Source organism: Allorhizobium sonneratiae, assembly GCF_023700755.1.
Lineage (GTDB): Bacteria > Pseudomonadota > Alphaproteobacteria > Rhizobiales > Rhizobiaceae > Allorhizobium > Allorhizobium sonneratiae.
In genome coordinates this window covers 344,475-401,183 of the sequence record NZ_JAMKOJ010000002.1, presented here as the reverse complement: position 1 = coordinate 401,183, position 56,709 = coordinate 344,475, and the positions used below count along the sequence as shown (strand labels likewise).

The 56,709-nt window shown below is 58.5% G+C and carries 54 protein-coding genes (2 of these 54 running past the window's edge); 12 read left to right on the top strand and 42 right to left on the bottom strand.

What is annotated here, in order from left to right; genetic code table 11:
* From NAC44_RS04845 to NAC44_RS04820, 6 genes are all read right to left on the bottom strand, one after another.
* On the bottom strand, positions 1–693 hold the 5' portion of the coding sequence (locus NAC44_RS04845; protein ID WP_250938391.1) for a molybdopterin-synthase adenylyltransferase MoeB. It extends 84 nt beyond the left edge of the window; the window shows 693 of its 777 coding nt (coding positions 1–693); its start codon is at positions 691–693; its stop codon lies off the left edge, out of view.
* Position 694: 1 nt separating this feature from the next.
* Positions 695–1,837, bottom strand: a complete 1,143-nt coding sequence (gene recF / locus NAC44_RS04840) for a DNA replication/repair protein RecF (RefSeq protein ID WP_250938389.1) — start codon at positions 1,835–1,837, stop codon at positions 695–697.
* Positions 1,838–1,939: 102 nt separating this feature from the next.
* On the bottom strand, positions 1,940–2,428 hold the full coding sequence (locus tag NAC44_RS04835; RefSeq protein WP_250938387.1) for an acyl-CoA thioesterase: 489 nt from the start codon (positions 2,426–2,428) through the stop codon (positions 1,940–1,942).
* Between the two features lie 45 nt (positions 2,429–2,473).
* On the bottom strand, positions 2,474–3,898 hold the full coding sequence (locus tag NAC44_RS04830; protein WP_250938385.1) for a phosphomannomutase: 1,425 nt from the start codon (positions 3,896–3,898) through the stop codon (positions 2,474–2,476).
* 938 nt (positions 3,899–4,836) lie between these two features.
* Positions 4,837–6,225, bottom strand: coding sequence for a M20/M25/M40 family metallo-hydrolase (locus NAC44_RS04825; RefSeq protein WP_250938383.1), 1,389 nt, complete (start codon positions 6,223–6,225; stop codon positions 4,837–4,839).
* Between the two features lie 366 nt (positions 6,226–6,591).
* Positions 6,592–7,020 (bottom strand): MarR family winged helix-turn-helix transcriptional regulator, encoded by a 429-nt coding sequence (locus NAC44_RS04820; protein WP_250938381.1) that lies wholly within the window; start codon positions 7,018–7,020, stop codon positions 6,592–6,594.
* Between the two features lie 625 nt (positions 7,021–7,645).
* On the opposite strand from NAC44_RS04820, the gene polA reads away from it, so the two are divergent.
* Positions 7,646–10,621 (top strand): DNA polymerase I, encoded by a 2,976-nt coding sequence (polA, locus tag NAC44_RS04815; RefSeq protein ID WP_250938379.1) that lies wholly within the window; start codon positions 7,646–7,648, stop codon positions 10,619–10,621.
* A 21-nt stretch (positions 10,622–10,642) separates the two neighbouring features.
* On the opposite strand, the gene NAC44_RS04810 is transcribed toward polA, so the two are convergent.
* On the bottom strand, positions 10,643–11,506 hold the full coding sequence (locus NAC44_RS04810; RefSeq protein ID WP_250938769.1) for a C40 family peptidase: 864 nt from the start codon (positions 11,504–11,506) through the stop codon (positions 10,643–10,645).
* Between the two features lie 47 nt (positions 11,507–11,553).
* A complete protein-coding gene (locus NAC44_RS04805) occupies positions 11,554–12,942 on the bottom strand; it encodes a leucyl aminopeptidase family protein (RefSeq protein WP_250938377.1) in 1,389 nt (462 codons plus the stop codon).
* A 405-nt stretch (positions 12,943–13,347) separates the two neighbouring features.
* On the opposite strand from NAC44_RS04805, the gene NAC44_RS04800 reads away from it, so the two are divergent.
* Positions 13,348–14,181, top strand: coding sequence for a tetratricopeptide repeat protein (locus tag NAC44_RS04800; RefSeq protein ID WP_250938375.1), 834 nt, complete (start codon positions 13,348–13,350; stop codon positions 14,179–14,181).
* A 44-nt stretch (positions 14,182–14,225) separates the two neighbouring features.
* Here the strand turns inward: NAC44_RS04800 and phnN are convergent, their stop codons facing one another.
* From phnN to phnG, 14 genes are all read right to left on the bottom strand, one after another.
* Positions 14,226–14,816 (bottom strand): phosphonate metabolism protein/1,5-bisphosphokinase (PRPP-forming) PhnN, encoded by a 591-nt coding sequence (gene phnN, locus NAC44_RS04795; RefSeq protein ID WP_250938373.1) that lies wholly within the window; start codon positions 14,814–14,816, stop codon positions 14,226–14,228.
* Positions 14,816–15,958, bottom strand: coding sequence for an alpha-D-ribose 1-methylphosphonate 5-triphosphate diphosphatase (locus NAC44_RS04790; protein WP_250938371.1), 1,143 nt, complete (start codon positions 15,956–15,958; stop codon positions 14,816–14,818). Before NAC44_RS04790 ends, phnN begins: the two co-directional genes overlap by 1 nt.
* A gap of 11 nt (positions 15,959–15,969) precedes the next feature.
* Positions 15,970–16,659: a DUF1045 domain-containing protein gene (locus NAC44_RS04785; RefSeq protein ID WP_250938767.1), complete on the bottom strand. Its 690-nt coding sequence runs from the start codon at positions 16,657–16,659 to the stop codon at positions 15,970–15,972.
* Between the two features lie 83 nt (positions 16,660–16,742).
* Positions 16,743–18,245 carry a phosphonate ABC transporter, permease protein PhnE gene (gene phnE, locus NAC44_RS04780; protein WP_250938369.1) on the bottom strand — a complete coding sequence of 501 codons (1,503 nt, stop codon included), beginning with the start codon at positions 18,243–18,245 and terminating at the stop codon, positions 16,743–16,745.
* Between the two features lie 11 nt (positions 18,246–18,256).
* Positions 18,257–19,219 (bottom strand): phosphonate ABC transporter, permease protein PhnE, encoded by a 963-nt coding sequence (phnE, locus tag NAC44_RS04775; protein WP_250938367.1) that lies wholly within the window; start codon positions 19,217–19,219, stop codon positions 18,257–18,259.
* 75 nt (positions 19,220–19,294) lie between these two features.
* Positions 19,295–20,203 (bottom strand): phosphonate ABC transporter substrate-binding protein, encoded by a 909-nt coding sequence (gene phnD / locus NAC44_RS04770; RefSeq protein ID WP_250938356.1) that lies wholly within the window; start codon positions 20,201–20,203, stop codon positions 19,295–19,297.
* Positions 20,204–20,469: 266 nt separating this feature from the next.
* Positions 20,470–21,339, bottom strand: coding sequence for a phosphonate ABC transporter ATP-binding protein (phnC, locus tag NAC44_RS04765; protein WP_338022065.1), 870 nt, complete (start codon positions 21,337–21,339; stop codon positions 20,470–20,472).
* 103 nt (positions 21,340–21,442) lie between these two features.
* Positions 21,443–22,069 carry a DapH/DapD/GlmU-related protein gene (locus NAC44_RS04760; protein WP_274706788.1) on the bottom strand — a complete coding sequence of 209 codons (627 nt, stop codon included), beginning with the start codon at positions 22,067–22,069 and terminating at the stop codon, positions 21,443–21,445.
* Entirely contained in the window at positions 22,069–22,776 is a 708-nt protein-coding gene (gene phnL / locus NAC44_RS04755; protein ID WP_250938765.1) for a phosphonate C-P lyase system protein PhnL, read from the bottom strand. The genes NAC44_RS04760 and phnL overlap by 1 nt, the downstream gene beginning before the upstream one ends.
* Positions 22,777–22,803: 27 nt before the next feature.
* A complete protein-coding gene (phnK, locus tag NAC44_RS04750) occupies positions 22,804–23,580 on the bottom strand; it encodes a phosphonate C-P lyase system protein PhnK (protein ID WP_250938352.1) in 777 nt (258 codons plus the stop codon).
* Positions 23,573–24,472, bottom strand: coding sequence for an alpha-D-ribose 1-methylphosphonate 5-phosphate C-P-lyase PhnJ (locus NAC44_RS04745; protein ID WP_250938350.1), 900 nt, complete (start codon positions 24,470–24,472; stop codon positions 23,573–23,575). Before NAC44_RS04745 ends, phnK begins: the two co-directional genes overlap by 8 nt.
* A 148-nt stretch (positions 24,473–24,620) precedes the next feature.
* Positions 24,621–25,727, bottom strand: a complete 1,107-nt coding sequence (locus tag NAC44_RS04740; protein ID WP_250938340.1) for a carbon-phosphorus lyase complex subunit — start codon at positions 25,725–25,727, stop codon at positions 24,621–24,623.
* A 3-nt stretch (positions 25,728–25,730) separates the two neighbouring features.
* On the bottom strand, positions 25,731–26,348 hold the full coding sequence (gene phnH / locus NAC44_RS04735) for a phosphonate C-P lyase system protein PhnH (RefSeq protein ID WP_250938338.1): 618 nt from the start codon (positions 26,346–26,348) through the stop codon (positions 25,731–25,733).
* Complete coding sequence (phnG, locus tag NAC44_RS04730) at positions 26,348–26,821, bottom strand: phosphonate C-P lyase system protein PhnG (protein WP_250938336.1); 474 nt, start codon at positions 26,819–26,821, stop codon at positions 26,348–26,350. Before phnG ends, phnH begins: the two co-directional genes overlap by 1 nt.
* Before the next feature lie 83 nt (positions 26,822–26,904).
* Between phnG and phnF the strand changes: the two genes are divergently transcribed.
* Positions 26,905–27,651, top strand: a complete 747-nt coding sequence (gene phnF / locus NAC44_RS04725) for a phosphonate metabolism transcriptional regulator PhnF (protein WP_250938327.1) — start codon at positions 26,905–26,907, stop codon at positions 27,649–27,651.
* A gap of 33 nt (positions 27,652–27,684) precedes the next feature.
* Here phnF and guaA read toward each other — a convergent pair whose 3' ends face one another.
* From guaA to NAC44_RS04680, 9 genes are all read right to left on the bottom strand, one after another.
* Positions 27,685–29,262, bottom strand: a complete 1,578-nt coding sequence (gene guaA, locus NAC44_RS04720) for a glutamine-hydrolyzing GMP synthase (protein WP_250938325.1) — start codon at positions 29,260–29,262, stop codon at positions 27,685–27,687.
* 88 nt (positions 29,263–29,350) lie between these two features.
* A complete protein-coding gene (locus NAC44_RS04715; RefSeq protein ID WP_250938323.1) occupies positions 29,351–29,989 on the bottom strand; it encodes a 5'-methylthioadenosine/S-adenosylhomocysteine nucleosidase in 639 nt (212 codons plus the stop codon).
* Positions 29,986–30,423 carry a PaaI family thioesterase gene (locus NAC44_RS04710; RefSeq protein WP_250938321.1) on the bottom strand — a complete coding sequence of 146 codons (438 nt, stop codon included), beginning with the start codon at positions 30,421–30,423 and terminating at the stop codon, positions 29,986–29,988. The genes NAC44_RS04715 and NAC44_RS04710 overlap by 4 nt, the downstream gene beginning before the upstream one ends.
* 80 nt (positions 30,424–30,503) lie before the next feature.
* On the bottom strand, positions 30,504–30,974 hold the full coding sequence (locus NAC44_RS04705) for a TspO/MBR family protein (RefSeq protein ID WP_250938319.1): 471 nt from the start codon (positions 30,972–30,974) through the stop codon (positions 30,504–30,506).
* A gap of 5 nt (positions 30,975–30,979) precedes the next feature.
* Positions 30,980–32,266, bottom strand: coding sequence for an RsmB/NOP family class I SAM-dependent RNA methyltransferase (locus tag NAC44_RS04700; protein ID WP_250938317.1), 1,287 nt, complete (start codon positions 32,264–32,266; stop codon positions 30,980–30,982).
* A gap of 69 nt (positions 32,267–32,335) precedes the next feature.
* Positions 32,336–32,701, bottom strand: a complete 366-nt coding sequence (locus NAC44_RS04695) for a septal ring lytic transglycosylase RlpA family protein (RefSeq protein ID WP_250938316.1) — start codon at positions 32,699–32,701, stop codon at positions 32,336–32,338.
* 340 nt (positions 32,702–33,041) lie between these two features.
* Complete coding sequence (locus NAC44_RS04690; protein ID WP_250938314.1) at positions 33,042–33,923, bottom strand: SDR family oxidoreductase; 882 nt, start codon at positions 33,921–33,923, stop codon at positions 33,042–33,044.
* Positions 33,923–35,077: a tRNA epoxyqueuosine(34) reductase QueG gene (gene queG / locus NAC44_RS04685; RefSeq protein ID WP_250938312.1), complete on the bottom strand. Its 1,155-nt coding sequence runs from the start codon at positions 35,075–35,077 to the stop codon at positions 33,923–33,925. The genes NAC44_RS04690 and queG overlap by 1 nt, the downstream gene beginning before the upstream one ends.
* An 8-nt stretch (positions 35,078–35,085) precedes the next feature.
* A complete protein-coding gene (locus tag NAC44_RS04680; protein WP_250938310.1) occupies positions 35,086–35,778 on the bottom strand; it encodes a glutathione S-transferase family protein in 693 nt (230 codons plus the stop codon).
* Between the two features lie 940 nt (positions 35,779–36,718).
* Here NAC44_RS04680 and NAC44_RS04675 point away from each other — a divergent pair.
* Positions 36,719–37,516, top strand: coding sequence for an undecaprenyl-diphosphate phosphatase (locus NAC44_RS04675; RefSeq protein ID WP_250938308.1), 798 nt, complete (start codon positions 36,719–36,721; stop codon positions 37,514–37,516).
* 60 nt (positions 37,517–37,576) lie between these two features.
* On the opposite strand, the gene NAC44_RS04670 is transcribed toward NAC44_RS04675, so the two are convergent.
* Entirely contained in the window at positions 37,577–37,744 is a 168-nt protein-coding gene (locus tag NAC44_RS04670) for a hypothetical protein (protein WP_250938306.1), read from the bottom strand.
* 349 nt (positions 37,745–38,093) lie between these two features.
* Positions 38,094–39,071, bottom strand: a complete 978-nt coding sequence (locus NAC44_RS04665) for a complex I NDUFA9 subunit family protein (protein ID WP_250938296.1) — start codon at positions 39,069–39,071, stop codon at positions 38,094–38,096.
* A gap of 321 nt (positions 39,072–39,392) precedes the next feature.
* Between NAC44_RS04665 and NAC44_RS04660 the strand changes: the two genes are divergently transcribed.
* Positions 39,393–40,925 carry a YifB family Mg chelatase-like AAA ATPase gene (locus NAC44_RS04660; RefSeq protein WP_250938294.1) on the top strand — a complete coding sequence of 511 codons (1,533 nt, stop codon included), beginning with the start codon at positions 39,393–39,395 and terminating at the stop codon, positions 40,923–40,925.
* 124 nt (positions 40,926–41,049) lie between these two features.
* Here NAC44_RS04660 and NAC44_RS04655 read toward each other — a convergent pair whose 3' ends face one another.
* The 3 genes from NAC44_RS04655 to NAC44_RS04645 form a co-directional block, all read right to left on the bottom strand.
* Complete coding sequence (locus tag NAC44_RS04655; RefSeq protein WP_250938292.1) at positions 41,050–42,126, bottom strand: DUF4118 domain-containing protein; 1,077 nt, start codon at positions 42,124–42,126, stop codon at positions 41,050–41,052.
* A gap of 500 nt (positions 42,127–42,626) precedes the next feature.
* Positions 42,627–43,595 (bottom strand): cysteine synthase A, encoded by a 969-nt coding sequence (cysK, locus tag NAC44_RS04650; RefSeq protein WP_250938290.1) that lies wholly within the window; start codon positions 43,593–43,595, stop codon positions 42,627–42,629.
* A 133-nt stretch (positions 43,596–43,728) separates the two neighbouring features.
* Positions 43,729–44,349 carry a LysE family translocator gene (locus NAC44_RS04645; RefSeq protein WP_250938289.1) on the bottom strand — a complete coding sequence of 207 codons (621 nt, stop codon included), beginning with the start codon at positions 44,347–44,349 and terminating at the stop codon, positions 43,729–43,731.
* A 122-nt stretch (positions 44,350–44,471) separates the two neighbouring features.
* On the opposite strand from NAC44_RS04645, the gene NAC44_RS04640 reads away from it, so the two are divergent.
* Complete coding sequence (locus NAC44_RS04640) at positions 44,472–45,104, top strand: LysE family translocator (protein ID WP_250938287.1); 633 nt, start codon at positions 44,472–44,474, stop codon at positions 45,102–45,104.
* A 285-nt stretch (positions 45,105–45,389) separates the two neighbouring features.
* Positions 45,390–46,262, top strand: a complete 873-nt coding sequence (locus tag NAC44_RS04635) for a DUF3313 domain-containing protein (RefSeq protein WP_250938285.1) — start codon at positions 45,390–45,392, stop codon at positions 46,260–46,262.
* Positions 46,263–46,445: 183 nt separating this feature from the next.
* On the opposite strand, the gene NAC44_RS04630 is transcribed toward NAC44_RS04635, so the two are convergent.
* Both NAC44_RS04630 and dut read right to left on the bottom strand, forming a co-directional pair.
* The gene (locus tag NAC44_RS04630; RefSeq protein ID WP_250938283.1) at positions 46,446–47,330 is read right to left on the bottom strand and encodes a GNAT family N-acetyltransferase; all 885 of its coding nucleotides are present in this window, start codon (positions 47,328–47,330) and stop codon (positions 46,446–46,448) included.
* The gene (dut, locus tag NAC44_RS04625; protein WP_250938281.1) at positions 47,330–47,806 is read right to left on the bottom strand and encodes a dUTP diphosphatase; all 477 of its coding nucleotides are present in this window, start codon (positions 47,804–47,806) and stop codon (positions 47,330–47,332) included. Before dut ends, NAC44_RS04630 begins: the two co-directional genes overlap by 1 nt.
* An 89-nt stretch (positions 47,807–47,895) precedes the next feature.
* Between dut and NAC44_RS04620 the strand changes: the two genes are divergently transcribed.
* Positions 47,896–49,479: a peptide chain release factor 3 gene (locus tag NAC44_RS04620; RefSeq protein ID WP_250938279.1), complete on the top strand. Its 1,584-nt coding sequence runs from the start codon at positions 47,896–47,898 to the stop codon at positions 49,477–49,479.
* A 79-nt stretch (positions 49,480–49,558) separates the two neighbouring features.
* Here the strand turns inward: NAC44_RS04620 and otsA are convergent, their stop codons facing one another.
* On the bottom strand, positions 49,559–50,983 hold the full coding sequence (gene otsA / locus NAC44_RS04615) for an alpha,alpha-trehalose-phosphate synthase (UDP-forming) (protein ID WP_250938269.1): 1,425 nt from the start codon (positions 50,981–50,983) through the stop codon (positions 49,559–49,561).
* A 117-nt stretch (positions 50,984–51,100) separates the two neighbouring features.
* Complete coding sequence (otsB, locus tag NAC44_RS04610; RefSeq protein WP_250938268.1) at positions 51,101–51,853, bottom strand: trehalose-phosphatase; 753 nt, start codon at positions 51,851–51,853, stop codon at positions 51,101–51,103.
* Positions 51,854–51,987: 134 nt separating this feature from the next.
* On the opposite strand from otsB, the gene thiD reads away from it, so the two are divergent.
* Positions 51,988–52,830, top strand: a complete 843-nt coding sequence (thiD, locus tag NAC44_RS04605) for a bifunctional hydroxymethylpyrimidine kinase/phosphomethylpyrimidine kinase (protein ID WP_250938266.1) — start codon at positions 51,988–51,990, stop codon at positions 52,828–52,830.
* A 103-nt stretch (positions 52,831–52,933) separates the two neighbouring features.
* Here the strand turns inward: thiD and NAC44_RS04600 are convergent, their stop codons facing one another.
* Positions 52,934–53,848: a pirin family protein gene (locus NAC44_RS04600; RefSeq protein ID WP_250938264.1), complete on the bottom strand. Its 915-nt coding sequence runs from the start codon at positions 53,846–53,848 to the stop codon at positions 52,934–52,936.
* A 232-nt stretch (positions 53,849–54,080) separates the two neighbouring features.
* Between NAC44_RS04600 and NAC44_RS04595 the strand changes: the two genes are divergently transcribed.
* Complete coding sequence (locus NAC44_RS04595) at positions 54,081–54,902, top strand: class II glutamine amidotransferase (protein WP_250938262.1); 822 nt, start codon at positions 54,081–54,083, stop codon at positions 54,900–54,902.
* Here the strand turns inward: NAC44_RS04595 and NAC44_RS04590 are convergent.
* Entirely contained in the window at positions 54,844–55,782 is a 939-nt protein-coding gene (locus tag NAC44_RS04590) for a LysR family transcriptional regulator (RefSeq protein ID WP_250938260.1), read from the bottom strand. The genes NAC44_RS04595 and NAC44_RS04590 overlap by 59 nt on opposite strands.
* A gap of 95 nt (positions 55,783–55,877) precedes the next feature.
* On the opposite strand from NAC44_RS04590, the gene NAC44_RS04585 reads away from it, so the two are divergent.
* Both NAC44_RS04585 and NAC44_RS04580 read left to right on the top strand, forming a co-directional pair.
* The gene (locus NAC44_RS04585; RefSeq protein ID WP_250938259.1) at positions 55,878–56,444 is read left to right on the top strand and encodes a chromate transporter; all 567 of its coding nucleotides are present in this window, start codon (positions 55,878–55,880) and stop codon (positions 56,442–56,444) included.
* Positions 56,441–56,709, top strand: partial view of a chromate transporter gene (locus NAC44_RS04580; RefSeq protein WP_250938257.1) — the 5' portion only. 253 nt of this gene lie beyond the right edge of the window; the window shows 269 of its 522 coding nt (coding positions 1–269); the start codon lies at positions 56,441–56,443; its stop codon lies off the right edge, out of view. Before NAC44_RS04585 ends, NAC44_RS04580 begins: the two co-directional genes overlap by 4 nt.

Sequence of the window (56,709 nt, the reverse complement as noted above, 5' to 3'; positions counted from 1 at the left end):
CGTTTCGCCAATGCCGGTGATGAGTTTTAATGTTTCCATCGCCATCAGCGTGCCGATCACTCCAGTCAGCGCCCCGACAATACCGGTTTCGGCGCAATTGGGAATGAGGCCTGCGGGTGGCTTTTCCGGAAAGAGATCACGATAGCGTGGGAAGTCCTGTCCATCCGGCCCGCTCTCATAGGGTTTCAACACGGTGACAGATCCGTCAAAGCGGCCAACCGCGCCAGTGACAAGCGGTCTTTGATGATGTTCGCCTGCATCGGCTGCGGCGTAACGGGTGTCGAAATTGTCGGAACCGTCGATCAGCACGTCGATGCCGCCCAGATGGCGCGCGGCAAAATCCGCATCGAAACGGGCCTCATGGCGCTCGACCCGGACATGGGGATTGAGCCGTGCAATCGCTTTGGCAGCGCTTTCGGTTTTCAGCTCGCTGATTGTGCCGCTGTCATGAATGACCTGTCGTTGCAGATTGGAGAGCGATACGCGGTCGTCATCGACAATGACAAGCGTGCCGACGCCCGCTGCTGCCAGATAGGCAAGAACCGGTGCGCCCAGCCCGCCAGCGCCAATCACCATGACCCGCGCCCGTTTCAGGGCCTGCTGTCCGGCGCCACCGATTTCCGGCAGCAGGATATGGCGCTGATAGCGCGTGATTTCTTCGGGGGATAGCGGTTCCATGGACCTGTCTGACATCTCACGCTCCATGATTTTCATCAGCGGACAGCAATCCGTCCTGCACGGTGATAAACTGTGCCCTGTCGCCAAGGCTTGCAAACATATGCCGGTCGGTTCCAGTCATGAAGGCCTGGCCGCCCAGAGCATCGATCCGGTCGAACAGGGCCGCGCGGCGGCCTTCATCGAGATGGGCGGCAATTTCGTCCAGAAGCAGGATCGGGGCAAAGCCGGTCATGCTGGCCACCAGTTCGGCATGGGCGAGGATGAGGCCGATCAACAGTGCCTTCTGTTCACCGGTCGAGCAGCGCTCGGCTTCCATCGCCTTGTCGCGGTGGCGCACCAGAAGATCGCTGCGATGCGGCCCTTCCAGCGTGCGCCCCGCCGCTGCATCCCGCCCGCGTTCCATGGCCAGACGGTCGCGATAGCCATCCTCCAGATCGATCGCAGCCTGTGCATTCTCCCGATCGAGAAATCCCTCCAGCCGGAGATCGGCGACCGGAAAAGGGGAAAGCGCGCGCCGCTCGTCGATCAGTCCGGTCAGTAGCCGGATCATTTCCTGCCGGGCCACAGCCATGGCGACACCGAGCGCCGCCATCTGGTTTTCGATCCCGGCAAGCCAGCTCGGATCAAAACGGCCCTCGGCCAGAAGCCGGTTGCGGCTGCGCATGGCGCGCTCGAAATCGCTGGCGCGCCGCCCATGCCCGGGATCGATCGACAGAACCAGCCTGTCGAGAAATCGCCGCCGTTCGGAAGACGGGCCGGTAAACAGGCTATCCATGGCCGGAGTCAGCCAGATGAGGCGCAGATGGTCGGTCAGTTCATCAAGCGACCGGACCGGAGCGCCATTGACCCGCAAGCGGCGCAGCGTGGTCTCGTCCTGCATTTCCGTGCCGGTGCCAAGCTCCACCTCGCCGGCCATGCCCTGAACCTCGGCAAAGATGGAAAAACCGCCTGCCGCACCAGCCCGCACCACGTCGGAAAGCGCTGCCCGGCGCAAACCGCGGCCGGGCGAGAGAAACGAAACCGCCTCCATCAGATTGGTCTTGCCAGAGCCGTTGGTGCCGGTCAGCACCACATGGCGACCGTCCAGCCGCAGTGAAGCGCTGATGTAATTGCGGAAATCCCCAAGCTTCAGCCGGGCAATGCAGGTTTTGTCGTTCATTGCGGTGTCATAGGGCATAAATCCTGAAACCGGAATCGCTTGCTGCATATATGTTATCGCTTCATTGAACATAATGAACGCGACATGCCTGAAAATGCGAGATTACTCGCCACCCGATACGGCGTGGAAACGCTTTTCAAACTCGTGCCGGAGGGTTCGGCGGTCACGGGCGGCCCGTTCGCGCCGGATCTTGGTGGGCGTGTCGAGCGCAAGGGTCGGAACTTCGGTCGGTTTGCCATGCTCGTCCACTGCGACCATCGTGAAATAGCAGGAATTGGTGTGGCGCCGCTCGCCGGTGCGGATATTTTCCGCCTCGACCCTGATGCCGATTTCCATGGAGGTCCGTCCGGCATAATTGACGGCGGCGCGAAAGGTGACCATCTCGCCGACATGAATCGGCTGGCGGAACACCACCTGATCCACCGACAGTGTTACGGCATATTGCTGGGAAAAGCGCGATGCGCAGGAATAGGCCACGCGGTCGAGAATGTTGAGCAGGGCGCCGCCATGCACCTTGCCGGAAAAGTTTGCCATATCAGGGGTCATCAGTACAACCATTTCAAGCTGGCTGGGGTCGTGGGCGCGGTCCATGGACTACCTTTTACAGAGGAGGATTGGAAAAATATGTCGTGAAAATCATGCCTGCCAGGCAGAGAGCAGGGCAAGTCCCTGTCTCAGAAGATCCTCGGCCTCGCCCAAGGTTGCGGCTTCGACATAACAGCGCATTTCCGGGGCATTGCCGGAAGGGCGGAAATGCACGATCCTGCCATCGCTCAACGTCAGGCGCAGACCGTCAATGTCGCTTTTTGCCGAAATCGGGCCAAGTGGTGCCAATGTTTCGACCATAGCTGCCTCGGATGAGCGCAGGTGGGCCATGAAAGCAGAGCTGCGCTCCTGCGCATAGTGTTCCAGCCGGTCGGCCAGCGCCACTGGCATGGCTGTCCGCGCAACAAGGTCGGACAGGGCCAGTCCGCCGCCAAAGGCGGTGCTGAGCGTTGCCAGAAGAGGCAGAATGCAATCCCGCGTCGGCAAGGCGGCAAGAGTACCGGAGCCGACGGGAAAATCCGTGGCCAGCATCAGACCGCCATTGGCTTCGAAACCCATCACCCGGTCCGCGCCCTCAGCCACCGCCTGCTGCATGGCCGCAATCACATAAGGTGAGCCGACACGCGTGCGGATGACCTTGCCTTTTACACTGTGTTCGATGCCGGAATTGGAGGTGACGGGGGTGACGACCGTGGCAGCGTTCAGATACTCCGCCGTTATCAGGCCGAGAAGATCGCCGCGCAATGGCTGGCCCGTTTCATCCGCCAAGAGTGGCCGGTCGGCATCGCCATCAGTCGAGACAATGGCATCAAGGTCATGGTCTCCTGCCCAAACGGCCAGTTTTTCCAGCGTCTCCTGCGACACGGCCTCCGTATCGACGGGAATGAAATCATCCGACCAGCCGAGCGGAACCACCTTTGCCCCGAATGTGTCGAGCAGTTGAACCAGCATTTCGCGGGCGACGCTGCTGTGCTGATAGACACCGATGCTGCGGCCTTTGAAGGCGTCCGCTGCGAGCAGGCCAGCATAGCGTTTGAAAAACAGCGTCATGGCCTCGACACTGTGATCCTCGCCGCTGCCTTCCTCCACCCGATTGGCCGTTTCGTCATCGACCAGCGTTGTGGCAAGGGCAGTCAACGCCTCTTCATCGGCCTTGTCGATTTCACCATCGGGTCTGTAGAATTTGATACCGTTGCGGTCTGCCGGAATATGCGATCCCGTGACCATCATCGCCGCAGCGCCGAGATGATGCCCGTAAAAGGCAAGGGCCGGGGTCGGCAGGGCGCCACAGGAAAGAGGCATGAGACCGGCGCGGCGCAACGCGGCCATGACAGTCGCAGCGATCTGTGGACTTGAGGGCCGGAAATCCTGACCGATCAGCACGAGACCGCCAGGTTGCAAATGGCCTTTTTCCAGTAACATGCGAGCAAAGGCCGTTGCATAAAGCGCGGAAACAGGTCCAACGAGTTCACTCGACAGCCCCCGCAAGCCACTCGTGCCGAATTTCGCCGCCATCGTCTTCCAGCTCCTCAAGATGATCGATGCGCCATTGCTACACGGGCAAACGGCAAAGGTCAAAAAGACTTGCGTAAAGGAGAAACACACTGCTTTGAACTATGAAGGGTATGCTAAAACGCAAAAGAGCCCGACGCGGGAGGAGGAGGCGTCGGGCTCTTGAACTTGACCGGCAATTGGGAGGAGGAGGAGTATTGCCGGTCCTATCTGAAGCGACACTGGGAGGAGGAGTGCGTCGCTTCGATGATTTGAATATAGCGGATTTTTAGGGGTTGAATATTCCCTTTACCGCAACGCAGCAATGCGCAAAATGCATACCTCAATCATTTTCCGTCGTGAGCCCCCTGTGTATTGAACGTCGCTTTTGACCGGTCTTGGGGCCTTGCCTTGGTCTGTTGTGTTATGCGCTGTTATGTCTATGGGGGTATCATATTGAATAATATATTTATTTTCTGTGTTTTGGGTTCAGGTATATCTGTAGGGGCTCTTTCTGCTGCATTTGGGTTTGACAGGTGAATATGCTGGCGATGACGCAGGCGAGCCGGAACGGGTAAATTTTAGGCAAAATCTCTGTTCTGGCATGCATCATCCTGTCGCAGCTTTCCATGAAGTGCAGAGATGGGTTGATCCATTGCAGTTGGTGGGCGGGCATTTCCGCATAATTTCTGACATCGATAAGGGCAGGCTCATGAAAAATAGGAATAACCTGATGTCGAAGGGTAACGTTTCGTTAAGCTAATGGTGCAATCATCAATATTAACAAAGCGGGATATAGAAATTTTCCCAATGACTTGATGAATGGTTTGGCTTTTGTTGGCTGAACCATTCTGATCTCTTGCAGCCTTGACCACGGATGTACTGGCATGGCTGCCTGCATGGCACAAAAAGGTCGGGTTCTCCCCGACCTTTTTGCTTTTCGGTATTCTTTTCCGTCACTCTCAACAGCTTAGAGCATCGAGAATGCGCACCCAGGAGCGAATGCCTTTCTGGAACGACATCAGGTCATATTTCTCATTGGGAGAGTGAATGCGGTCGTCAACGAGGGCAAAGCCGGTCATCAGCGAGTCCATGCCGAGCATGGTCTGGAAATCGCCGACAATGGGAATGGAGCCGCCCATGCCGATCACAACGGCAGCATTTGGCCATTCATCGGAGAGTGCGGTCTTGGCCTTGGTCAGAACCGGTGAGTCGTAAGGAAGCTGGATGGCGGGAGAGGCGCCATGTTCCTTGAATTCAACCGAGCAGTCGGCGGGGATCTGGCTGCGGACAAAAGCGCGGAAGCTTTCCCGGATCGCTTGCGGGTCCTGCTGACCAACCAGCCGGAAGGAGACCTTTGCCGAGGCTTGAGCCGCAATCACGGTTTTGAAGCCGTCGCCGGTATAGCCGCCGATAATGCCGTTGACTTCGGCGGTCGGTCGCGCCCAGGTCAGTTCCAGCACGCTGCGGCCTTTCTCGCCCGCCGGAATGGAGAGACCGACATCCTTGAGATAGCGATCCGCCGATTCGGCCAGTTTCTCCCACGATGCCTTGATGTTTTCCGGCGTTTCTTCCACACCGTCGTAAAAGCCGGGCAGGGTGACGCGACCGTTTTCATCATGCAGACGACCGAGGATCTGGCTCAGGACATGGATGGGATTGGCGGCTGCTCCACCGAACAGGCCGGAATGCAGGTCGCGATCGGCTGCGGTGATAATGATTTCCTCACCGACAAGACCGCGCAGCGTGGCGGCGATGGCAGGCGTTTTCGCGTCCCACATGCCGGTATCGCACACCAGGGCGAAATCGCAGGACAATTCCTCGCGGTTTGCTTCCAGAAAGGGTTTGAGCGACGGAGAGCCTGATTCTTCTTCGCCTTCGAACAGGATGGTGATCCTGACGGGAAGCGTGCCGTGGACGGCCTTATAGGCCCGGCAGGCTTCGACAAACGTCATCAACTGGCCCTTGTCATCGGAGGTGCCGCGACCGGTAATGACCTTGCGGCCCGGCGCGATTTCCTTGATCGAGGGGATGAAGGGATCGCTTTCCCATAACGGCAGCGGATCGACGGGCTGGACATCGTAATGGCCATAAAACAGGGCGTGAGGGCAATCCGCACTTGCGCCTTCATGGTGGGCAACGACCATCGGGTGGCCGGGCGTGTCGCGCAGTGAAGCAGTGAAGCCGATCTCGTGCAAGGCAGCGACAAGCCATTCGGCTGCCTTGCGGCAATCGGCCTTATAGGCGGGATCGGTGGAGATCGAGGGGATTTTCAGCAGCTCGAACAGCCGGTCCAGGCTTTGTGGCAAGGCCGCATCGGCTGCAGCGAGAACGGGGGCAAGGTCAGTCATGGGTATGGAGTTCCTGCGCTTGTGACGTCGGAGGGATCATAGAGCATCGGACCGAAAAGTGGGAACCGGTTTTCGGAAAAATCCGATGCTATAAAAAAAGAGCATCGGACCGAAAAGTGGGAACCGGTTTTCGGAAAAATTTGATGCTTGAAAAAAAGAGCATCGGACCGAAAAGTGGGAACCGGTTTTCGGAAAAATCCGATGCTTTAAAAAAAGAGCATCGGACCGAAAAGCCGACGCCTTGTCCAGGAAAAGTGCGAAGCGGTTTTCCGTTCGGACATGCGTGAAAAAAAGAACCGGTTTTCGGAAAAATTTGATGCTTGAAAAAAAGAGCATCGGAGCCGCAGGCGCGCAGATGCCCGATAGTTATCCTCTGGCGTTTTCCAGCGCCTGGCGGATGAATTCGAGCATCAATTCCTTTTCAAAGCGTCGAAAACCGGCAAAAATCCGCGAATCCACATCCTCTATGGCCGCAAAGGCCTGCTGTTTCAGGCCGATTGCCTTTTCGGTGAGAAAAATACATTGGGCGCGCCGGTCGCCGGGATGAGGCTGGCGTTCGATCAGGCCGTCGCGTTGCATCCGTTTGAGCGTATTGGCCATGGTCGCCTGTTCGACATCAATGCGCTCCAGCAGTTGTTTCTGGGTCAGGCCGTTTTCCTGCCAGAGCTCGACGAGAACCGGAAACTGGCCCGGCGAAAAGCCAAGATCAGCCGAACGGTCCAGCAGGCACCGGGAAAATTCCTTGGCGAGCTGAGCAATCAGATAGGCAGGCGATGCTTTGCGATCGAAATCCATGGGTGAAACATACAGTATGACACGCGAAAGCACGAAGCACTTTTATCGGATAAAGCCATGGTGTTGGCGAAATTTTCTCTTTGACATCAGATAATTGTCTGACCTTGTCATCAGATAAAATAAAACCGCCACGGCCGGGGGCGGACCGTGGCGGTTTCTCATAAGAGCACCAAAGACCCGGAGAGGGGGATAAGGTCTTTGCGCTCCGTCCTGGCGCGGCGGGGGACGAGCCGTTGGCCAGGTCGCGGCACCCTGTGCTGTGCCGTTGAGATGTAAATGAGCGGCCAAATGTGTCATTTCAAGGGAAGCGTCATTACAACTCGGTAAGGTTTTTGTGATTATTTTGCGATATCGTCATTTCATGCATGGCAATTTGCATATAAGTGTTTGTTTTTTTAATATTAAATTCGAGATGAGAATTTTATCGCCAGAGCCTCGATTTTCCTTATCACGGGAATGTTCCCGAAGAGTGAGGTGTACTGAACCACTCAGGCCTGCATGCATCAGACTTTTGCTCATGCAACGTTCCAAACCCGGCTGAAGCCATCCGTTTGGATGGCGGCACGGACCTCTTTACTGGAATTGCGCATGGACCTTTTTGCCATCCCGCGCTATCGGTTGATCCATGAAAAAAGGTGATCATCTCTTTCTCGTTGACGGCTCCGGCTTCATCTTCCGGGCCTTCCATGCGCTTCCGGCGCTGACCCGCAAATCCGACGGCCTGCCGGTGGGGGCCGTTTCCGGCTTCTGCAACATGTTATGGAAGCTTCTGACCGATGCGCGCGACACCTCTGTCGGGGTGACGCCAACCCATCTGGCGGTGATTTTCGACTATTCGTCGAACACGTTCCGCAAGCAGATCTATCCTGATTACAAGGCCAACCGTTCCGCACCGCCGGAAGAGCTTGTGCCGCAATTCGGCCTGATCCGGCAGGCAACACGCGCTTTCAATCTGCCCTGCATCGAGACTGATGGTTTCGAGGCCGATGACATCATCGCCACATATGCCCGCAAGGCTGAGGCTGTCGGCGCAGATGTCACGATTGTGTCGTCCGACAAGGACCTGATGCAGCTCGTCACGCCAAATGTCCATATGTATGACAGCATGAAGGACAAGCAGATCGGCATTGCCGAGGTGATCGAGAAATGGGGCGTAGCCCCGGACAAGATGATCGACCTGCAAGCGCTGACCGGCGACAGCACCGACAATATTCCGGGTATTCCCGGCATCGGACCGAAAACCGCCGCCCAGCTTCTGGCAGATTATGGCGATCTCGATACGCTGATGGCCCGTGCAGACGAGATCAAGCAGGTCAAGCGACGGGAAAATATTCTGGCCGGTCGTGAACTGGTTGCCATTTCGCGTCAGCTTGTCGCGCTGCGCACCGATGTGCCGCTTGAGCTTGATCTTGAGGCGCTGGTTCTGGAAAAACAGGATGGGCCGAAGCTGATCGCGTTCTTGAAGGCGATGGAATTCACCACGCTCACCCGCCGGGTGGCCGAGGCCTGCGATTGCGATGCAGGTGTCATCGAGCCGGCGACGCTGACGGTGGAATGGGGGGCGTCTGCCCATGGCCCCGATCTCGATGCCGCACCGGTGCCGGTTGTCGAGGGTGATCAGCCCGCTGCATCGTCGTCATCCGTGGAGATGGCGGAGGGTGCAAAACCTGCCGATCTTGCCGCCGCACGTCAGGCTGTGTTCGGTGGTAAGGAGATCGACCGCTCCCGTTATGTGACCATCCGCGATCTTGCCACGCTGCAAGACTGGGTGACGAAATCGCGCGAAAGCGGCGTTGTGGCCTTTGACACCGAAACCACATCGCTCGATCCGATGCAGGCCGATCTCGTCGGTTTTTCATTGGCCGTGCAGAAGGCTGCTTCGTCACCGGATGCGGTGGAGATCGAGGCGGCCTATGTGCCGCTTGCCCATGTTTCCGGCCAGGACGATCTCTTTGGCGACGGGGTGAAGCGGGTTGAAAACCAGATTGACACCAAAGCAGCACTGGCTGTTCTGAAGGATCTTCTTGAAGATGAGTCCGTCCTGAAAGTGGCGCAAAATCTGAAATATGATTATCTGATCATGTTGCGCCATGGCATTGCGGTGAAAAGCTTCGACGACACTATGCTGATCTCCTATGTGCTGGAGGCAGGCACAGGCGGGCATGGCATGGACGCCTTGTCCGAACGCTGGCTCGGTCACACCCCCATCCCCTATAAGGAGGTGGCAGGCTCGGGCAAATCCGCCGTCACCTTCGACCGGGTGGCAATCGACAAGGCAACCGCCTATGCGGCGGAAGACGCCGATGTGACCCTGCGTCTCTGGCTGGTGCTGAAGCCGCGGCTGGCGGCTGCCGGATTGATGCGGGTCTATGAGCGGCTGGAACGCCCGCTGGTGCCGGTGCTGGCGCAGATGGAGGCGCGCGGCATTGCCATCGACCGGCAGATATTGTCACGCCTTTCCGGCGAACTGGCGCAAAAGGCCGCCGCCTTCGAGGACGAGATTTACGGCCTGGCCGGTGAGCGTTTCAACATCGGTTCACCGAAACAGCTTGGCGATATTCTGTTCGGCAAGATGGGCCTGCCCGGCGGCTCGAAAACCAAGACCGGCCAATGGTCCACCTCGGCGCAGGTGCTGGAGGAGCTTGCCGAACAGGGGGCGGAACTGCCGCGCAAGATCGTTGACTGGCGCCAGCTCACCAAGCTCAAATCCACCTATACCGATGCCTTGCCGGATTATCTGCACCCTGACACCAAGCGGGTGCATACTTCCTATTCGCTGGCCTCGACCACGACCGGGCGGCTTTCGTCTTCTGAGCCGAACCTGCAGAATATTCCGGTCCGCACGGCGGAAGGGCGCAAGATCCGCACGGCCTTCATCGCCAGCCCCGGCCACAAGCTTCTGTCTGCAGATTACAGCCAGATCGAGTTGCGTGTTCTGGCGCATGTGGCTGAGATCCCGCAATTGCGGCAGGCCTTTGCCGATGGGGTCGATATTCATGCGATGACGGCCTCGGAAATGTTTGGTGTACCGGTGGATGGCATGCCCTCGGAGGTGCGCCGCCGGGCAAAAGCGATCAATTTCGGCATCATCTACGGCATTTCCGCCTTCGGTCTCGCCAACCAGCTCGGCATCGAGCGTTCCGAGGCGGGCGAGTATATCAAGAAATATTTCGAACGCTTCCCCGGCATTCGCGACTATATGGAGGCGACCAAAGCCTTTGCGCGCGAGCATGGCTATGTCGAAACCATTTTCGGCAGGCGGGCCTATTATCCCGAGATCAAATCCTCGAATGCATCGATGCGCGCCTTCAACGAGCGGGCAGCAATCAATGCACCGATTCAGGGCTCGGCGGCTGATATCATCCGCCGCGCCATGGTGCAGATCGAACCGGAACTGGAAAAATCCGGTCTGTCAGATCAGGTGCGCATGCTGTTACAGGTGCATGACGAACTGATCTTCGAGGTCGAGGATGAGGCGGTTGCGGCGGCCATGCCGGTGATTGTCACCACCATGGAAGAGGCCGCCATGCCGGCGATTGCCATGCGCGTGCCGCTGAAAGTGGATGCGCGTGCGGCGCAGAACTGGGATGAAGCGCACTGACGTGATCGGGTCCGCTGACCTTTATGTCATATCCGGCCGGCGAAAGCCGGTCGGCTGTTGATAAAGCCAGCCGATGCGGTCGATGGCTGCGTTGAGATTTTCCCGTGCCACGCTCATCGTATGGCCATTGGCATGGAGGAGGGTGGTTTCATCCTCCATGATACCCACATGGCCTTTCCAGAACACCAGATCGCCACGCCTGAGTTCCTCTCTGGCAATCGGCGTGCCGAGATCGCTGGCCTGCATGTCGGAATCGCGCGGGGCCGTCATACCGGCCATCTGCATGGCAAGCTGCACCAGGCCGGAGCAATCGATGCCGAAGCCGGAGCGCCCGCCCCAGAGATAGGGTGTTTCCAGGAACCGGGCGGCAATGGCCACATAATCGGGTGCATCTGTCTGGCCGATCGATGCGCAATGGCGGGCAATGACCGAACGGCCGTCACTCAAGGTAAAATAGCGGGTGCCGCGGGTTTCCGTCTCGCCGATCACGGTCACGCGGCTGCCCATGGACACCGCCAGCGGATGGGCAATGCGCAGATCAGGCCCGGTATAGAGAAAGCTGCGCGGTGCGGTGATCCAGTGAGTGGCCGGGGCCTCGATGGCTGCCAGTGCCTCTTCCGGCAGATAGCCGACATAGCCGTCGAGCTTTGCTTTCACCCAGGCCCAGCCTGTGGCGCGCTCGAAAACCACGACCTCCTCGCCGAACAGCAGCTCGGTATCGATGCCGCAGCCACGCTCCGGTCGTGGCTGCAGTGCTGCGACGGAGACGGCAATTTTTGCCGGCGTTCCGGTAACGAAACGTGCAGCCTCCACCTTGCCTTCGAGGTCAGCATCGGCCAGATCGGGACGATAGGCATTCAGACGCCGGTCCAGCGGTTTATCCATGGTCATGTCTGGCCGATCCTCGATTGCTGTTGAAGCCCAGATCTAGCTCAAGCCTGACGGGAAAGATAGGCGTAGAGGGCACGGATGGCCTGCGCCTCGCCGCCCACCGGGCTATGCGACCGTTCCTGCGGCGCCCAGCCGTAAATGTCGAAATGCGCCCAGGATTTGGTGTTGGTGACGAAACGCTTGAGGAAGAGCGCAGCGGTAATGGCGCCGGCCATGCCGCCTGCCGGTGCATTGGTGAGATCGGCAATCTGTGCCTTGAGCAGTTTTTCATAGCCGGTAAACAGGGGCATGCGCCACATCGGATCGTCAACGCTGAGGCTGGCCTCGGTGAGCGCGTCGGCGAGATCATCGTCATCGGTGAAGAAGGGGGGCACGTCCGGGCCAAGCGCCACGCGGGCCGCACCCGTCAGGGTCGCCATGTCGATGATCAGGTCCGGTCTGTCCTCGTCGGCATAGGTCAGTGCATCGGCCAGGATCAGCCGTCCTTCGGCATCGGTATTGTCGATCTGCACGGTCAGACCCTTGCGGCTCTTGTAGATGTCACCGGGACGGAAAGCATCGCCACCGATGGAATTTTCCACCGCAGGTACGATCACCCTGAGATCGACCTTGAGCTTGGCGTCCATGATCATCAGGGCGAGCCCCAGCACATTGGCCGCCCCACCCATGTCTTTTTTCATCAGTGCCATGGAGGAGGAGGGTTTGATATCGAGACCGCCGGTGTCGAAGCAGACACCCTTGCCCACCAGCGTGATCTTGCGATGGCCTTTTTTGCCCCAGCGCATGTCGAGAAGCCTTGGCGCCTGCTTGGCCGCCCGGCCGACCGTGTGCACCAGCGGGAAATTGTGGGCGAGAAGCGCATCGCCGGTGATCACACTGACTTCAGCGCCATAATGCTCGCCCAGCGCCCGGAACACGTGTTCAAGATCGGCGGGGCCCATATCATTGGTGGGGGTATTGATCAGGTCGCGGGCAAGAAACACACCAGCCAGCTTGCGCTTGATGTCGGTGGCGTCGGCATCCTGGGGCATCAGCAGTTTCGGATGCTCGGCCTGTTCGCTGCGGTAGCGGTCGAAGCGGTAGGAGCCGAGGCCATAGCCCAGCGCCAGCCGCTGCGCCGTCAGCGGCGCTGTTTCGATATGCCAGTCACCGGCAGGCAGGCTGCGCGCCAGCTTGCCCATCAGAAACGGATTTTCTCCGGGTTGACTGCCAAGGCCGAAAAGGGCGCCGCCCAGATGGCCATCCTTGGTCGGAATCAGCAGAAGCGATCCGGTTTCAGCCTTGTATCCGGCCTTCTTGGCCCAGTCGAGCGCCACGGGATCGATCGAGCCCGTCTCGATATGGGCGGGCGTCACCGCAAAGATTGGCAGCGTCTTGCCGCCTTTGGTGAGAAAGGGAGTAGGGCGGTCGATATATTGATAAGGAGCCATGATTGCCTTCTGCTGTCTTGGAACAAGGGCAGTCCCGGCGCTGGTGGTTTGATACTGCCATTTTCATCCCATTTGCGGAACAGTTGAGAGCAAATGTCAGAATCATTCCACGAGGCGGTCTAAAGCCGTCGCCGGAAAGTGATTCATCTCTGATCTAACCGATTTTACTTAAGAAAATTACAAAGGAACCGAAAACAGTCACGTCTCTGGCAGGGGGATAATTAACCATTGATTAAGGTTAACAGATTATTGCTTTGGGCAGGATTTTGGGATGCTTCGTTAAGATGGCGATTCGTCCCTTTCGTGATCCGGGGCCGTGGCTTGCGGATTTCCGGAAGGACGAAGACGGGCAAAATTACCGGGGCTGGCCGTAAGGGCTGAAGTCCAGACATGTCGGGGCGGGTCATGAAACATCAATGGCGGGCATCGCTGAAAGCTGGGTTGGCAAGCTTTGTCGTGGTCATGGCGCTTGCTCTTGGCGGCTGCGCCACGACCGGCCAGACGGACAATACCACGACGGGTTCCATTCCAAGCCTCGGCAAACCGGTGGATCAGATGACGCCGGCGGAAGTTTCCGCTGCGACGCAAACCATGGGGCAGGCCTATGCCAAATCGCCGAAAAATCCCCGGATCGGTATTGCCTATGCCAGCCTTCTGCAAATGGATGGACGCGCGCCGCAGGCGCTTGCGGTAATGCAGCAGGTGGCGATCGCCAATCCGAAGGACAGAAGTGTGCTGGCCGCTTATGGCAAGGCGCAGGCCGCTGCCGGTGAATTGCAGGATGCGCTTTCCACCATTCGCCGGGCCCAGACCCCGGACCGTCCCGACTGGCGGCTTTATTCGGCGGAAGGCGCGGTTCTGGACCAGCTCGGTCGCAGCGACGAGGCGCATACCGCCTATAATCTCGCCTTGCAGATCAAGCCGAACGAGCCGACGGTTCTGTCCAATCTCGGCATGTCCTATGTGCTGACAGGGGATTTGAAAACGGCGGAATCCTATCTGCGCACGGCGATCAAACAACCCGGCGCCGACAGCCGTGTGCGGCAGAACCTTGCTCTTGTCGTTGGTCTACAAGGCCGTTTTGCCGAGGCCGAAACCATTGCCGCCCAGGAACTGTCCCCGCAGCAGGCCGCCGCCAATGTCGCCTATTTGCGCGGTATGCTCAGCCAGCAGAATTCCTGGAAGCAGCTCGCCGCCAATAAGGGAACGCCCCAGCAGCAGTCTGCGTCAGGACAGTAAAGCTTACAGCATCGGACCGATCCAGAGTTTCAGTCAAAACTCAATCAGGCGAGACAGGTTTCGATCACGGTGACGAATTGCCTGCCCGCGTCCTCCAGCGCACCGGAATTGTCGAGGGTCACGACCTGATAATCGCCGTTGATTTCAAGCGAGCCGCGTGCCAGCCGCTTGAGGATGTCCTCACGGCTTTCCCGTCCGCGCGCTTCCAGCCGGTCGGCCAGCACCTCCGACCTTGCGGTGACATTCACCACCAGCAGATTTGCAAAGGTCTCACGAAAACGGGGCAGGACCGAGCGCGACCCATTGGCAATCACCACATGGCCTTTGGCCAGCCAGTGGCAGATCTCCTGTGGCAGACCATAGCAAAGCCCATGTGCCTGCCAGTCCACGGCAAAATGGCCAGCCTGTTTCAGCGCGGCGAATGTGGTGAGGTTGACGGCATGATGGTCTTCACCTCCGGCATCGGCGGGACGGGTGATGGTTCTCTGGGCAAAATGCACATCGCCGCGCCCGGCAAAATAGTGGCGGGCATAGGCAATCAGACTGTCCTTGCCAGCGCCGCTTGGACCGACAACGGCAATGAGACAGCCTTTCTGGACCGATTCGCCGGAAGGCTCGCATGTGGATGCCGCCATCACGCCACCCGCTTGCCCTTGCGCCAGACGGCGCGCACCACCGGCACGCCATGGTCGCGCCGGACCCGCACCAGATCGGCACGCAGTCCGGTGGCGATGCGTCCGCGGTCATCAAGGCCGACGGTGCGGGCCGGAATGGCCGTGACCATGGCGAGCGCCTGCGGCAGGCTGATCCCCTCATAGGTATCGGCCAGCACGAAGGGGGCGTGCAGCAGGCTGAGCGGGATGTAATCGGAAGAGAGCACGTCGAGAACACCGTGCTCGGCAAGATCGCCGGCGGCGATATTGCCGGAATGCGAGCTGCCGCGCACCACATTCGGTGCGCCCATCAGCACGCTCATCCCGGCGGAATGCGAGGCTTTCGCCGCCTCGAGACTGGTCGGAAATTCGGCAAGCTTCACGCCATGGCCTTTCGCTTCCTCGACATGGTCGAGCGTGGCATCGTCATGGCTGGCAACGGTGATGCCGCGTTCGGCGCAATGGGCCGCCAACTGATCGCGATGGTGTGACGAATAGCGCGCCGAAGCCTGAAGACGCTGCTCGACGAAACGGGCGAAGGCCTCGTCGCTCAGCCCCTTCTTCGTCTTGTAGTAGAGCGTGTACTGATCCATGGTCTGGAACTGGCGCTGGCCCGGCGAATGATCCATCAGCGACACCAGCCGCACATGCGGGTCGTGGTCGAAATCGGCGAAATGCTCCAGCATGTTTTCGGAAGCCACCTCGCAGCGCAGATGCAGCAGATGTTCGGCGCGCAGCCGGTCTTCCCGTTCGGCGGCCTGAATGGCGTCGGCCATGGCGCGCATCTCGCCTTTTTCGAAACCGTCATCCTCATTCGAGCCCATGCGCAGGCAGTCGAACACCGTGGTAATGCCGGAGGTGACGATCTGGGCGTCATGCGCCTGCACGGCCGCTGTCTTGTTCCAGCGCACGCCAGGGCGCGGCGAATAATGCGATTCAAGATGATCGGTATGCAGTTCAACCAGACCGGGGATCAGATAATCGCCGTCGAAATCCTCGCCCGCAGCACTGACCCCTTCGGAAATATCGGCAATCAGCCCGTCACGCACGAGAACCGTGGCCTTGGGCAGAAGCGCATTGTCGAGAACGAGGGTGGCATTGGTGATCAGCAGGTCCTGAGCCATGATATTATCCTTTAACTGCCCGAAAGCGGCAGCCAGCTATGAACGGTAAAGGGTGCGCCCCGGCTGTCTTCGATGAAGAGGCCAAGCCCGGTGATGGCAAGGGGCTGATGGGTGATGTCTGCGAAGCGCCCGTTAAGCTCGGCCTGCATCGCCGGGCTATCCTCAGGCGTGACCGGACCGGTCAGCGTCATGTGAAAACGAAAGTCGTCAAAGACATAAGGATAGCCCCATTGCAGCAAATGGGCGCGCTGGCTGTCATTGAGCTTTTCCGGTTTGCGTCGGGCCATATCGGCCTCGCTCAACGGCGCGCGAAAAGGCTCGAAATGTCGGACCACGGAGGCGGCAAAATCCTGAAGTGCTGTATAGGTTTGATCCGGCACCAGCGCAAAGAACGGGCCGATCTGGCTGACGATCACAGAGGGAATGTTGAAAGCAGCAGTTTTGCCGCAAAACGCCGCGAAAGCCTCCAGCAGATCCGCTTCGCTCTTCGTATCATGCAGGTGGAACGGCGCTTTCAGCGTCGCATGAAAGCCATAGCGGCGTGGATCGGCAGTCAGTTCGGCCAGTCGCTCCGGGGTAAAACCGGTGACGGAGGGTTGTGGACTGTCTTCACCGGTAAAGGCATCACGCCCCAGCCAATGACTGGCCGCCCTCGTCAAAGGTGCATCAGCGGGCGGGGTGAAATAAATGGCATAGCGCACGGGCAGAACTTTCACGACTCGGAGATGGAACCGGCATTTGACCCGTCTCGTTGAGCAAAGGCAAGGTTTACCATCATCTCCCGTTACCGCTGCGCCCCGATCAGGCGTGAACGCAACATATTGGAAATATTATCGAACAGGAATACCACCAGCAGGATCAGCAGCACCATATAGCAGACATTTTCCCAATTCTGGTTGGTGCGCATCGCCTCCCATAATTTCAGCCCGATACCGCCTGCGCCGACCGCGCCGATGATCGTGGCGGAGCGGGTGTTGGATTCCCAGAAATAGAGCGCCTGTGAGGCAAAAAGCGGCAGAACCTGAGGAAGTACGCCAAACCGCTGCACGGCAATCGGTGGGGCGCCGACGGATTTCATCCCCTCGCGCTGCTTGTCGTCGATATTTTCCAGCGCCTCGGAATAGAGTTTGCCGAGCGTACCGGTGTCGGTGAAGAAAATCGCCGAAATCCCGGCGAGCGGCCCCGGACCGAAGGCGCGGGTGAAAAACAGCGCCCAGATCAGCATATCCACCGAACGCTGGAAATCGAAGAAGCGTTTGGTCACCTGATTGATAAACCCGTTGCGGGTGATGTTGCGCGCCGCCAGAAAGGACAGCGGAAAGGATAAAAGCGTGGCGAAGACGGTGCCGACAAAGGCCATGACCAGCGTCTGCATCAGCTTGATCCAGACATCGAGATGCTGCCAGGAAGGGTTATAGAGAAAATCATGCCAGGCAAGCGCCAGATTGGATTGATGCGGATCGAGCCGGGGTCCAGAGGCGATCAGATGCAGAACCTCGCCCGCCGATTTGCCGAAAAAGGCCGAATCGGTATCGAAGATGAAATTGGCCCAGCCGAAAAAGCGGTTATGCACCCGCACCCGATCGCTGCTGATTTCCGCCCAGCCGGCAAAGCCGAACCAGGCCATGACGCGCCCGCCCCTTTCGCGCTGATCGACCCATTTGGGCAGCGGACCTTCGGCATTGACCTGATCCAGTTTGCGGTTGAGGGCGAATGTCACGTTTTCGCTGCCGCGCCGCAGGATCAGCCGGTCGGGATAGATGTCGATGGTGGCCTGGCGGCCCAGCTTGACGAAGGCTTCCGTGATCACCTCTTCGCGCTTGGTCTGAGGCTTGCTGTCGGTCTCTGTCGTTGCGGCCTGTTTCGGCGCATTGCTCATGAAGTTGAAGGCAGGGGCCGGTGTGGGTGTGGCGGGCGCTTCGGCTGGAACTGCCGCGCCGATGGTGCGGGTCATCATCTCCTTGCGGGCGACGATCCAGTCGGGCTTCGGATTGGGACCGATCGGGTCGAAACGGGAAAAGCTCACCGAGATTGCGCCATCGGGGGCAATGTTGAATTCCGGCCTGTATTCATAGGACACCCAGTCGGCCAGATAATTGCCGGCAATGCTCCAGTTGGCCTTGGTGAGCACCGTGCCGATGGCAAACAGCCACCAGGAAAAGGCAATATAGAGACAGACCACGGTCAAAATAACCAATAGGCGGTAGCGTTGCCAAAGATTGCGGCGGAAAATCTCCGGATGCTGTTCGGCGATGCGGTTCTGGTCTTCGAGGCTCAGATGGGTCATGGCGTTTTCCCTCACAAGACGGCCTTGAAGGCGTGATCGCCCACCAGTTTCCGGCGCAGCCAGGCGGAAAATTGATCGACGGCGATCACCGTGGTGAGAAGCAGGATGACGATGGCGATGGTCTTGGCTGCATGACCCTGACTGATCGACAGCCGCAGCGGTTCACCGATGCCACCGCCGCCAACCGCACCGATGATGGTTGAGGCGCGCACATTGATTTCCAGCCGCAGCAGCGCATAGGAGATGAAATTCGGCATGACCTGCGGCACCATGCCGAACCACAACCGCTCCAGCCAGGTGGCGCCGACGGCGCGCAGGCCCTCATCCGGCTTCATATCGGCATTTTCCACCACCTCGAAAAACAGTTTTCCGAGCGCGCCGATGGTGTGAACGCTGACGGCAATCATGGCCGGGATCGGTCCGATGGAGAGAATGGCCAGACAAAATCCGGCAATCACCACTTCGGGAAAAGCACGCAACAGCTCCATGAAGCGACGCACCGGCCAGCGCAGAATCCGGCGCGGCATCATGTTTCGGGCGGCGAGAAAGCATAGACAAAAACCGAAAGCCCCACCGATCAGGGTGGAAAACAGCGCGATATTCACCGTTTCCAGCATCTTGTAGAAATATTTCGGAACATAGAGGCTGTCGGTGATGTAGAGCCTGCCATCGGTGTAATTATATTTCAGGCTGCCGTCGTCATAGGGCGAGGGCAGGTCGAACATGGCACGCACCACGTCCATGCCGTCGCGGGGAATAAGCGTTTCGGTGAAATCGAAAAAATGCGGCAGACGATTGAAAAACTTCCCCGAATTGGTCTCGTTGGCAAAGTGGAGCGACCAGCCGAGCGCAATGGCGAGAAGGATGACGCCAACCAGCGAATAAAGCCGCCGCGTGCGGGCAAGCGCATTCCAGTGCTGTTCGACCTGTCGCCCTCTGTCGCTCAGAGCGGGCAATCCTTCGGTAAGGCTCATCGTCAATCGATCCGGCTGTCATGATGAAACAAGAAGGCCGCCGGTTGGTCCGGCGGCCAGAATGGATGAGGGACATCAGCCGCCGATGGTGGCCTTGCGGGCGTCGATGACCGGCTTGTAGAAATCGACATTGACGTCGGCATAGCCCTTGTAATCGCCGCCTTCGATGGCGGAGAAGCAGGCGGCGTCTTCCTTCGGCAGATTGACGAAGAAGGCCTTGACCTTGGCCTTGGTGGCATCGTCCAGCGAGGAGCGGATGACCAGCGGACCGTTCGGGATCAGCGGCGACTTCCACAGCTCAACCAGATCGTCCATGTTCAGCTCGCCCTTTTCGACCATCTTGCGCAGATTGCCGGACGTGTAACCGTCCTTGAAATTGCCAACGCCCGAGCCCCAGGTGGTGCCGGCATCGAAGGTGCCCTTCAGCACTTCGAGAACCAGATTTTCATGACCGCCGCCGAAACCGGTGGAGGCGACGTAATCCTTGACGGCAACGCCGCCGAGCGCTGCCGGCAGCGTCACGGTCGGGATCAGATAGCCGGAGGTGCTGTCCGGATCGGCAAAGCCGAGCTTCTTGCCCTTGATGTCGGTCACCTTGGTCATGCCGCTGTCCTTGCGGGCAACCATGATGGAGTAATAGCCCATGGAGCCGTCGGTCTGAACCGTGGTCAGGATCGGCTCGACGGCCTTCGGATTGGAGAGATAGGTCTTGGCATAGCCGGACGCGCCAAGCTCGGCGAAATCGAGCGTGCCCCCGAGCAGGCCCTGAATGACGCCGTCATAATCGGAAGCCGGAAAGAGCGAGACCTTCTCGAAGCCGAGATCCTTTTTCATATGTTCGGTCAGGCATTGAAAATTGCGCATGCGGTCGGCTTCGTTCTCACCGCCGAGAATGCCGACGCGAAATTCCTTCACGTCCTGGGCAGCGGCAGAGGCAGCAATCGACAGAAGGGCGACGGCAGCAAGCAGGGTCTTCTTCAGCATGGGTTCTCTCCGTTGTTTCCGGCCTTTCGGTTCACAGGCGGGCCGGGTCTGTCCTTTGGTCTCGATGACAGCGCCTTGCGGCTTTAAAACCGCAAGGACGCTGTAAGATTTTCAATGTGCTGCATAATTTTCACCCTGACCGTGCCCGGTTCAAGGAACTATGCAGGCAGCCTTTGACGCGGGCGGGCGATCGGGGCCGTTTGCATGAACCGGATCAAAGGTGTCATGCAGTGCGAGGCCTGAATGCTGTCAGAGGAGGGAGCCGCTCAGGCCCCAGCCGTCATGATCTGGATGTTTTCCTGGTTCTGTGGCTGGCTCTCCGGGGCCGCCGTCTGCCGGGCCTCGGTCCCGGAAAAACGGATTGCAGTCGAGGTCATGCTCTCATCGATGCCGGTGCCGTCCTGACCTGTGCCATAGATGCGGGCAACGGCCTCTGCCGTCAGCTCCTCCGGCCTGCCGTCGAACACGACCTTGCCTTCAGCCATGCCGATGATGCGCTCGCAATAGGCACGCGCCGTATCCAGCGTGTGCAGATTGGTGATCACGGTAATGCCTTCGCGCTCGTTGATGTCGCGCAGCGAGTCCATCACGATCTTGGCGTTCAGCGGATCGAGCGAGGCGATCGGCTCGTCGGCGAGCAGCATTTTCGGCTGCTGCATCAGCGCGCGGGCAATGGCAACGCGCTGCTGCTGGCCGCCCGACAGTGTGCCAGCCGGCTGCATCGCCGTCTGCTCGATGCCGAGGCGCTCCAGGGCGGCAATCGCCATGATCCGCTCTTCCCGACTGAAGATATTGAGGAGGCTCAGAGCCGTCGAGCGGTGATTGAGCCGGCCCAGCATGACATTGGTCAGCACGTCGAGACGTGGCACCAGATTGAATTGCTGGAAAATCATGGCGCAGTCACGCTGCCAGTTGCGCAGCGCCTTGCCCTTGAGTGCGGTGATCTCGACCCCACCGAAGCGCATGGAGCCGGAGGTGGGCTCGCCCAGCCGGTTGATCATCCGCAAAAGTGTCGATTTACCAGCGCCGGAGCGGCCGATCACACCAACCATCTGGCCGTGGGGAATGGACAGGCTCACGTTTTCAACCGCCGTTTTCTTGCCGAACCGGCGCGTGACCTCTGTCAGTTCGAACATCATGTTCACGTTCCATCTTCAATTCCTGTCCCGGCACGCCTATCAAAACTGAGTGAACGTTGAGTGGCAGTATGATGACGCTTTTGTTACATATCGTGAAAGCCTATGCGTTTTCAGAGGCTTCATAGCGGTCCAGGAAATCCTCCGCCGTCAGCGTGCGAAAATCATCCAGCGCGTCATGCAGTTTCTGGTGATCCCAGTTCCACCAGGCCAGCCGTTCCATGCGCTCTGCCGTTTCAGGACTGAAGCGCCGTTTGATGACGCGTGCCGGCACACCGCCGACAATGGTGTAGGGGGCAACATCTTTGGAGACGACTGCGCCAGCACCGATCACCGCGCCATTGCCGATGGTGACACCCGGCAGCACGGTGACGCCATGGCCGATCCAGACGTCATGGCCGATCACCACGCGATTGTCGCGCCGCCAGCGAAAGAAATTCTCGTCGATATCGGCACCGTCGAAATAATCGGCGGCGCGGTAGGTGAAATGATGCAATGTCGCCCGCCATGTCGGATGGTTTGGCGCATTGATGCGCGCACTTGCGGCGATATTGGCGAATTTGCCGATGGTGGCGCACCAGACCGCGCCATCCTGCATGATGTAGGAATAGTCATCCATCTCGACTTCATCGAGACGGCAGCGTTCGGAGACTTCCGTATAGCGGCCGAGCGTCGAATTTGAAACGCGGGCGCTGGCATCGATCAGAGGCTGGGGACCAAGACGGCTCATCACGCGGCCTCCTTTCGCGGTGAAAAAGCGGACACGTCGATCAGCGTGTCGGCCACAGCCTCACGCACTTCCTGATCGTGAAAAATGCCGAGCATGGCGACACCCTTGGCTTTTTTCTTTAAGATCAGCTCGATCACCACAGCGCGGTTTGTCGCATCGAGCGAGGCGGTTGGCTCGTCCAGCAGCAGAACGGAATGATCGGTGATGAAGCCACGGGCAATGTTGACACGCTGCTGTTCGCCGCCGGAAAAGGTGGCGGGCGGCAACTGCCAGAGATCTTTCGGCAGGTTGAGGCGGGAGAGAAGCTCTCTTGCGGCCTCATGGGCGTCGTGAACGGCAATGCCGCGCGCCGTCAGCGGTTCGGCCACCACATCGAGCGCGCAAACGCGCGGCACAGTGCGCAGAAACTGGCTGACATAGCCCAGCGTCTTCCGACGCACCTCAAGCACCAGACGCGGCTCGGCGCTGGCGAGATCGATCTCCTCCTGTCCGTGGCGGATGAGGATTTCTCCCTGATCGACGCCATAATTGCCGTAGATCATCTTCAGGATCGAGCTTTTGCCGATGCCGGAGGGACCGGACAGAACAGCGCAGCCACCGGCAGCGAGGGAAAAATTCACATCCTGCACCACGGGCAGAACCACCCCGTCGCGCAGATGCATGGTGAAGCTCTTGGCGACATCGCGGACAATCAGGGGCGATGACATTGTGAAGGGAGATGACATGACAGGACCTCAGACTTGCAGGATCGAGGAAACGAGCAATTGCGTATAAGCCTCGCGCGGGTCGTCCAGCACCCGGTCGGTCAGCCCCTGTTCGATGACATGGCCATCCTTCATCACCATCATCCGGTGCGACAGAAGCCTGGCAACGGCGAGATCATGGGTGACGACGATGGCCGAAAGGCCGAGATCGGTCACCAGACCGCGCACCAGATCGAGCAGGCGCGCCTGAACCGACACATCGAGGCCGCCGGTCGGCTCGTCCATGAAGACAAGCCTTGGATGGGTGACGAGATTGCGGGCAATTTGCAGACGCTGGCGCATGCCGCCGGAAAAGGCACGCGGCTGGTCGTCGATACGGTCGGCGGCGATTTCCACCCGCTCCAGCCAGTCGGTGGCGGTGGCGCGGATGCGGCCATAATGGCGCTCGCCCACCGCCATCAGCCGTTCGCCGACATTGGCTCCGGCCGAAACGGTCATGCGCAAGCCATCCGCCGGGTTCTGGTGAACGAAGCCCCAGTCGGTGCGCATCAGAAGCCGCCGCTCTGCCTCGCTCATCCGGTAGAGATCGCGATAAGCGCCGTCACGCATAAGATATTCGACATGGCCCGAGGTCGGCATCAGCCGGGTGGACAGCGATGACAGCAGGGTGGTCTTGCCCGATCCGGATTCGCCGACAATCGCCAGCACCTCGCCGGGATAAAGATCGAAGGAGACATGGCCGCAGCCGAGACGGCGACCGTAATATTTCGTCAGCTCGCGAACTTTCAACAGCGGTTCGTCACGCATTGTCTGCCTCCCCGGCCCACATTGCGCCGTGATGGCCCTGAGCCCGGCGATCTTCACAATGATCGGTGTCGGAGCAGACGAACATCCGTCCGCCGCGATCGTCGAGCACCACCTCGTCCAGATAGACATTTTCGGCCCCGCACAGGGCGCAGGGCTTGTCGAAGCGCTGCACCTCGAAGGGGTGGTCCTCGAAATCGAGACTGACAACATCGGTATGCGGTGGCACGGCATAGATGCGCTTCTCGCGGCCGGCGCCGAAGAGTTGCAGCGCTTCGGAACGATGCATTTTCGGATTGTCGAATTTCGGCGTCGGTGAGGGGTCCATGACATAGCGTCCCGCCACTTTCACCGGATAGGCATAGGTGGTGGCGATGCGGCCGTTGCGGGCAATGTCCTCGTAAAGCTTCACATGCATTAATCCATATTCTTCCAGCGCATGCATCTTGCGGGTTTCGGTCTCGCGTGGCTCCAGAAAGCGCAAGGGTTCGGGGATCGGCACCTGATAGACAAGAACCTGCCCTGCTTGCAGTCTTTCCTCCGGAATCCGGTGCCGGGTCTGGATGATGGTGGCGTCTTTCGTATGGGTGGTGACGGCGACGCGGGCGACCTTCTGGAAGAAGCTTCTGATCGACACGGCATTGGTGGTGTCGTCTGCGCCCTGGTCGATCACCTTCAGCACATCGTCGGGGCCGAGAATGGCCGCTGTCACCTGTACACCGCCCGTGCCCCAGCCATAGGGCATCGGCATTTCGCGCGAGGCGAACGGCACCTGATAGCCGGGAATGGCAATCGCCTTCAAAATGGCGCGGCGGATCATCCGCTTGGTCTGCTCATCGAGATAAGAAAAATTATAGGATGCTAATTCATCCTTGGGTGAAACTTCCGTAATCATTCTGCGTTATCTTTCCTGAAAAGAGCAGAACAGGGAGACATGAGCATGGAAATCGAAGTGATGTTCGGTATTTTCCTCGCCCTGATGCTGGGCGTTTCAGCGATCTGTGCCGTCTGGTATGCGGAGCATGATTGATCGGTGAAGGCTGTCATTCGGCAGCCTCCCCAAGGTCAATTCCCTCGCGTCGGGCAGCATCATAATCGGTACGCATCCGCCGCACGAGATCGAGTTCGGCCTGAAAATCCACGTAATGCGGCAGTTTCAGATGTTCGACAAAACCGGTCGCCTGAACATTGTCGCAGTGGGAGATGACGAATTCCTCATCCTGCGCCGGAGCAACGATATCCTCGCCCAGTTCTTCAGCGCGAAGCGCACGATCGACCAGCGACATGGCCATGGCTTTGCGTTCGCTCTGGCCGAAAACCAGACCGTAACCGCGGGTGAATTGCGGCGGTGCCTTGGCCGAGCCCTTGAACTGGTTGACCATCTGGCATTCCGTCACCCGGATACGACCAAGCGGGACGGCAAAGCCCAGCTCCGGTACATCGATCTCGATCTCGACGAGCCCCATGCGGATTTCGCCTGCAAAAGGATGGGTGCGGCCATAGCCGCGCTGGGTGGAATAGGCGAGCGCCAGCAGAAAGCCTTCGTCGCCACGCGCCAAGGCTTGCAGGCGCAGATCGCGGGGTGCCGGAAAATTCAGCGGTTCGCGGGTCAGATCGCCCGCTTTATGGCCTTCGGGCAGTTCGCCATCCGGTTCGATCAGGCCTTCGCCTGCCAGAATGTCGGAAACCCGCATCACCGTTTCGCCCGTACCCGGCTGACGCGCGGGCTCCTCGACCGTCTCGTCTTCGAGAAGCGAGGGATCGAGCAGCCGGTGGGTATAATCGAAGGTCGGACCCAGCAATTGTCCGCCGGGCAGGTCCTTATAGGTGGCAGACACGCGCCGCTCGACCTGCATTGCGCCGGTTTCCACCGGCCTTGACAGGCCAAAACGTGGCAGGGTGGTGCGATAGGCCCGCAGCAGAAAGATCGCCTCGATCATGTCGCCGCGTGCCTGCTTGACGGCGAGCGCGGCAAGAGAGAGATCGTAAAGCGAGGCTTCCGCCATCACCCGGTCGACGGAAAGCGCCAGTTGCTCGACAATCTGGGCAACGGTGAGGGCGGGCACGTCGCGATTGCCCCGGCGGCGGTCGGCCAGCAGGCGATGGGCGTTCTGAATGGCGGTTTCCCCGCCCTTGACGGCGACATACATGGCTTAGACCTCCTGAACCCGGATGGTGAGGCTGCGCGGCAGGCAGAGAAAATCCCGGCCCGCAGTGAGGATCAGATCGATGCCGCGGGGAAACAGGCCGCGATTGAACTGCCATTGTGCCGGAAAATCTTGCGGCAGACCGAGCGGCGTGATGATCCGGCTGTCTTTAATGCCTGGCCCTTGCAAGATGAGCGGTGCGCCACCCTCAAGTGCCGGCAGTTCGACGATCAGCGTTGCGGAGCGATCCGGGTAGTCCTGAGAACCGGCCGGGTAGGTCTCAAGGTCGGGAAAATCAGCCCCGGCCTCATGAAAGGCAAAATGGCAATCCTCTTTTGCCGTGAGGCCCGCGCCGGTGTGAAAGCCGATCCAGCGGTCGATGCCTGCGGCGATCATGCGCTGCGTCAACCAGACAGGGGCGTCCGTATCGCAGAGCGTCAGCGCGATGGCTGCCTGCGCAACGCCAAGCGGGGCAGGCGGGGCGATCTCCGCCATGATCGTGGCCATGATGGTCGCAGGACGACCGGGCTCGGCCATCGCCTCCATCAACGCCCGAAAACTGGCCTGTCCATGGAAAACCGGATCGGCAAAACCGCCTGTCAGCAGGGTTTCGTCAAGGCTCATCAGTCTTCTCCCCGCACCATGGTGAAGAAATTCACCTTCGTTGCCGCTGTTTGCTCATCTGTCCGGCTCTCTTCGGCGATAAGTCGGGCTTCAATGGTGGAAAACAGTGCCTCCACCTGCGGCGGCGCGTCTTTTGCCTGGGCCAGAGCATCGAAAATCGCCGCAAGCCTGGCCTTTTCCTTGCCCGTGCCAAGCGCGTGGGCGTGGCCGATCAACCCGTTTTCCAGCCGGCAGGTGGCGCGCGTTACGGTGACTTCACCGAGGTTGAAGGCGTCACCGCCGCCACCGATGCGTCCGCGCACCATGACCAGTCCGGTTTCGGGAGCGCGCAAAAACATCGCTTCCGGTTGTTCGGGCAGGGCGTCATAGGCATTTTTCAGTTCGGTGAGTGTGGCTTCCGCCAGCAGGCGCAGCACTTTCCGCCGCCTGCCATTATCTTGTGGGATCTCGACATTTTGTCCGTGAAGGGCCATTGCATTGTTCCAATTTGTCTATTAATGTAGACAACCATACAAGTTGCTTTATGTGTAATCCCTGAGAATGACAAGCGTGTGACGTGAGCGAGTTAAAACAGGTTCAAAGACAGACGGGCGTGGCCCTTTGGCGGCAGATTGCCGACCGCATTCGCATCGCAATTGCCGAAGGCCGTTACGATGCCACCGGCATGGTGCCGACTGAGGCAAGGCTTTCGGCTGAATTCGGTGTCAATCGGCACACGGTGCGCAGTGCGCTGGCTGCCCTGGCGCAGGAGGGCATCGTGCAATCCATTCAAGGGCGCGGCACCCTGATCCTCAAGCGCGACCGGATCACTTTTCCGATTTCAAAACGCACGCGCTTTACCCCCGGCATTGCTGGGCAGGCGCGCCATCTGGAAGCGGTGCTGCTGGACAGTGTGATTGAACCGGCGACACGGGAGATTGCCGGATATTTGAACCTTACCGAGGGCAATCCGGTGCTGAGGCTCGAAGGCTTGCGCAAAGGCGATGGCGTGGCGCTGTCCCGCGCAACATCCTGGTTTCCGCTGCCGCGCTTTGAAGGCATGGATGCGGCCTATCGCCAGACCGGCTCGATTACCGAAGCCTTTGCCGCTCTTGGTCTTTCCGATTATCTCAGGGTGAAAACCGAAATCAGCGCCACCCATGCCGATGAGAGCGACCGCAAGGAACTCGGCCTTTCCCCTGGTGCCATTGTGCTGACCACCAAGGCGCTGAACACCGATCTTTCCGCCGAGCCGGTGCAATATGCCATCACCCGCTTTCCTGCCGACCGGGTGCAATTCATGATCGACAATTCCGCAGGGTGATGGTGTTGGCTTTATTGGGGAGTCTGTCTGAAATCATTCCCACTCTATGGTGCCGGGTGGTTTTGACGTGACGTCATAGACCACGCGGTTGATGCCCCGTACCTCATTGATGATGCGGGTGGCCGTGCGACCGAGGAAATTCATGTCGTAGGGATAAAAATCCGCTGTCATGCCGTCGACCGAGGTGACGGCGCGCAGTGCGCAGACGAAATCATAGGTGCGGTAATCGCCCATGACGCCAACGGTCTGCACTGGCAGCAGCACGGCAAAGGCCTGCCAGATGGTGTCGTAGAGGCCGGCCTTGCGAATTTCATCGAGATAAATGGCGTCTGCCTTGCGCAGAATATCGAGCTTTTCCCGGGTGATGACGCCGGGGCAGCGGATGGCAAGGCCGGGACCCGGGAAGGGGTGGCGACCGATGAAGCTGTCCGGCAGGCCAAGCTCGCGACCGAGTGCGCGCACCTCATCCTTGAACAGTTCGCGCAGCGGCTCGACCAGTTGCATGTTCATGCGTTCGGGCAGGCCGCCGACATTGTGGTGGCTCTTGATCGTCACCGAAGGGCCGCCGGAGAAGGAGACGCTTTCGATCACGTCGGGATAGAGCGTTCCCTGCGCCAGAAATTTCGGTGCGCCCTTGCCATCGTCCGCGATCTTGGCGGCTTCCGCCTCGAAGACCTCGATGAACAGGCGGCCAATCGTCTTACGCTTGATTTCCGGGTCGCTCACGCCGGCAAGCTCCGTCAGGAACAGGTCGGAGGCGTCCACATGGACGAGCGGAATATGGTAATGGTCGCGGAACATGCCGACGACCTGCTCGCTCTCGCCCATGCGCATCATACCGTGATCGACATAAATGCAGGTCAGCTGGTCGCCGATCGCTTCATGGATCAGAACAGCAGCGACGGAGGAATCGACCCCACCCGACAGGCCGCAGATCACCCGTTCGGAACCGACTTGCTCCTGAATTTTGCGGATCATCTCGGCGCGATAGGCGGCCATGGTCCAGTCGGATTTCAGGCCGACGATCTTATGGGCGAAATTGGAGAGAAGCTTGCCGCCATCCGGCGTATGCACCACTTCCGGGTGGAACATGGTGGTATAGTAACCACGCTTTTCATCAGCGGCGATGGCGAAGGGTGCGTTTTCCGACGTGGCAATCACCTCGAAACCGTCGGGCAGCTTCGTCACCCGGTCACCATGGCTCATCCACACAGGATAGCGGCCGCCCGCCTGCCAGAAACCGTCAAACAGCGGGCTAGCCTTCTTGATCTCGACATCGGCGCGGCCAAATTCGGCGGCATGGCCACCTTCGACAGCGCCGCCCAACTGGGTGCAAAGCGTCTGCTGGCCATAGCAGATACCAAGGATCGGGATTCCGGCATCGAAGACGTCCTGCGGCGCGCGCGGGCTGCCGTCATCGGTCACCGAAGCCGGGCCACCGGAGAAGATCACGCCCTTCGGCTGAAGCTTCAAAAAGGCGTCGCGGGCATTCTGGAACGGGTGGATTTCGCAATAGACCCCGGCCTCGCGGATGCGGCGCGCAATCAGCTGCGTCACCTGGCTGCCGAAATCGATGATGAGAATGCTGTCGGGATGAGCGATCTGGGTCATAGCGAGCCTTTAAAGAAAAGCGGTGCTTCTGGCAATGCTTTGCCGCCGCATAGGGTAAAAATCAATCCTGCTTTATGCCTTGACGGGATCAGAACCAGAAAATTCCATTTTCCAGCGCCTTGATCAACCGGTCCACAGTGTCGGCCAGCTTGCGGTCGATGATATGCAGATATTCCGTCCAGTCCTTGACATGGGTGAGGTCTGCCTTGCCATCGGAAATGCCGCGCAGTCCGATCAGCGGCAGATTATAGGTCTGGCAGGCGCGTAGCACCGAAAAGGTTTCCATATCCACCATATCGGCGGCAATCTCCGCATAGGCAGGACCCGAGACGATATTGCCGCCGGTCGAGAGGCTTGCTGCGGCAACACCGGGAATACGCAAGGGCAATTCCACGCTTGCCGGCAGGTCGAGAAAGGGCGTGCGGCCCTTTTCAAAGCCAAGCGGTGAGGCATCCATGTCGCGATAGCTGACGGCAGAGACCTGATAGACGTCTGTCTGCTCCAGCCGGTTCGAGCCCGCCGAACCGAGCGAGACGACGAGATCAGGCAGATTTCCGGCCTTTTGCAAGTCGCTGAAGGCACGTGTTATGGCGATGGCGGCCTCGACAGGGCCAACACCGGTCATCAGCGGCGAAAAGCGCGAGCGCAGGAAAGGACCATATTCCGCCTCGACCGCCATGACGAACAGGATCGTCTTGCCGGACACCGATTTCAGTTCAAATGTCATTCACGAATGTCCTCACGTCCGCGGATCACCATCAGCGTGCTGGTCATCGAGGCGATCAGTTTGGCGGGACCGTCGCCGATACTGTAGCCGCGCCCGTCGGCAACGATGATGGTGGAACCGGGTTTGACGATGTCGCCGCGAAACAGAAAGCGCTCGCCGCGCCCGGGCGACATCATGTTGACCTTGAATTCGATGGTCAAAAGCGCACTGTCGGGATCAAGCACGGTATAGCCGGCATAGCTGCAGGCGGCATCCAGCGCCGCAGAAATCACCCCGGCATGGAGAAGACCGTGTTGCTGGGTGAGGTTCTCATGAAAGGGAACTTCGATCTCGACCAGTTTCGGCGCGATATGGGTCAGCTGTGCCGACAGAAGGCGCATGACGCCCTGACGTGCGAAACTTGCCGTGATCCTGTTGCGGATCGCCTCATCCATCTGGCCCTGCCACCCTTTCTATCCCTTGATCTGCCTTTGGCACGGCTCTTGGCGTTCCGCAAGCCGTGATCGCGCCTGCCTCACCAATTCAGGATGAAAAGGGAAAGATTGAGCAGGCTGGCAAAGCCAACCCAAAGCACATAGGGGGCAAAGAGCAGTGCCGCGATGCGGTCGATCGGCAAGGTCATGCGGATGAAAATCACCAGCAGCAGCAAGAGAACGAGAATGATGCCGAGTGCCGGACCGATGCTGTGATGACCGAAGAAACTCGGCGACCAGCACAGATTGAGCGCCAGCTGGGCAAACCAGATCGCCATCGCATCGGAGCGCGGCTTGATCAGAAACAGTCTCGCGCCCGCCACGCCGATCAGAATGTAGAGAACGGTCCAGACAGGGCCGAAAATCCAGTTGGGCGGGTTGAAAAACGGCTTGTTCAGGGCGCTGTACCAGCCATCCGGTATGTTGGTGAGACCGGAGGCAAGGCCAAGGCCGAGCGTGGCCAGAATGAAGACGGCATAGACGATGCGGGGTTTGCCAATCAGGTCTTTCATGGCAGTCAGCCTCTCTTCAGGCGGCAGAAGAAAAATCCGTCCGTATCTGTAGCATGCGGGCTGAGCGTCAGGCCATGGCCGTTGACCGCAGCCGGTTTCGCTTTCGTCTCACCAAACAGCGCCGTCCATCGATCGAGAACCGGGATAGCGGAGAAATCGGGGTGATCCTTGAGAAAGGTCTCGATCTGGTGGCTGTTTTCCTGCGGCAGCAGCGAGCAGGTGACATAGGCCAGTTCGCCGCCGGGGCGCACATAGTTGGCGGCTTCGGCAAGCGCCTCGCGCTGCTGTTCCACCCGTTCCTGCAGATTGCGCTCATTCAGCCGCCATTTTGTGTCGGGGCGGCGTCGCCAGGTGCCGGTGCCGGTGCAGGGCGCATCGACCATCACCTTGTCGAACCGGCCTTTCAGACCTGCCAGGGCCGCAATGCTGTCATGCACCTGGAAATTATGCGTTCCCGCCCGCTTCAACCTTTCGATGATCGGCGCAAGACGTTTGCGGTCGGCGTCATAGGCATGCACCTGACCCCGGTTTTTCATGGCCGCTGCCATGGCCAGTGTCTTGCCGCCGCCGCCAGCGCAAAAATCGAGAACCTGCTCGCCTTCTTTCGGTTCGACCAGCGCCGCCACAATCTGCGAGCCCTCGTCCTGCACCTCGAACCAGCCCTTCTGGAAGGAAAGCTCGGCGGTCACATTCGGAAGCCGCGATGGGCCTTCGCCTGGCTCGATGCGCAGGCCAAGCGGTGACACCGGCGAGGCTTTCGCGCCGGAGCGCGCCAGCGCTTTCAGCGCCTTGTCCCGATCCGCCTTCAGTGTGTTGACCCTCAGATCAAGGCTGGGGCGGGCAGCCAGCGCCTGCGCTTCACGCAGCCAGTCGTCAGCGAAGAGGGCGGCAAAGTCCGAAGCGATCCAGTCGGGAATATCGCCTTGAATATACAGATCTGCCTCGCCAAGATTGCGGGTGGCAAAGGCGGCAAGACGATCAGCACCGAGGGCGGCAGGCGCATGGGTGTCGCCCTCAAGGGCGGTTGCAAGGCTTTCAGCACTATAGCCCCACTGGCGAAAGAGTACGGCATGGGCAAGAGCGGCCGGGCTGTCATCATCCATCAGATAGGCGTGGGAGAGTTTCATCCTCAGCGCGTCATAGACGATGTTGCCGATGGCGGCCCGGTCGCCGGAGCCGGCGAAACGATGGGACAGCCCCCAGTCCTTCAATGCGTCAGCGACGGGCCTACGCCGGGCCTCAATGTCGCCCAGCACCTCAATCGCGCCGCTCAGCCGTCCGCCCAATCGCATATCGTGTCTCCAAGGTTATCCGTCAGAGCCGCGTTGGTAGCGGTGAAGCGTGTCGAGAGCAAGGGGCGTTCAACCGACCTGCTCGTAGCAGACGCTGGCCGTGCCGCTGGCGATCATGCCAAGGTCGGCTGCGGCGGCCTTGGAAAGGTCCAGTACCCGGCCCTTGATGAAGGGGCCGCGGTCATTGATCCGCACCACCACGGTTTTGCCATTGCGCCGGTTGGTGACACGCACCTTCGAGCCGAAGGGGAGATATTTATGCGCCGCCGTGAGTTTGGTCGGGTTCATGCGTTCACCAGAGGCCGTGCGGGTATAGTCGTTATACCATGATGCGCCGCCGCAGTTCGAAGCAGAGGCCATAACGGGGAGGGGGGCAAATGCCAGAAGGCCGGACAGGACTGCAACCACAATGCCAGTACGAGAGGTCTTCGCCAAGTTTTCACTTCCCTTTGCATTTTCGTAGACGTTTTTTGCGTGGGGAGGCTTAAACTGGGCAAAAAGTGGCAAAATAGTGCCAAATGGCATCACGGAATGTTACATTAAGATATATTCGTGATGTTGATGAGGGATTTACGAAATGATAACCTTTTAAAAAATCTGTTTAAAATCAGCGAAAAAGAGGAAAAAAATTGCGCAAATTGCGCAATAGATCAATCACGAAAAAATATTGCGACAGCTTGAAAAAGTCCGCCATAAATCCTGCCCTATATGAGAAAAATTAGCGGCAGAGACGAAAAAATAAAGGCGACTTTTGCCCATATGGTGGAATGATCGTTCAGTGTTGTGCCGATTTCCAGCGGCCTGATACCCAGAGATCTGCAAGCGATACGCGAAAGTCCGGATAGGCAAAGGCAAAACCCATTGACCGGATTCGCGCGTTTGCGACCCGTTTGTTCTCGCCATAAAACGAGCGCGCCATGGGACTGAGATCGGCTGTTTCAAAAGCCTGTTCGGGCGGCGGTTCAATGCCCATCAGGCGGGCTGCCTCCGTCACCACATCCTGTGGCGGAGCGGGTTCGTGATCGGTGACGTTGAAAATTCCGTCTGCCTTTCGTTTTGCAAGAAACAGGCTTGCGGCGGCAATATCCTCGACCCGAATGCGATTGAACACCTGTTCTGCTTTGATCAGGCGCCGCGCCGTTCCCTGTGCGAGATTGACAAAGGCGTTGCGGCCCGGCCCGTAAATGCCGGAGAGCCGGAGAATGGCGAGCGGCACGCCTGCGCTGCGGGCGGCGGCGATCCAGCCTTCTTCCGCCTCGACCCGTTCTTTTGAACGTTTGGAAACGGGTTTAAGAGGTGCTTCCTCATTCACCCAGTCTCCACCGTGATCACCATAGACCCCGACGGTGGACAGATAGGCAGTCCAGACAAGCTTCGGCATCAGGGCTTTAAGATCGCCCCGGCTCAGGCGTAAAACCGGGTCGCCGTCCGCACCCGGGGCAATCGATTGAACGAGATGGGTCGCGTGCGACAATGCATTTAAAGTGTCATCATCGAACCTTGTCCCATCAAAGACAAGAGGGGTGATATGATGAGACAGCAAACCATCGGCCTTGTCCGGCGACCGCGTGGTGCCATGCACAACGAAGCCGTTTTCCGCAAAGCTTTGCCCGATGGCCTTGCCGGAATAGCCGGCGCCGAAAATCACAAGGCGCATTACAGTCTCCTGCCTTCCTGCCATTCGTCTTGAACCTGTGCATCCGGGTCCTTGTCTCTGCCGGCGGCCAGATTTTCAAATTCTGGCCGTGACATCAAGCGGGACAATGCCCAGACCGCCATGGCCCGCACATCCGGGCTTGCGTCATCCAAAAGCGCCAGACAGGCGGGAACAAGCCCGCGATCTCCGGAATTGCCTGCGGCAATCAACACGTTGCGGACAAAGCGGTTCCGCCCGATGCGCTTGACCGGCGAGCCGCTGAAATGCTGGCGAAAGTCCGGATCGTCAAGGGTTAGGAAAAAAGCGATATCGGGCGCGATGAGATCGGCACGGGCGACAAGCTTGGTTTCATGCGCTGTTCTGGCAAACTTGTTCCACGGACACGCTGCCAGACAATCGTCGCAGCCATAGATGCGGTTGCCAAAGGCGGGGCGCAAGTTGCGGTCAATCATGCCCTTGTGCTCAATGGTCAGATAGGAAATGCAAAGTCGCGCATCGAGTTGGTAGGGCGCGGGAAAGGCCTTGGTCGGACAGGCGTCGAGACAGGCGCGACAGGAGCCGCAATGGTCGCGCTCTGCCGCGTCCTTTTCCAGATCGGCGGTGGTGAACAGGCTGCCGAGAAACAGCCAGGAGCCGAAATCGCGGCTGACGAGATTGGTGTGCTTGCCCTGCCAGCCCAGACCGGCTGCTGCAGCCAGCGGCTTTTCCATCACCGGTGCGGTGTCGACAAAGACCTTGACATCCTCGCCGCTTGCGGCGGCAAAGCGGGTGGCGATTTCCTTCAGCCTGCCCTTGATCACATCGTGATAGTCGCGGTTGCGGGCATAAACCGAAATCGCAGCCTTGCTTTTCTCAGCCTGAAGCGCGCGCGGGTCGCTGTCCGGACCATAATTCATGCCGAAGAGAACGATGGAGCGTACCTGTGGCCATAAGATTGTCGGATCTGCGCGTCTGTCGCGGGTTTCCGCCATCCAGTCCATGCTGCCATGGCGTCCGGCGTCGAGAAATTCGCCAAGCCGTGCAGGCGCATGCGGAATGCTGTCCGGCCCGGTGATGCGGCAAAGATCAAAGCCTTTGTCAGCTGCCTCACGGCGCAAAAATGCCGTCTGCTTTCTTCGTCGCTCTGCCGCCTTTTTGTCGTCGCTCTGCGGCATCGCTCCGCCTAAAAATCCAGATCGGCGTAGTGGGAAACCGGGGCCAGCCCTCGCACCCGTTCAGCCAGAAGCGGGCGGAAGGACGGGCGCGATTTCAGCCGCTGATACCAGTCCTTGGCAACGGGAAATTCCGACCACTCGATCTCGCCGAGATAATCGAGCACGGAGACGGACGCGCCAGCCGCCAGGTCGCCATAGCTCAGCCGGTCGCCGGCCAGCCATGCGCGCGATCCGGCCAGCCAGCTTAAGTATTTCATATGCTGGCGAATATTGCCACGCGCTGTGCGCAGAACCTTGGAATCGGGAGCGCCGCCGCCAAGACCATTTGGAATTTGCAGCTTGAACACCCGTTCACGTGCCAGGGGCCGGGTCACATCCTGCTCCATCTTCTGCAGGAACCAGTCGATCAGCCGGCGGATTTCCGCCCGCTGGAACGGATCTTCAGCCAGAAGCCGACGGTCGCGCTTCAACACGCCATGGGTTTCATCGAAAAATTCGGCGATGACCGTTGCACCACAGAGCGAACGCATATTGTCATCGACATAGACCGGAAGCGTGCCAGCCGGATTGAGCGTCAGGAATTCCCGACGCTTTTCCCAGGTCTGTTCTTCGACCAGATCCACCTGAAACCCGTATTCAGCCAGAATAAGCCGCACGAAACGGGAGGTCGTCGACATGGGGTGATGATAAAGTGTGGGCATTTCGGGGTCAGAATCCAGTTGGGCGGCGTCACACGCAAGTCTCGGCTGAATGGCAAATGAAAAGCGGCTAAAATGTGTTTTTTAACAGGATTTCTCCAAAAATCATGGCCATTTTCGGAAAAGCTGGTTAACCGGCAATCCATGGCTGGCCTATGCCAGACCGGTGAGGGTGTGAAAAGATTTGCGTTTGTCATACAGTCAAAGCGCAGCTGTTGTCACCTGACCTTTTCGAGCCAATTCACAGCCTGACTGTTTTGCAATCTGCCATCATAGAGCATCGACCGAAAAGTGGGAGCCGGTTTTCGGTAGAATCCGATGCGTCAACAAACTCTCGTGGATTGAATTTGACATTTGATACCCATTTGCGGCACCCTCTGAGATCACATGTCAAATTCTTAAAAATCCACTAGGAACATACAGATAGCGAGTGGTCTTTATGATCGTAACATTGGCACTCAACGGTGCAGCAATCGGTAGCAAATGTTACGATCAGACCACTAGGGTCAAAACTCAATCAGGATGGTTGTTCTGTTGAACGGGATGGGATTGTATGGCAGCGAACAATGCTCGACAAGGCCGGTTGGCCTTGTCGAGCATTGTTCGCAATCAGGCGGCCCATCCCGTTCAACCCTTCGGGCAAGGCGTATTTTGTGCCTGCGGGCGTCGGAAAGGTTTGAAAATGGGGAGCATTTCCTGCACCTTTCCTTCTACTCAGACACAAAATACGCCTTGCAGAACAACCATCCTGATTGAGTTTTGACCCTAGAGTATCAGATCGATTCCGATTTAAGGAATTAGGCAGTAGCTTTCGCCTGATGGGGAAAACCGGTTTCCACGTTTCCTTGAAAGATCTGGTGGTTTTTCAGGGGAAGTTGGAACCGATTTTTTGGAACTCCAACGCCCAGACCCTTTTATTGAACAACGGCCAGAAGGGATGTTCATGCACGATAGCTCTATCCTCACCGCTCTTTTGCTGGGGTTGATTGAGGGGTTGACGGAATTTCTCCCCGTTTCTTCCACGGCGCATGTGCTGCTTGCGGGCCAGTTTCTTGGATTCCACTCACCCGGCAACAGTTTTGCCGTGCTGATCCAGCTTGGTGCGATTCTGGCACTGGTCGCGGTCTATGGGCGAAAACTGTTTCAATTGGTACTGTCAGTGCCCGAACGGCGTGAAAGCCGTCACTTTGTTGCAAGTGTACTCATCGCCTTTATGCCAGCGGCCCTGATCGGGGCTTTGGCACATGGGTTCATCAAGAGCGTTCTGTTCGAGACCCCGGTTCTGATCTGCGCCATGCTGATTGTCGGCGGCATAGTGCTGATCCTGGTGGACCGGATGGTGAAACGACCGCGTTATGATAATGCCATGGCTTATCCGTTGTCCTTGTCCCTGAACATCGGCTTCATTCAATGTCTGGCGATGATCCCTGGCACGTCCCGCTCCGGCGCAACCATTGTCGGCGCCATGCTGATGGGCGCCGATAAGCGGTCGGCGGCGGAATTTTCCTTTTTTCTGGCGCTTCCAACCATGATGGGCGCTTTTGCGCTTGATCTTTACAAGAATAGCGGCGTGATCCGGTCCGAGGATATGATGTTGATTGCCATCGGCTTTGTCGCAGCGTTTTTGTCCGCGCTCGTCGTGGTCCGCGGTCTTATGGCTTTTGTTGCACGCCAAGGCTATGCGCTGTTTGGATGGTGGCGCATTGCTGTAGGGTCAGCCGGACTGATCGGATTGGTGTGACAGGCGAGACGGGTATGCCCGCTGTGAGGATAATAATCCGACCGTATGGCCGGACATTGCTCACTTTTGAGCAGCAGGGGCGATTGACCCGGTAATGCTGCAAGGATCGACGCCATAGGCGGGGGAGCAGTTGCCCTTTTTGGCGGCGACTGTGGACGGTGCCATGAAAGAACCGGCGATGACAACCAATGCCGCACACGCGAAAAACAGTGCGATAGACTTGCCCATGAAGCGTATGACCTCAAATATGAAAGGCGTGGGAATGAGAAACGCAGGAATCTCTACGATGACTGGTGTTTACGCGAGGAGCCCTGCCAACATCAATAGCGGAATGGGCTGAATCTCGCGTTAACAAAATAAATTCAATGCTGCGTCCTTTGTGCAACTGCGAGACAGTATTGCGCCGATAAAGATCTCTGGACGAAACGCGAAACGTGCCTGTCCATGCCGCAGACTGGAAGAAACTCCGGCGAAAGTGGATGGCCGGTTTTTACGTCAGCACTTGTGTGAAAACAATGTGTTACGGCATCATGCATTCGTTGAAATACATGATGCCGTAAGGGGAAAGCAGAGCCAGTCAGGCAGCCTTGCCGGAGCGGCTATATTGGCCGTGCGGGCGGAAATGCACGAGATAAGACGGCAGAACGGCTGTTGCAGCCGTCGGACGGATGCCCATGCCTTCCAATGTGCGGCCTTCTTTTTTTGCCGCGTCCGAGACGACATTGTCGCTTTTCAGCAGCGTGACCTGATCGGCGGTGAGCGGCGGGGTAATCAGCGGGATGGCCGAGGCGATGGAGCCGATGGTGGAGGCAAGGCTGAAGGACAAAGACAGGAAAGGACGCTGGCGATCGACGATACGCAGCATTTCCTCAAGACATTGACGCAGGCTCATCACTTCCGGACCGCCAAGCTCGTAGATACCGGCAGCAATCTCGCCATCAACAGCCTTGGCTACGGCCTCAGCGACATCGCCAACGAAAACCGGCTGCAGCCGGGTTTTTCCGCCGCCGATCAACGGCAGGAAGGGAGCGGTGCGCGACATGGCGGCAAACTTGTTGAAGAAATTGTCTTCCGGGCCGAAGACGACCGAGGGACGCAGGATAACGGCATCGGCGATCACTTTGCGGATGGCGTCTTCACCCCGGCCCTTGCTGGCGGCATAGGCCGAAGGCGAGGCCGGATCGGCACCAATGGCGGAGAGGTGAACGAGTTTCGCACCGGCGGCAGCCGCCGCTTCGGCAACGGCGCGCGCGCCAAAATCCTGAACGGCGTCAAACCGGTTGCGGCCCGCTTCAAACAGGATGCCGACACAATTGACGACATAGGATGCGCCTTCGACGGCCTTCACCACGCTGTCGCGATAGCGCAGATTGGCCTGTGCCAGGGAGACCTGCCCGACATTGCCAAGCGGCAGGACGAAGCCGGCAAGATCGGGACGGCGCACGGCGACACGCACACGGTAACCACGCTTGGCCAAGGCCCTGACCACATGCCTACCGACAAAACCGGAACCCCCGAAAACGGTCACGAGCGGCGGAAGATTTGCAAAGGTCATGGGTTGCTCCTGCGGATCGGATCATCGGACGAAATTATTATGTTTCTCATAGCTCTATTGGCCTCCAAGGTGAAGCACAATCATCAAGCTCACAACATTTCCATCAGCCGGAGAAAAGGGGCCCCCGGATTGACCGATATTCCATGCCTGCAAACGCATGACATGGCCTTGGTGTGGGACATGATTTGTTCCTGAAAGACAACCTGATGCAACCCTATGGTGGGATTTTTGGCAGTTTGTTCATTTCCTGTTCTTGTTTTACTACCTGTTTCATGCCATCAATGGCTTCATAGGGGTGACGATATATTTTAGGGGTTGTGCATGGTTGCGCGGGTGGCGACGGTGGCTTTTCAGGGGATCGAGGGGGTTCCGGTCGATGTTCAGGTCATGGTCGCGCCCGGCAAGATCGGTATGCAGATCGTTGGCCTGCCGGACAAGGCAGTGGCTGAAAGCCGTGAAAGGGTGCAGGCCGCTCTCCATGCATCCGGTCTCGCCCTGCCGCCGAAAAAGGTCACAATCAATCTTGCGCCCGCCGATCTGCCGAAGGAAGGCTCGCATTTCGATCTCGCCATTGCTCTTGGCTTGATGGCGGCGCTCGGCGCCATTCCAGCCGATGCCCTCACCGATTATGTGGTGATCGGTGAGCTTAATCTCGATGGCACGATTGCTGCTGTTGCCGGCGCGTTGCCGGCGGCCATGGCCGCCAACGCCCAGGGCAAAGGCCTGATCTGCCCAGCCGATAGCGGACCGGAAGCGGTCTGGGCAGGCGACGAGGTCGATATTCTCGCGCCGATGAGCCTGATTGCGCTCGCCAATCATTTTCGTGGTACCCAGGTTTTGAGCCGCCCGCGTGCAGCAAGCCGGATGCTGCCCGGCAATCTGCCGGACCTTGCCGATATCCGCGGTCAGGAAAGCGCCAAGCGGGCGCTGGAGGTGGCAGCGGCAGGCGGACATAATCTCCTGATGTCAGGTCCGCCTGGATCGGGGAAATCCATGCTGGCGGCGCGCCTTCCCTCGATCCTGCCGGTGCTTTCGGCGCAGGAATTGCTGGAAGTGTCGATGATCCATTCCATTGCCGGGCAATTGTCCGGTGGCAAGCTCTCTGATCGCCGCCCGTTTCGCACGCCGCATCATTCCGCCACCATGGCGGCGCTGGTGGGTGGTGGCCTGCGCGCCCGGCCGGGTGAGGCCTCGCTTGCCCATCACGGCGTGCTGTTTCTCGACGAATTGCCGGAATTTTCGCCACAGGTACTCGATGCGTTGCGCCAGCCGCTGGAAAATGGCGAATGCATCATTGCCCGCGCCAATCACCGCGTCGCCTATCCGGCGAAGTTCCAGCTGATTGCGGCGATGAATCCCTGCCGCTGCGGCATGGCCGGTGAGCCGGGTCACACCTGTGCGCGTGGCATTCGCTGCGCTGCCGATTATCAGGCGCGCATTTCCGGCCCGCTACTCGACCGTATCGATATCCGCATCGATGTACCTGCTGTTTCGGCCATGGATCTGATCAAGCCGATGGCGGCGGAAAAAAGCGCCGATGTCGCCCGCCGGGTGGCGGCGGCCCGCGAGCGGCAGATGGCCCGCTTTGCCGCAGCCGGGGTGCCGGACATTGCCGTCAATGCCCGCTGTTCGACCGCGCTGATTGAAAAACTGGCCGCGCCCGATGCTGCCGGTTTGCAGCTTTTGCGTGACGCAGCGGAGAAATTCAAGTTTTCCGCCCGTGCCTATCATCGCGTGCTGAAGGTGGCGCGCACACTGGCCGATCTCGATGGGTCCGATGGGCTGGGACGCATTCATCTGGCTGAGGCGATTTCCTACCGCATTCCCTCCGAACGCATGACGGCTGCGGCATAGCCTGACACTGATGTGTGGCTGCTGCATAATTCCTTAAATCGGAATCGATTTAAGGTGAAAATTATGCAGCAGATTAAAAGTGTTACAGCGCCGTGCGCCATATATGGCGCACGGCGCTGTAGTTCTACAATGGCAGCGGTCGATTGTCTGTCGTGGCCTGGGGCAGAATTGCCTCCATCGGTATCAGGATATCGGCGCTAAAGCCGCTTTGCGCAAAGGTAAAATGCGCTTCGCCATGGATGGCGGCAATGACCCGTTTGACCAGTGTCGATCCGAACCCGGTCTTTTCTTTCCCTGTGGTGGAAGGGGCAGGGCCGCCGCTTTCTCGCCAGTGCAGATGCAGCATAGGTCTGTTTTCAGCGTCTGACGCCTTTGTCTCCGTCCAGACGATTTCTATCCTTCCGCCGTCAACCGAAAGCGCCCCATATTTTGCCGCATTGGTGCCCAGTTCATGCAGAACGAGGCTGAGAATGAGTGTCGCCTGTCCACTGACGGGAAGCGGCGGACCGCTTATTCCAAGACGATGGGTCTCGCGCACACCAAAGGGTTCCAGCGCCGTCTGGACGACGACGTTCAACAGGGTTTCTTCCCCCATGCGCAGACCACGAAGCAGAAGATTGGAGCGTGCCATGGCATTGATCCTCTCCCGCAGGGACGAGGCCAGCATTGCGGCATCGCTCGTATGGCGTTGCGACAGGCCGATAATGGCATTGATGGTGGCGAAGACGTTTTTTAATCGATGATCCAGCTCTTGCGCCATGACTTCCTGATGCGCGGCAAGATGCTGCATCGTTCGTCGTGCGGCCTTTTCGGCCCGATAGGCCCGCATCATCAAGGCGGTCAGTCCAATGTCGGTGATAACGACAAAACAATAGAGTGCCATGGCGATGGCGGTGCTGAGCGATATATGAAAACTGAAATAGGGTGGAATGAAAAAATACCATGAAGCAAGCCCGCCCAGAAGGGCGACCAACGCTCCTTGTGGTATACCAAAGACGAAAGCCACGACCACAACCACGGGAAAAAACGTCACATAGGGAAATGTGCCACTCAGATAATTGTCCAGCCAGAAGCGTAAGGCCAGGCTGAACAGAAAAATCAGAATGGAAACGCCATAGGTTAGCGCGGTGAGAGCGGGTGACAGTGCCTGATCGGCTGCGATAAAGGATGGCAGCCGATCATAAAAACGCTGCTGCTTCATGTCGTGCTCTCCCAAAGCATTCTCGGCAAAATGCTTTGGCAGTTTGCGAGGCATCCTCATTTCTACTGCATAGTTTTTTGATTTGTAATCGATTTAAGGATGCAATGATTGAAGCATATGAGAAAGGCTCCGATGTGAATGCAAGACATCAAGGCCTCTCATAACGTTGTTATAATGACTGTCACTGTCGCAAAACCGCATTACGGCCTTGCTTGGCCCATGCTGTGACAGTGACAGTCTCGTTGAACTAAAGGGTTTCAGCATTTCTGTGAAACACTGAACTGCTTTCCAATGCTTTGTTCTGACGCATTTCCGGACGGAAAACCGCCACGAACTTTTGCCGGGACAATGATCTCAAGCTTGTCTGGTTTTATTGTCCCCTACAAAAGGATAACGGACATGCGACAAAACAAACGCTTAAAGCACGTTGATTGAGGCAGATAAGCCGCAACGCGCTTTAAGCCGGCACCGCGGCAGCGACGATCTTTTCAGCCTTTGCTTCAATCAGCAAGACCGTCAAAAAGTGCGGTTGAAAGATAGCGTTCGGCAAAAGAGGGGATGATGACAACTATGGTTTTGCCAGCATTTTCATCCCGCGCCCCGATCTTGATGGCTGCTGACAGGGCAGCACCTGAGGAAATACCGACGGGGACGCCTTCCAGCCGGGCAACCAGACGCGCGGTGTCGAAGGCTTCTTCATTGGAAACCGTGACGACTTCATCATAGATGCCGGTATCGAGAATTTTCGGGGCAAAGCCCGCGCCGATGCCCTGGATCTTATGCGGGCCGGGAGCGCCGCCGGACAGGACCGGGCTGGCGGATGGCTCGACAGCGATGACCTTGACCGAGGGCTTTTTCGCCTTCAGCACCTGACCCGTACCGGTGATCGTGCCGCCGGTGCCGATGCCGGAAACGAAAATATCGACAGCGCCGTCGGTATCGTTCCAGATTTCTTCCGCTGTGGTCTTGCGATGGATTTCGGGGTTGGCGGGATTTTCAAACTGCTGCGGAATGATCGCGTCGGGGTGGGTTGCGGCCAGTTCCTCGGCTTTGGCAATGGCGCCCTTCATGCCCTTGGGCCCCTCCGTCAGCACCAGTTCGGCACCAAGCAGCGCCAGCATCTTGCGCCGCTCGATCGACATGGTTTCCGGCATGGTGAGAATGAGCCTGTAGCCCTTGGCGGCGGCGGCAAAGGCCAGCGCAATGCCGGTATTGCCGGAGGTCGGCTCGATCAGCGTCGTCTTGCCGGGTGTGATTTTACCTTGCGCTTCAAGGCTTTCGATCATGGCGACGCCGATACGGTCCTTGACCGAGGCAATCGGATTGAAAAATTCGAGCTTGGCCAGAAGATTGGCTTTGACGCCCTTTTCCTTTGCCAGCTTGTCCAGCCGCACGATGGGTGTATCGCCGATGGTTTCGGTGATCGACGCATAGACGCGACCGCGACCAGGTTTTTTCGTTTCCGCCATGATGTCTCTCCCTCAAGCCAGATAGACTTAGAAGATAAGGCGAAGCCGTAGGCAAAACCAGAACCCTTTCACCACCAGCAGGCGCAAACGAAGAAAAAACCGACGGAAAAGCCGGTTTTCGCAAATATTTGTTTCATGCTGCGCGGGTGGCAATCCATGCTGCCGTCCCGGCCAGAATGCTGGCGGCGCTGCGGTTCAGCCATTTGAGCGCATCAGGGCGTTTCAGCAGCGCCCGTGCCCGTGTGGCCAGGAGGATATAAGGCAGAAGGACGCTCATCAGTGTGATGAAGGTACCGCCGACCAGAAGCGCATAGTCCCTCATCCCAATCGTTTCCAGCGGAATGATGGTCGGGGCCAGCGCCACGTAAAACAGCATGGTCTTTGGATTGCCGAGCGTGACCAGAAGGCCCGAGAGAAAGGCTGAAAAGCTCGTTCCGGTGGATTTTTTCGCCTCGATGTCCTGCGGCAAGAGGCCTGCCGTCCACAATTTCCAGGCAATATATACGAGATAAAGCGTACCTGCATATTTGATCACGAGGAAGGGTGCGGGAAAACTCTGCGCAAGCCAGGCAAGGCCCATGATCACCGCCGTCAGATAGGTGAGGTCGCCGAGAATGAGGCCGAGTCCCATGAAGAAGGTGGGCCGAAAACCGGAACCCAAGGCCCGCGCCACAATCGCCGTCATGCCGGGACCGGGAATGGCAGCGGCCACGAACAACGCACCGCAATAGGCAAGGAACAGGGGTAGAGTCATGGCCAACATCTCCGGTTTATCACCGATAGCTAAACCGCCGGTGCCAAACTTGCAATGGTCATGAAATACATTTGCGCAGATGCATAGACGTGATAGTTGCATGCATCTGTTGGAGAAAATGCATGCCGTCCTCTGCTTCCCTTCTTGCCTTTGCGCTCATCTGTTTCGGCATGGTTCTGACCCCTGGTCCGAACATGATTTATCTGATTTCCCGCTCCATCTGTCAGGGGCCGCTGGCCGGACTGGTTTCTTTGTGCGGCGTGGCCATGGGCTTTCTGGTCTATATGCTGATGTCGGCGCTGGGAATTACGGTGCTGCTGCTGGCCATTCCCTTTGCCTATGACGCGCTGAAACTGGCCGGGGCCGCCTATCTGATCTATATGGCCTGGCAGGCGGTGAAGCCGGGTGGACGCTCTCCCTTTCAGGTGCGCGACCTGCCGAAGGACAGCCCGCGCCGTCTGTTGATGATGGGGCTGATGACCAGCCTGCTCAATCCCAAGGTCGCTGTTCTCTATCTGTCGCTCCTGCCGCAGTTCATCGATCCGGCACGAGGCAGTGTTCTGTTGCAATCCGTCCTGCTCGGTTTGACACAGATCGCCATCAGCGTCACCGTTAACGGCTTGATCGCTCTTTGCGCAGGATCGATCGCGCTGTTTCTGGCAGGTCGCCCCTTCTGGATGGTGGTGCAGCGCTGGTTCATGGGCACTGTGCTGGCCGGTCTTGCAGTGAAAATGGTGATGACGGCGCAGCGGTGATGCCGGTCTCGATTGCCTCTGATTACAGACCTCCGCACACCTTTCTGTCTGGGCGGCAACGTCACTCACAACAAAAGTGACGTTTTTTGTTTTTGTTCATTTTGCCGTGAAAAAGCCTCAATGCTTCCGACATGGGTGATTATGATCAATAATCATCTTTGGGGCGGTCGTTTTCAATTCCTCAGGATGCGATCCCATTGGGGCAAGAATGGTCAGGAATGTGCGGGTGACAGTGCCATGTCTGCCGCCTCAGCGCATATGTCGCAGACAAAAGGGCCTGTTCGAATGGGTGGATTTTCTGGTTCCTGCCGTCAAAGTTTTCGCGGGCAGGTAAAAGCTGTTTTTTCCGGTCGCAGCCTCTCTCTATTGCTTCTGGGAGGTGTCGTTGCCGGATGCAGTTCCGTGCCTTTGACGCAATCGGGTTTTTTGACGTCATACAGCCATCTTGGCCCTACAGAAGGCCGGTATGAAAAACAGCGTCTGTTTGTCGATGGTCCAGCGCTGGAAAAAGTACGGACAATCGCCATTGAGCCGGCGAAACTGTCGCCGCGCGCGTCGCAAGCCGTCAAGGAGCCAAGAAATGCGATGCTGCTGTCCAATGCGCTCGATCGTGCGCTGTGCATCGATCTTAGCGATCAATATCAGGTGGTGATGCCAGGGGGCCATGCCGATCTCACCGTGCGGTCAATGATCACCGACGTGGTGCCGACCGGCAAGGTTGCGGCCGGGGTGTCGAAGGTGGCAACGCTCGGCACCTCGGCAGTTCTGCCGGTCGGTGTGCCGCGGCTGCCGATCGGTCTTGGCGGGCTTGCCGTTGAAGCGGAGGCGATAGACGGCTCTGGCGTCCAGCGGGCAGCTATAATCTGGTCGCGCGGGGCAAATTCGGTGACGAACAGTCCGCGGATTTCTGACGTGGGGGATGCTTACGCGCTGGCTGGCAGCTTTGCCGGTGATTTTGCCGATCTGCTCATGAAGGGGCGGAAAAGCCCCGCTGTCGATCTGACACTGCCCTCATGGCAGAAGGTTCAGTCAAAACTCGGCGGTGCGCCAAAAAATGCCGCCTGCGATGCCTATGGTCGCGCCTCCGGCATCAGCGGTTTCATCGGCAATGTCGTTGGAGCGCCGCCATCATGGACGGATAAGGGGCAGAAGAACTGACGTCACCAGATGTCATCCGCATTGCACTATCTTCTGCATTACATGCGAATATGTTCTCATCTTTATTTTAACGCATATCCGGAGCGAAAACCGGTTCCACTTTTCCTGAAGCCAAGCTCTACTGCATCATTCCTTAAATCGGGTGAGATTTAAGGAGAAAATTATGCAGCAGATTAAAAGTGTCTAAAACTCAGCCATGGGAGATAGACTGATATCGCCGCTCAGAGTACCTTGAAGGCTGCCTGAAACCATGAGAACGCAATGTCCCTTATAGGGAAAAGGTTCAGCTTTCCAGTCCAATGCGTCAGGCGGGAAACAGGTTTCAATCTGACGGCATTGCGGCATGATCGCCTGCACAAGGGTGGCCATATCGGGAATGGCTGTGGCGACAATATCAAGAATCTGAAGCCTGCCATTGTCTTGTGCTTTCCAAGCGATCACAGCTTGCATATTTTCAATCAGACTTATGGTAACGGACGGATCGAAACAGCAATTGAGCAGAAAAAGTTCCGTCTGCCTGAGAACGGAGAACCGGTTCGATACCGGCTTGCGGTTGGCGAGCAACCATTGCAAAACGATAACATCATCCTTGTTGCTCAGGTTGATCGCCCGACTGGCCACTACGCCTTTCGTTCTTGGAATATCACCTTTGAATCGGTGCTGCTGAACAGCAACAAAGCCGTAGCGCCTGTAAAGGTCGGGTTTGTCCGTGAGCAGAATTCCCGCTTCAAACCCTGATTGTTCAGCCCATTCGAAAGCCTTGAGCATCAATTCACGATAGAGCCCGCGACCGCGATAGTCGGGGCGCACTGCACCGGATTGATAGCCGGCAGCGTTAACGATCCGGCCATTGACTATCAAGGGCATGGAAAAAGCGGTAAAATTGCCGATCAACTGGCCGGACGCATCGAAATATCCAAACGGCATTGACGTTGGATCGGGGCCGCCAAACTGACGGAGTAAACCAATATCGATGCCGAAAATATCCCGAAGCAGATCGACAAGTGCATGAAAAGCAGCAGGATCGGCAAAATAATCCTGCCGAAAAATCAGGTCTTGCTTCATCATCAAGCCGTGCCGGTCGAGCCGAAGCCGCCCGCACCGCGCAAGGTTTCGCTCAATTGCGTGATCTCGACAAGGCTGACCTGCGTCACCGGGGCAATCACCATCTGGGCGATGCGCATGGCGCGGGTGATGGTGAAATCCGCCTCGCCCAGATTGATCAGCAGCACCTTCACCTCACCGCGATAATCGCTGTCGATGGTGCCGGGCGTATTGAGGCAGGTGATGCCGTGCTTGAAGGCAAGGCCGGAGCGCGGACGGATCTGCGCTTCAAAGCCCTCAGGGATTTCCATGATCAGCCCGGTCGGCACCAGCGCCCGCTGACCGGGTTTGAGCGTGAGCGGATCATCCGCGCCAACGGCGGCGCGCAGATCCATGCCGGCAGCGCCCGCGGTTTCATAGGATGGCAGGTCCAGCCCCTCGGCATGGGGGAGACGAAGAAGGCCAAGCTGCGGCCGCATCTGGTTTTGCATCAGGGTCATGGGTCCATCATCCGGGCCTGATCCGTGCGGGTCAATTGCACTTTTGCCCGTAAGCCGCTATGAGACCGGCAATTCACAGGATTTACATCATGGCCGAAACGCTCGCAGAGGCGGTCTCCCGCCGCCGCACCTTTGCTATTATCGCTCACCCGGATGCCGGTAAAACCACGCTGACGGAAAAACTGCTGCTGTTCGGCGGCGCCATTCAGCTGGCCGGTGAGGTCAAGGCGAAAAAGGACCGCATCCAGACGCGGTCCGACTGGATGAAGATCGAGCGTGAACGCGGCATTTCCGTCGTCACCTCGGTGATGACCTTCGAATATGACGACAAGGTCTTCAATATTCTCGACACGCCCGGTCACGAGGATTTCGCCGACGACACCTATCGCACGCTGACCGCCGTCGATGCCGCCGTCATGGTCATCGACGCCGCCAAGGGCATCGAGCCGCGCACGCTGAAGCTGTTTGAAGTCTGCCGCATGCGCGACATTCCGATCATCACCTTCGTCAACAAGATGGACCGCGAAAGCCGGGATATTTTCGAGATCCTCGACGAGGTCGAGGAAAAGCTGGCGCTCGACACAGCCCCTATTACCTGGCCGGTCGGTCGTTCCAAGACCTTCTGCGGCTCCTACAATCTGGCTGAGAACACGTTTCGTGGCAGCGATACCCAGGTGGAAGGCCTGCCGGTCAACGGACCGCAAAGCGTGGCCGATCATCTGCCGGAAAACGAGCGCGCCGCCTTTATCGACGAGCTGGAACTGGCGCGTGAAGCCTGCCGCCCCTTCGACCGGCAGGCCTTTCTCGAAGGCCATCTGACACCGGTATTTTTCGGCTCGGCGCTGAGAAATTTCGGTGTGCGCGATCTGATCAATGCGCTTGGCGCCTTTGCGCCGCCGCCACGCGATCAGGTGGCCGATAGCCGTAAGGTTCATGCGGCGGAAGAAAAGATGACCGCCTTCGTCTTCAAGATCCAGGCGAATATGGACCCCAATCACCGCGACCGCATCGCCTTTGCCCGCATCTGCTCCGGCAAGCTGGAGCGCGGCATGAAGGTGCGCCTTGCCCGCACCGGCAAGCAGATGGGCTTGACAGCGCCGCAATTCTTCTTTGCCTCGCAACGCCAGCTTGCCGATACCGCCTTTGCTGGCGATGTCGTCGGCATTCCCAATCACGGCACCTTGCGCATTGGTGACACGCTGACGGAAGGCGAGGCGCTGGTGTTTCAGGGCGTGCCGAATTTCTCGCCGGAAATTCTCCGCCGCGTTCGGCTTGAAGATGCGATGAAAGCAAAAAAGCTGAAAGAAGCCCTGCAGCAGATGGCCGAAGAGGGCGTCGTCCAGCTTTTCCAGCCGGAAGACGGCTCGCCCGCCATTGTCGGCGTCGTTGGCGCGCTGCAGCTCGATGTGTTGAAGGAGCGGTTGTCGGCTGAATATGGCCTGCCGGTCTCGTTTGAAATGTCGCGCTTTTCTGTCTGCCGCTGGATTTCCGCCGACAAGCCGGAGGATCTGGAGAAATTCGTCACCGTCCAGCGTGGCAATCTCTGCCGCGATCTCGACGGCGATCCTGTCTTCATGGCGCAGGATGCTTTTTCGCTTCGTTATGAGGCGGAACGCTATCCGGCAATCAAGATGGTGGCCATCAAGGAATATCACGTCGCCAAAGCAGCGTGATATTCCTGAGATAACCAGGGCGAGGAGAGACATCTGCTCGCCCTTGCGTGCTTTTCCGATGCTTTCTGTCCGGGTATTCTTATTGGATTGGTTCGTGTGTCACCCCGGTCGAATGAGGGTGCCCCGGCGATAGATTGATCAGATCGTCGAGAAAATCCTCGCACCAGTGCATGACATCGTTGACCAGCAGATAATCCATCATCTGCCGCCAGCGGTTGCGCCGCTCTTCCAGCGGCATGGCAAGGGCCTGTTCGATGGCCTGCGCCGTGCCTTCCACATCATAGGGATTGACCAGCAGCGCGCCGGTCAGTTCGCGCGCCGCACCGGCAAAGCGTGAGAGAATAAGCACGCCCGGATCTTCGGGGTTCTGGGCGGCAACATATTCTTTTGCAACCAGATTCATCCCGTCACGCAGCGGTGTTACGAGGCCGACCCGTGCGATACGGTAAAGTCCGGCCAGAACCGGACGCGCCACCGAACGGTTGATATAGCGGATCGGCACCCAGTCCACGGTTCCGAGCGCTCCGTTGACCCGGCCCGCCTGTTCAGCCACCATGCGCTGCATGGCCTCATATTCCGGCACGTCCGAGCGGGATTTCGGCGTCACCTGCAGATAGGACACATTGCCCTGACGATGGGGATTGGCGTTGATGAATTGTTCATAGGCATCGAGGCGCTGGGTGATGCCTTTGGAATAATCCAGCCGGTCGACGCCGATGATCAGCTCCCGGCCTTCAAGGCTCTCGGCTGCCTTTCTCACCAGGGCATTCTGAACGGCACGACGGGCATAGGCGGCAAAAGCGGCGGTCTCGATGCCGATGGGATAGTGTCCGGCCCGGAATTGCCGACCGAAGGAGGAAAGCGTGTTGTCGTCCAGTTTTTCGCCCAGCCCCTCACGCACCAGCGCACCGGCAAAATTGGCCAGATCATGGTCTGTCTGGAAACCGACCAGATCGTATTCAGCCAGGTTTCTGAGGATCTCCTCGTGAACCGGCATGGCAAACAGCACATCGGCAGGCGGCAGGGGGATATGCAGGAAAAAGCCGATGCGGTTCTTCACTCCCATGCGTCTCAGCTCGGAGGCAAGCGGAATGAGGTGATAATCATGCACCCAGATGATGTCATCCGGTTTGAGAAGCGGCTGAAGACGGCTGGCGAAGAAGCGGTTCACCCGGAAATAACCGGTCATTTCCTTGCGGCCGTAATCAGCAAGATCGAGCCGGTAATGGCAGATCGGCCAGAGCACTCTGTTGGCGAAGCCGTGGTAATATTCATCGACGTCACGATCGGTCAGATCGGTCAGCGCATAGGTGATCTTGCCATCCTCGTTGATCTTCAACTCGCCCGGCTCGTCTTCGCCGCTCGACTGGCCGGACCAGCCCATCCAGATGCCACCGCGCTCGTCGAGCGCGGCTTTCAGCGCCACGGCAAGCCCGCCTGCGGGTGCTTTTTTCGAGGTGTCTGGAACCGGAACCCGGTTGGAAACGACGACAAGTCGGCTCATGGATATCCCCTTTCATGATCCGTTATAAACGCTTCAAGCAGGCATTCCTCGGTGAACCGAGGAATGCCTGCCGCTATGGTCTCGGCAGGGAGAAAGATGGTTTTCTCAAATCCCGCGTCATGATTCTGCGATCCTGCGGATGAAAGCCCGCATGTCTGTGGGACGTTTCAGACCATATCTGGCAAATGTCGGCTCGCCATTGCCGCCAATTTTGACTGAAAACCCGTCTCGGTCATTGGCAAGTTCAAACATGGCTTCGTCGGTGACATCATCGCCAAATGTTATCGGAATACGGCCCTTAAACGGGGTTTCATCGAGAAAGGCGGCCACCGCCCGTCCCTTGTCGGCGCTGTCCGGGCGAATTTCCATCACCATCTTGCCCCGTTGCAGAGCGTAACCGGGGCCTGCCGCCGCCAGCGCATCACGCATGGCCGTTTCGAGAACTCCGGCGCAATCGGGGGCCTGGCGAAAATGCACAGCAATCGCCGCCCCTTTGTCTTCCACCAGCACACCGGGATAGGCTTGCGAAAGCTTTGGCAGGTCTTCCTTCACCGCCAGAAAGGACGTACTCGGGTCGTGCCGGGTGATGACCCCGTCGCCGCCGCGCCGTTCGGTTCCATGCAGGCCGGCCAGCGGAAAGCGATGTGGGGCAAACAGTGTATCGGCGTAATCGAGCGCGCGGCCTGTCACCAGCGCCAGCGCGCCATCCAGACGTTGCGACAGGGCCGCGAGCATATCCGGCAGGCCGTCGGGCACGATGATCGCTTCCGGTGTCTCGGCAAGATCGATCAGCGTGCCGTCAATATCGAGAAACAGGGCGTGACGGGAAACATCGATCTCTGGCAGCCCGTTATCGATAGAAGATGTCATGCCGTATTGAACTCCGTCTTGTTCATGATTGCTATCATGGGCAAAATGAGCAAATGCAGCAAAAGTTCCGCATTTCCGGTTTTGCATGACCAGAAGAAGGTAAGCCATCAAAAACGAGGCAGAGGGAAAAGGTCATGACTGAGACGGTCAGCATAACGGCTCGTGCCGCTATTGCCAATGTTTTATCGGTTGCAGGCTCCGACCCGTCGGGCGGTGCCGGGATTCAGGCTGATCTCAAGAGTTTTGCTGCACGGCATACCTATGGCATGGCAGCGATTACGGCGTTGACGGTACAGAACACGCAAGGCGTCAGCGCCGTCCGTCTGATCGAGCCTGATCTGGTGCGTCAGCAGATCGAGGCTGTTTTTGCCGATATCCGCGTCGATGCGGTGAAAATCGGCATGATCGGATCAGCAGCCACGGCCGAAACCGTGGGGGGGCTCTTGCGGCGGCAGACCCTGCCCATCGTATTGGATACGGTGATGGTCGCCAAAGGCGGCGCATCGCTTGCCGGCCAGCAGACGGTCAAGGCGCTGATCGAGCATATCTTTCCGCTGGCGCACGTGATCACTCCCAACCTGCCCGAGGCGGCAGCGCTTCTTGGTGTGACAGAGGCCGTAAGCCGCGCCGCCATGGAAGCGCAGGCAAAGGCGCTTCTGGGCTTTGGTGTGAAGGCTGTTCTGTTGAAGGGCGGCCATCTGCCGGACGCGGAAGCCCCCGACCTGTTGCTGTGGGAGGATAACAGGCTCTGGCTGGAAGGGCGGCGGTATCCAACCGCAAACACCCATGGCACAGGGTGTTCGCTCTCCAGTGCCATCGCTGCCGAACTGGCCAAGGGGGAGACACTTGAGCGTGCCGTCAGGATAGCGAAAACCTGGATCAGCGGCGCGATTGCCGCCGCTGATCGGCTCTCCGTCGGTCATGGCCACGGCCCGCTGCATCATTTTCACGGGCTGTGGCCGGAGTTGCAGCGATAGAGCATCGTGCCGAAAAACGGAATCGGCGCGATGCTGTAAGGCTTTGTTTCTGAACCGGGTTTTCCTGAAAACCGGTTCCCACTTTTCGGCCGATGCTCTCGATTCAGGCGTCCGCCGGGCGGATGAAGGTGCCGTTCTGCAATTCGCGCATGGCCTGCATGAGCTCTTCGCGGGTGTTCATCACGATCGGCCCGTGCCAGGCGACCGGCTCGCGGATCGGCTTGCCGGAGACCAGAAGAAAGCGGATGCCGTCATCCCCGGCCTGCACGGTGATTTCGTCGCCGGTGTCGAACACCACCAGCGTGCGGTTGCCGGAGAGATCGCGGATATTCAGTTCCTCGCCCTGAAACTCCTTTTCCACCCTGACGCCAAAGGGTTTCGAGGCATCGCGGAAGGTGCCGGAACCGGCGAAAATATAGGCGAAGGCCGAGCGGTAGGTATCGACCGGAATGGTCTTGCGCTTGCCCGGTGGCACCGAAATATCGAGATAGACCGGCTCGGCGGCAATGCCGTCCACCGGGCCGCTCTTGCCCCAGAAATCGCCGCTGATCACCCGCACAGCCGTGCCGTCGTCATCAATCACCACCGGAATATCGGCGGATTTGATGTCCTGATAGCGCGGTGCGGTCATTTTCAGGGAAGAGGGCAGGTTGGCCCAGAGCTGGAAACCGTGCATCTTGCCGGAAAAATCACCCTTGGGCATTTCCTGATGCATGATACCGCGCCCGGCCGTCATCCACTGGATGTCACCGGCGCCAAGCAGGCCCTGATTGCCGAGGCTATCGCCGTGCTCCACCGTTCCGGCCAGAACATAGGTGATGGTTTCGATGCCGCGATGCGGATGCCAGGGAAAACCGCGCAGATAATCGGAGGGATTGTCGTTGCGGAAATCATCCATCATCAGGAAGGGATCGGTCATCGACGGATCGCCGAAGCCAAAGACGCGATGCAGTTTCACGCCCGCACCCTCCATGGTCGGCATGGCGCGGCTTTCGTGCTTGACGGGGCGAATGGACATGGGAAGCTCCTTTCGAGCTGAAACAGTTTTCCTGAATATAATCGGAGAATGGTCAGCCCAAAGAGCGGGAATGCGAACGCAGTGTTCACAAATATTATTTTGCGCCGCAAAATGTGATTGCCGCTTCCGTCAAGAATCTGACATAAAATATCTTAACTTCAGATTTCGTTCACTCTCTTGCCTCACCATTATACTGGCCGCGTCTGAAGGCGGCAGTGCGGAGCTTTATACCATGTGTCGTTGGGCAGCCTATCGGGGAGAACCGCTCTTTCTGGAAGAGCTGGTGTCGTCGCCCGCCCATTCGCTGATCGAGCAGTCCGTCTGTGCCACCCGCGCCAAAACCTCCACCAATGCCGATGGCTTCGGGCTCGCCTGGTATGGTGACCGGGAGGAGCCGGGACGGTTTCGCGATGTGTTGCCTGCCTGGTCGGATTGCAATCTGAAAAGCATTGCCCGCCAGATCCGCTCACCGCTGTTTCTGGCCCATGTGCGCGCCGCCACCCATGGCGCAACCCGGCGGGACAATTGCCATCCTTTCGTCCATGGTGCCTGGTCCTTCATGCATAACGGCCAGATCGATCATTTCGACCGCATCCGCCGCTCAATGGAGGCGATGCTGGATGACGAACATTTCAATGCCCGCACTGGCACGACCGATTCCGAACTTCTGTTTCTGCTGGCCATGCAATTCGGTATGAAGGAACGCCCGCTTGCGGCGATGAGCGAAGCGATCGGCTTTGTCGAGGACTTGAGCCGTCACATGGTGGGCGAAGCGAAAGTGCGCTTCACCGCCGCCTTCTCCGATGGCAAAACCCTTTATGCCGTGCGCTATTCCACCGATGCTTTTGCACCGACGCTTTATGCCGGGTCGATGGGAAACAAGGGCGGGACCTGTCTTGTATCCGAACCATTGACCGATGAAGCCGATGCCTGGATGGAAATTCCGCCTGCCAGTGGCCTCAAGCTCGGCGATAACGGCTTGACGGTCGTGCCCTTCACACCTGCATCCCGTCCCGATCTTGCCCATCCTCATCGTGCTCAGCCTGCCGCCTGACTTCGGCGACGAAGTTGCGTAAGGCCCCGCTTGCCGAAGGCTTTCGGCAGGCCAGATAAAGCGGCGCTTCGATGTTGCTGCCCTGATGAAAATCGCAATAGGCCACGCCCGAAGTTTCCAGACGTGCCATGGAACGCGGAATGATCGAGACCCCTAGCCCCGCCGCCACAAGGCTCAGCGTCGAGACGATTTTCGGCGTTTCCTGTTCCACCTTCGGGCTGAAGCCAGCTTTCTGACAGGCGGCGATGATCCTGTCGTAAAGGCCTTGTGCCGATAGCCTGCGGTAAAGAATAAAGGTCTCCTGCGCCAGATCGGCAAGATCGATACTGCTGGGTTTTGAGTGCGCCAGCACATGGGTATCCGGCAGGGCAAGAACCATCGGTTCCGAAGTGAGCGCTTCGACGTGAAAGCCGGCAAGCCGTTCCGAAGCAAAGCGGATGAAAACCGCATCCAGCCGTCCGGTCACAAGTGCTTCCTGCAATTCATCAGTAGACCCTTCCTCCAGCCGCAGCCCAAGATCGGGCGCGCTCTGGCGCAGCGCCCGAACCACACGGGCGACCAGTGGATGAAAGGCGGCGGAACTGGTGAAGCCGATAGCAAGCAGCCCGGTTTCGCCGCGTGCTGCCCGTCGGGCCGCATCCACCGCCTGATCGACATCGGCGATAATCTGGCGTGCCCGCACAAGGAAAGCCTCGCCCGCTTCGGTCAGGGCCATGCCGCGCGGCAGGCGGTGAAACAGCGGCGTGCCGACCATCTCCTCCAGATTACGGATCTGCTGGCTGAGCGGCGGCTGTTGCAGCCCGAGTTTTTCGGCAGCGCGGGTCATATGGCCGGTCTCGGCAACAGCAATGGCGTAACGAAGGTGGCGAAGTTCGATCATGCGATATCTTTATCATATGGAAAAGGCATTTTCCATATATTGGACATAGGCACGAGACAGGCGTATCGACATGGCATGCAATAAGGACAAGAACAATGTCAGATGCTCTTCCTCTCGATCTGTCCGCGGAAATCCATCCCGGACCGGCTGCACTTTTCTCCGGCTTCCTCAGCCTTGGCCTGATGGGGTTTGGCGGCGTTCTGCCGATGGCGCGGCGGATGCTGGTTGAAGAAAAGCGCTGGCTTTCACCAGAGGCATTTACCGATCTTTTGGGGCTGTGCCAGTTTCTGCCTGGCGGCAACATCATCAATCTGTCGGTTGCTGTCGGCCTGCGCTTTGCCGGATGGCGCGGTGCGCTTGCCGCCATGAGCGGACTGATTGCGGCTCCGACGGCGGTCGTGCTCTGTCTCGGCGTGTTGTATGACCGTTATCATGATCTCAGTGTCGTGCAGCATCTGTTTGCCGGTCTGGCAGCGGCGGTGGCCGGTCTTCTGATCGCCACGGCTTACAAAATGGCACGGCCGCTGATCAGAAAGCCGCATGCGGTTCTCGTCATGCTGATCTGTTTCGGCGCCATTGCGCTCCTGCGCCTGCCGATGATCGTGACGCTGCTGGTGCTTGCGCCCTTCTCCATCCTGCTGAGCTGGAGGGCTTCGAAATGAGCCCTTTGCTTGTCTCTCTGGCGGTTGTCTTTGCCGAACTGTCTCTGATGGCCTTTGGCGGCGGCAATGCCATCTTGCCGGAAATGCAGCGCCGAGTGGTCGATGTGCACCACTGGTTGAGCGCCAGCGAGTTCAGCGCGCTCTTTGCGCTGGCGCAGGCCGCACCCGGTCCCAATATGATGGTCGTTCCACTGATTGGCTGGCATATCGCCGGCCTGTCCGGTCTGATCGTGACGTCAATTGCCAAATTCGGTCCGTCTTCACT

Coding starts and splice junctions, on each gene's coding strand:
- NAC44_RS04790 (WP_250938371.1), bottom strand. CDS start 15,958: ATGGCTCAGGACCTGCTGATCACCAATGCCACCCTCGTTCTCGACAAT.
- NAC44_RS04810 (WP_250938769.1), bottom strand. CDS start 11,506: ATGGATAAACCGCTGGACCGGCGTCTGAATGCCTATCGTCCCGATCTG.
- NAC44_RS04590 (WP_250938260.1), bottom strand. CDS start 55,782: ATGATCGAACTTCGCCACCTTCGTTACGCCATTGCTGTTGCCGAGACC.
- NAC44_RS04660 (WP_250938294.1), top strand. CDS start 39,393: ATGGTTGCGCGGGTGGCGACGGTGGCTTTTCAGGGGATCGAGGGGGTT.
- NAC44_RS04665 (WP_250938296.1), bottom strand. CDS start 39,071: ATGACCTTTGCAAATCTTCCGCCGCTCGTGACCGTTTTCGGGGGTTCC.
- thiD (WP_250938266.1), top strand. CDS start 51,988: ATGACTGAGACGGTCAGCATAACGGCTCGTGCCGCTATTGCCAATGTT.
- NAC44_RS04835 (WP_250938387.1), bottom strand. CDS start 2,428: ATGGACCGCGCCCACGACCCCAGCCAGCTTGAAATGGTTGTACTGATG.
- phnE (WP_250938367.1), bottom strand. CDS start 19,219: ATGAGCCTTACCGAAGGATTGCCCGCTCTGAGCGACAGAGGGCGACAG.
- phnD (WP_250938356.1), bottom strand. CDS start 20,203: ATGCTGAAGAAGACCCTGCTTGCTGCCGTCGCCCTTCTGTCGATTGCT.
- NAC44_RS04820 (WP_250938381.1), bottom strand. CDS start 7,020: ATGGATTTCGATCGCAAAGCATCGCCTGCCTATCTGATTGCTCAGCTC.
- polA (WP_250938379.1), top strand. CDS start 7,646: ATGAAAAAAGGTGATCATCTCTTTCTCGTTGACGGCTCCGGCTTCATC.
- NAC44_RS04715 (WP_250938323.1), bottom strand. CDS start 29,989: ATGACATTTGAACTGAAATCGGTGTCCGGCAAGACGATCCTGTTCGTC.
- phnH (WP_250938338.1), bottom strand. CDS start 26,348: ATGAGCCTTGACGAAACCCTGCTGACAGGCGGTTTTGCCGATCCGGTT.
- NAC44_RS04620 (WP_250938279.1), top strand. CDS start 47,896: ATGGCCGAAACGCTCGCAGAGGCGGTCTCCCGCCGCCGCACCTTTGCT.
- phnK (WP_250938352.1), bottom strand. CDS start 23,580: ATGCGTGACGAACCGCTGTTGAAAGTTCGCGAGCTGACGAAATATTAC.
- cysK (WP_250938290.1), bottom strand. CDS start 43,595: ATGGCGGAAACGAAAAAACCTGGTCGCGGTCGCGTCTATGCGTCGATC.
- NAC44_RS04830 (WP_250938385.1), bottom strand. CDS start 3,898: ATGGCGGCGAAATTCGGCACGAGTGGCTTGCGGGGGCTGTCGAGTGAA.
- NAC44_RS04635 (WP_250938285.1), top strand. CDS start 45,390: ATGGGTGGATTTTCTGGTTCCTGCCGTCAAAGTTTTCGCGGGCAGGTA.
- NAC44_RS04670 (WP_250938306.1), bottom strand. CDS start 37,744: ATGGGCAAGTCTATCGCACTGTTTTTCGCGTGTGCGGCATTGGTTGTC.
- NAC44_RS04640 (WP_250938287.1), top strand. CDS start 44,472: ATGCCGTCCTCTGCTTCCCTTCTTGCCTTTGCGCTCATCTGTTTCGGC.
- queG (WP_250938312.1), bottom strand. CDS start 35,077: ATGCCGCAGAGCGACGACAAAAAGGCGGCAGAGCGACGAAGAAAGCAG.
- phnC (WP_338022065.1), bottom strand. CDS start 21,339: ATGTTCGAACTGACAGAGGTCACGCGCCGGTTCGGCAAGAAAACGGCG.
- phnE (WP_250938369.1), bottom strand. CDS start 18,245: ATGACCCATCTGAGCCTCGAAGACCAGAACCGCATCGCCGAACAGCAT.
- NAC44_RS04630 (WP_250938283.1), bottom strand. CDS start 47,330: ATGATGAAGCAAGACCTGATTTTTCGGCAGGATTATTTTGCCGATCCT.
- NAC44_RS04740 (WP_250938340.1), bottom strand. CDS start 25,727: ATGTATGTCGCCGTCAAGGGCGGGGAAACCGCCATTCAGAACGCCCAT.
- NAC44_RS04705 (WP_250938319.1), bottom strand. CDS start 30,974: ATGAAAGACCTGATTGGCAAACCCCGCATCGTCTATGCCGTCTTCATT.
- NAC44_RS04805 (WP_250938377.1), bottom strand. CDS start 12,942: ATGGCTCCTTATCAATATATCGACCGCCCTACTCCCTTTCTCACCAAA.
- NAC44_RS04645 (WP_250938289.1), bottom strand. CDS start 44,349: ATGACTCTACCCCTGTTCCTTGCCTATTGCGGTGCGTTGTTCGTGGCC.
- NAC44_RS04595 (WP_250938262.1), top strand. CDS start 54,081: ATGTGTCGTTGGGCAGCCTATCGGGGAGAACCGCTCTTTCTGGAAGAG.
- NAC44_RS04745 (WP_250938350.1), bottom strand. CDS start 24,472: ATGATTACGGAAGTTTCACCCAAGGATGAATTAGCATCCTATAATTTT.
- otsA (WP_250938269.1), bottom strand. CDS start 50,983: ATGAGCCGACTTGTCGTCGTTTCCAACCGGGTTCCGGTTCCAGACACC.
- guaA (WP_250938325.1), bottom strand. CDS start 29,262: ATGACCCAGATCGCTCATCCCGACAGCATTCTCATCATCGATTTCGGC.
- NAC44_RS04655 (WP_250938292.1), bottom strand. CDS start 42,126: ATGAAGCAGCAGCGTTTTTATGATCGGCTGCCATCCTTTATCGCAGCC.
- NAC44_RS04825 (WP_250938383.1), bottom strand. CDS start 6,225: ATGACTGACCTTGCCCCCGTTCTCGCTGCAGCCGATGCGGCCTTGCCA.
- phnN (WP_250938373.1), bottom strand. CDS start 14,816: ATGGCGGCATCCACATGCGAGCCTTCCGGCGAATCGGTCCAGAAAGGC.
- NAC44_RS04675 (WP_250938308.1), top strand. CDS start 36,719: ATGCACGATAGCTCTATCCTCACCGCTCTTTTGCTGGGGTTGATTGAG.
- NAC44_RS04760 (WP_274706788.1), bottom strand. CDS start 22,069: ATGAGCCGTCTTGGTCCCCAGCCTCTGATCGATGCCAGCGCCCGCGTT.
- recF (WP_250938389.1), bottom strand. CDS start 1,837: ATGAACGACAAAACCTGCATTGCCCGGCTGAAGCTTGGGGATTTCCGC.
- NAC44_RS04710 (WP_250938321.1), bottom strand. CDS start 30,423: ATGGATGAGGCGATCCGCAACAGGATCACGGCAAGTTTCGCACGTCAG.
- NAC44_RS04600 (WP_250938264.1), bottom strand. CDS start 53,848: ATGTCCATTCGCCCCGTCAAGCACGAAAGCCGCGCCATGCCGACCATG.
- NAC44_RS04800 (WP_250938375.1), top strand. CDS start 13,348: ATGAAACATCAATGGCGGGCATCGCTGAAAGCTGGGTTGGCAAGCTTT.
- phnL (WP_250938765.1), bottom strand. CDS start 22,776: ATGTCATCGCCCCTGATTGTCCGCGATGTCGCCAAGAGCTTCACCATG.
- dut (WP_250938281.1), bottom strand. CDS start 47,806: ATGACCCTGATGCAAAACCAGATGCGGCCGCAGCTTGGCCTTCTTCGT.
- NAC44_RS04700 (WP_250938317.1), bottom strand. CDS start 32,266: ATGCGATTGGGCGGACGGCTGAGCGGCGCGATTGAGGTGCTGGGCGAC.
- otsB (WP_250938268.1), bottom strand. CDS start 51,853: ATGACATCTTCTATCGATAACGGGCTGCCAGAGATCGATGTTTCCCGT.
- NAC44_RS04585 (WP_250938259.1), top strand. CDS start 55,878: ATGTCAGATGCTCTTCCTCTCGATCTGTCCGCGGAAATCCATCCCGGA.
- phnG (WP_250938336.1), bottom strand. CDS start 26,821: ATGGCCCTTCACGGACAAAATGTCGAGATCCCACAAGATAATGGCAGG.
- NAC44_RS04680 (WP_250938310.1), bottom strand. CDS start 35,778: ATGCCCACACTTTATCATCACCCCATGTCGACGACCTCCCGTTTCGTG.
- NAC44_RS04690 (WP_250938314.1), bottom strand. CDS start 33,923: ATGCGCCTTGTGATTTTCGGCGCCGGCTATTCCGGCAAGGCCATCGGG.